The sequence below is a fragment of the Campylobacter concisus genome (assembly GCF_902460895.1).
Lineage (GTDB): Bacteria > Campylobacterota > Campylobacteria > Campylobacterales > Campylobacteraceae > Campylobacter_A > Campylobacter_A concisus_BC.
In genome coordinates, this window is sequence record NZ_CABPVL010000002.1 from 467,739 (window position 1) to 525,409 (window position 57,671).

Genomic DNA, 57,671 nt, shown 5'->3' on the forward strand with positions numbered 1-57,671 from the left:
TTTAAGGCATATTTTAAAATTTAAAGTCAAAATTTGTTTTATCACGAAATATGCATTTAAATTTTATGCTTTTGTGAGATAAATTTATCCTACTAAATAGTTAAATTTAGTCTCAAAAGCTTAAATTTTTGTGTAAATTCTATTTTTTCTCAAAAGCGATTACAGGCAAAGAAAAAATATTATTTTTATCTCTTAGTTATCAAAATATCAATATAATCGTAAAAATTTATAAAAGGACAATTATGGCACTTGAAAATGTATTAAGAGCGATTGAAGATATAAAAAATGGAAAAATGGTCGTTATGGTCGATGATGAGGACCGCGAAAACGAGGGCGATCTAGTCTTTTCAGCAGCTAGTAGCGACATGCAAAAGGTAAATTTCGCTATCACTCACGCAAAGGGCGTGCTTTGTCTTGCGATGGATGAGGCAAATGCAAAAAGGCTTGACCTGCCGCTAATGGTAGCTAAAAACACATCAAGCCACGAGACAGCTTTTACGGTTACGATCGACGCAAAAGACGCAACAACGGGCGTTAGCGCATATGAGCGAGATATGACGATCAGGCTTGCAGCAGAGGCCAGCTCAAAGCCTGAAGACTTCGTGCGCCCAGGACACATTTTCCCACTTATCGCCAAAAATGGTGGCGTGCTTGTTCGCACAGGCCACACCGAGGGCTCGGTCGATCTTTGCAAGCTCGCTGGCGTCACTCCAATGGCGTCTATATGTGAGATCGTAAAAGAAGATGGCACAATGGCAAGACGCGACTACCTGGAGGAGTTTTGCGAGAAATTTGGGCTAAATATGATCAGCGTTTCTGATCTTGTTGAGTATAGGCTAAGTCATGAAAGCCTCATAAGAGTTGGCGAAAAAAGCAGCGTGATGATCGCAGACTGCGCGGCTATAAGATACGACATTACCGATCACAAAGGCAAAATCCACTCAGCTTATCTTTTTGGCGAGCCAAAGAGCAAGGGAAATGTCAAATTTCAAAAGATCCTCTCCGATCACGAGCTTTTAAGCAGTCCAAAATACGACGAGCTTTTAAAAACTATCAAATTTCTAAGCCAAAATGGCGGAATTTTGATCTTTTTAGATAGCGACAACTCAAACACTAGCAAAGACTACGGCATCGGAGCGCAAATTTTAAATCACTTTGGTGTAAAGGATATCGAGCTTCTAAGCTCAAATAAAAATAAAGAATTTGTAAGCTTAGCCGGTTTTGGGCTAAATATAGTCGGTTATAAGGAAATTTAAAGGAGATAAAATGAGCGAAGAGGCACAACGCAGAGCCTTACAAAATCAAATTTGGAGCATCGCAAATGAAGTAAGGGGTGCTGTTGATGGCTGGGACTTTAAGCAGTATGTCCTCGGAACTTTGTTTTATAGATTTATCAGCGAAAATTTTACTGACTACATAGAGGCTGGAGATGATAGCATTGACTACGCTAGCATGGGCGATGATGAGATAGATGACGAGCAAAAAAGGGTCATTATAGAAGAAAAGGGCTACTTCATCCATCCTAGCCAGCTTTTTAAAAATGTCGTAAAAAATGCCTCGAATAATGAAAATTTAAATACCGATCTAGATCAAATTTTTAAAAGTATCGAAGGCTCAGCCGCTGGGTTTGAGTCGGAGCAAGACATCAAAGGTCTTTTTGCCGACTTTGATACGACTAGCAACAGACTTGGCAATAGCGTCGCAGATAAAAACAGAAGGCTTGCTGCTGTTTTAAACGGAGTTGCTGGGCTTGATTTTGGTGACTTTAAAGATAACCATATCGATCTTTTTGGCGATGCTTATGAGTTTCTCATCTCAAACTACGCTGCAAATGCCGGTAAGTCAGGCGGCGAGTTTTTCACTCCGCAAAATGTCTCAAAGCTCATCTCTGAGCTAGCCATGCACGGACAAGAAAGTGTAAATAAAATTTACGATCCAGCTTGTGGCTCTGGTTCGCTACTTTTGCAAGCTAAAAAGAGATTTGACAAGCATGAGGTAGAGCAGGGCTTTTTTGGACAAGAGATCAATCACACGACATTTAACCTTGCTCGCATGAATATGTTTTTACACAATATAAACTACTCTAAATTTCACATCGAGCTTGGCGATACGCTTTTAGACCCAAAGCTTCAGGACGACAAGCCGTTTGACGCCATCGTCTCAAACCCTCCTTACTCTATAAACTGGATCGGCAGCGATGATCCCACACTTATAAATGATGCTAGATTTGCTCCAGCTGGCGTGCTAGCGCCTAAAAGCAAGGCAGACTTTGCCTTTATCATGCATGCTCTTAGCTACCTTTCTGCAAAGGGGCGAGCTGCTATCGTTAGCTTTCCTGGCATTTTTTATAGAGGTGGCGCAGAAAAGAAGATACGTGAGTATCTTGTAAAAGAAAATTTCGTCGAAACCATCATCGCCCTAGCGCCAAATCTCTTCTACGGCACATCGATCGCTGTAAATATCCTTGTGCTCTCAAAGCACAAAAGTGAAAACAAAACGCAGTTTATCGACGCTAGTGAGTTTTTTGAAAAAAGAACAAACAATAACGTTTTAACAAATGAGCAGATTAAAAAGATAGTAGAAATTTTTGCTAGCAAAGAAGAGATCGCTCACGTGGCTACATCGGTGGATAATGACACTATCGCCCAAAATGACTACAACCTAGCAGTAAGCTCCTATGTCGAGCCAAAAGATACACGCGAGAAGATAGATATAAATGAGCTAAATTTACAGATAAAAGAGACCGTGGCTAAGATCTCAAATTTGCGCTTGCAGATAGATGAGATCATCGCTCAGATAGAGCTGGATGGCGAGAGATGAGTAAAATTTTTGATCTGATAAATGAGCTTTGCCCTGAAGGAGTGGAGTTTAGAGAGCTTGGGGAGATTGCGGATATTGTTAGAGGTCAAAGGGTTACAAAAGCGGAACTGCAAAATGATGGCAAATATCCTGTTGTAAGTGGAGGTATAAAGCCGCTTGGATTTTTGAATAAATTTAATCGTGAAGCTAATACAATAACTGTTGCACAATATGGAACTGCTGGATATATCAACTTTATTGAGGAAAAATTTTGGGCTAATGATGTTTGTTATTGTATTTTTCCGAAAAAAGAAATATCTAATAAATTTTTATTGTATTGCTTGATGAAAAATCAAGAATTCATATATTCATTAAGGACAAATGCTATTCCTGCTCATTTGCCACAAAAATTACTGAGCGAGATTAAACTCCCTGTGCCTCCGATGGAAGTGCAGCGTGAAATAGTCCGTATCTTGGACTCTTTCACGCTTCTTACAGCAGAGCTTACAGCTAGAAAAAAGCAGTATGAATTTTACCGCGACTTTCTTTTAAGCTTTGACGAAGATCAAAATGAAATTAAGTGGGACATTATAGACAATATTTTTATTATGAAAAATGGCTATACACCTTCAAAAGCAAATAAAGATTTTTGGGAAAATGGAACTATATCTTGGTATAGAATGGAGGATATACGTGAAAATGGTAGAATTTTATCTGAGTCTATACAAAAAATAACACCTCAAGCTATTAAGGGAGGTAAATTGATCCCTAAAAATTCAATTATTGTCGCGACTACCGCGACTATTGGCGAGCACGCGCTCGCAATCGCTGATTCATTTTTAATGAATCAGCGATTCACGTCTTTTACAATACGTGAATTGCTAAAAGACAAACTTGATACCAAGTTTGTCTTTTATTATTTCTTTAAAATTTGTGAATGGTGCAAACAAAATACAAATTCTAGTTCTTTTCCATCAGTTGATATGGCTAAACTTAAAAAAGTAAAATTTCCTATCCCCTCACTTCAAACACAGCAAAAAGTCGTTGAGATATTAGACAAATTTGATACGCTTGTAAATTCTATAACTGAGGGCTTACCACGAGAGATAGAGCTAAGGCGTAAGCAGTATGAGCATTACAGAGAGCTACTTTTAAATTTCAAACCAAAAATGAGAGCATAAAGGCGTAAAAATGATAGAGAGTAAAACTATACTTGAGTCAGAAAATTTCATCGTTTTAGATAAATATGAGAGGTTGCCTCAGTCTTCAAGCTATCAAAGCGAAGCGGATATGGAGGATGAACTTATAGCCGACCTTGTAAAACAAGGCTATGAGTATAAAAAAGATATAAATTCTCAAACAGCACTTTTACTAAATTTAAAAGAGCAGTTAGAGAGGCTAAATAACGTTAAATTTAGCCCGTCAGAGTGGAAAAGGCTAGTTGAAGAGTATATCGATAAGCCAAATGATGGCATAGTGGAAAAGACACGCAAGATACAAGATGATCACATATATGATTTTACTTTTGAAGATGGGCACATACAAAATATCTGCCTTATCGATAAAAAAGATATCGCTAAAAACAGCTTGCAGGTGATAAATCAGTTTGAGCAAACTGGCTCATCGCACAACAGATATGATGTCACTATACTTGTTAATGGCTTGCCGCTTGTGCAAATAGAGCTTAAAAAGCGAGGCGTGGCGATAAGAGAAGCCTTTAATCAAATTCACCGCTATTCCAAAGAGAGCTTTAACTCATCAAATTCTCTCTTTAAATATTTGCAAATTTTTATCATCTCAAATGGCACAGATACAAGATACTTTGCAAACACAACCAAGCGAGATAAAACCAGCTTTGACTTTACTATAAACTGGGCAAATTCAAAAAACGAAGCCATAAAAGACATAAAGGACTTTACAGCTACATTTTTGGCGAAAAATACACTTCTTAGCATACTGAGCAAATACTGCATCTTTGATACAAATAACACCTTGCTCATAATGCGTCCTTATCAGATAGCAGCGACTGAGCGCATACTTTGGAAGATAAATAGCTCGCACAATGCCAAATGCTACGCAAAGCCAGAGGGTGGCGGCTTTATATGGCATACGACAGGCTCTGGCAAGACGCTAACTAGCTTTAAAGCAGCTAGACTTGCTACGCAGCTTGAATTTATAGATAAAGTCTTTTTCGTGGTGGATAGAAAAGACCTTGACTATCAGACTATGAAGGAGTATCAAAAATTTTCAAAAGATAGCGTAAATGGCTCAGCTAGCTCAGCGGAGCTAAAGCGAAACACTCAAAAAGATGACGGAAAGATCATCGTAACAACTATACAAAAGCTAAACAATCTGATGAAAAACGAAGATGATCTAAGTATATATCAAAAAGAGGTTGTTTTTATATTTGACGAGTGCCACAGGTCTCAGTTTGGCGAAGCGCAGAAAAATTTAAAGAAGAAATTTAAGAAATTTTATCAGTTTGGCTTTACTGGAACGCCGATATTTCCTCAAAATGCCATCGGAGCAGAGACTACGCAAAGTGTCTTTGGAAGCTCGCTTCATGAATATGTGATAGTTGATGCAATTAGAGATGAGAAGGTGCTTAAATTTAAGGTTGATTATAACAACGTCGTGCCTAAATTTAAGAGCATAGAGACAGAAAAAGACGAGCTAAAGCTAAGTGCGGCTGAAAACAAAAGTGCATTTTTGCACCCTGAGCGTATCAAAGAAATTTCAGAGTATGTGCTAGAGAAATTTCATCAAAAAACTCACCGCTTAAATGCAAGTGGCAAGGGCTTTAACGCTATGTTTGCAGTAAGCTCGGTAGATGCAGCGAAGCTTTATTATGAAGCGTTTAAAAATTTACAAAGTAACAAAGAGCGAGCTTTAAAGATAGCGACCATCTTCTCTTTTTCACAAAATGAAGAGCAAGATATGGTTGGTGAGATAGCTGATGAGGGCTTTGAGCCAGAGTCGATGGACGTTAGCTCAAAAGAGTTTTTAAACAGCGCGATAAAAGACTACAATGCCTACTTTAAGACAAATTTTAGCGTTGATGGCGGGTCGTTTCAAGACTACTACCGAGATCTAAGCGAGCGTACAAAGAAGCAAGAGATCGATCTACTCCTAGTTGTTGGCATGTTTTTGACAGGATTTGACGCGCCTTGTCTAAACACGCTATTTGTGGATAAAAATTTACGCTATCACGGGCTCATACAAGCATACTCTAGGACAAATAGAATTTATGGTGCCACAAAAACTTTTGGCAATATCGTGACATTTAGAGACCTAGAAAAAGCGACAGAAGATGCCATAACTCTTTTTGGTAAAGGGAGCACCAAAAGCGTCATACTCGAAAAAAGCTATAAAGAGTATATGGATGGCTTTACGGATGCGGTATCTGGCGAGGCAAGAAGGGGCTTTGTAGATGTAGTAAGCGAGCTAGAGGCGAAATTTCCTGATCCTACTAAGATAGAGACACAAAAAGATAAGAAAGAATTTGTAAAGCTTTTTGGAGAGTATCTAAGGGTGGAAAATGCTTTGCAAAACTACGATGAGTTCGTGGCTCTAAGGGCTTTGCAAGAGGTAGATTTAGACGATGAAAAAGCAGTTTGTGAGTTTAGGGATAAATTTGGCTTAAGCGATGAACAAATCAAAGAGATGCAAAGCATAAAAGTGCCAAATGCAAGGGTCTTGCAAGACTACCGCGGAACGTATAATGATATAAGAGAGTGGCTAAGAAAAGAAAAGGCTGGCGAAGAGAAGGAAAAAGAGAGGATAAACTGGGATGATGTGGTATTTGAGGTTGATCTGCTAAAGTCTCAGGAGATAAATTTAGACTATATTTTGGGTTTGATATTTGAGCATAATAAAAAGATAAAAGATAAAGTAGCTCTTACTGATGAGGTGCGTCGCATCATCCGCTCAAGCTTGGAAAACCGTTCAAAAGAGGGGTTGATAGTTGATTTTATAAACCAAAGCGACTTGGATAAATTTAAAGACCGAGCCAGCGTGATAGAAGAGTTTTTTAAATTTGCAAAAGGTGTGATGAAAAAAGAGGCGGACGAGCTTATCGCTTCTTTAAATTTAGATGAGGCTGGCGCAAGAAGATTTATAAGTTCGTCGTTAAAGAACGGCTTTGTCAGTCAAAGTGGAACGCAAATAGGCGAGATACTGCCTAAGATCAGCCCTTTAAATAAAGACTATCCTTTAATAAGGCAAAAAGTCATCGATGAGATATCGCATTTTGTTGATAAATTTAAAGAGGTTGGCTCGTCGGTTTAAGAGGCGCTTTTAAGCAAATTTATATTGCATTTGGCTTATTTATGCTTTGCTTCGTGCTCTAGTAGCCAAATTTTAGTAGGCAGACCCTCGCCACCTGAGTAGCCACCAAGGCCACTGCTGGATAGCACCCTGTGGCAGGGGATGATAATAGGCACTGGGTTTTTGGCATTTGCTGAGCCCGCTGCTCGGTAAGCGTTTTTGTGGCCTGCAGCAAGTGCAAGAGCAGCGTATGTGGTCGTCTCGCCGTATGGTACTTTTTGCAAAACATCATAAATTTTAGCTCTAAATTTGGTCGTTTTTACATCAAGTCTAACGCTAAATTTTTTAAGCTCACCCTTAAAATAGGCTTCTAGCTCATCCAAACAAAGCTTTAAATTTTCATCTTTTACCGCAACTTTTTCAAATTTATCTACAAAATTTATCTCACAAATTCCATTTTCACTAGAAACGATCTCTAAAATTCCAATGGGCGATTTTAGGTAGGCTTTTGACACATTTGCTCCTTGAAATTTGAAATTTTGGGCAAATTTTACTTTAGATTGCTTTGCTTTTTGATAAAATGCAAGCAAAATCAGCGATTTTAGACTAAAAACGAGCAAAAATCACAAAGGAAATTTATGAGCTTTTTTACCGACTACGAAAAACACGTGAGTGAGCGAGAAAAAGAGGGCGTGCCACCACTTGCGCTAAATGCCAAGCAAACAAGCGAAATTTGCGAGCTAATGAGACTTGCTGGCAACTCTAGTGGCGATGAAAAGGCGCAAAACGAGCTAAAATTTCTTATAAATTTGCTCACAAATCGCGTAAATCCTGGCGTTGATGACGCGGCAAAGATAAAGGCAGAATTTCTTGGCGAGGTGATAGAAGGACTTAAAATAGACGGACTTGACGCAGTCCGTGCCATTAAAATTTTAGGCAAGATGCTTGGCGGATACAACGTAGAAATTTTGGTGCGAGCGCTAAAAAATAGCGATGATGTTATCGCACAAGCTGCGGCAAATGAGCTAAAAAACATCATTTTGGTGCATGAACACTTTGACGAGATCGCAAAGCTAGCAAGTAGTAATAAATTTGCAAAAGAGGTGCTTGTTTCTTGGGCAAATGCCGAGTGGTTTACGCATAAAAAGCCACTTGATGAGTGCATAAAGGCAGTCGTTTTTAAAGTGCCTGGCGAGACAAATACAGATGATCTAAGCCCTGCTAGTGAGGCCTATACAAGGGCTGATATACCGCTTCACGCAAAGGCGATGCTGGTTAAAAAGATGCCTGAGGGGCTAGAAATCCTAAAAGAGCTAAAAAGTCGCGGTAAGAGTGTGGCGTATGTTGGCGACGTGGTCGGCACTGGCAGCAGCAGAAAGAGCGGTATAAACTCTATCCAGTGGCACCTCGGCGATGAGATAGAGGGCGTGCCAAACAAAAAAACAGGCGGTATCGTGATTGGTACGACCATAGCTCCGATATTTTTTAACACCGCCGAAGATAGCGGTGCATTGCCGATAGTTGCAAACGTAAATGAGCTAGAAATGGGCGATGAGATAGAAATTTGGCCATTTAAAGGCGAAATTTACAAGCTTGCAGGCAATGAAAAAAAGCTCGTGGCAAATTTTAAACTTAGCCCAAACACCCTAAGCGACGAGATAAGAGCAGGGGGCAGGATACCGCTGATGATAGGTAGGCAGGTCACCAAAAAGGCCAGAGAGGTCTTGGGGCTTGGCGAGGAGCAAATTTTAATAAAGCCAGAGCAGCCAAAAGAGCTAGGCGGTGGCTATACGCTCGCTCAAAAGATGGTCGGCAAGGCTTGTGGCAAGGCTGGCGTGAGAGCTGGGGCATACGTGGAGCCTGAAATTTTGACCGTTGGCTCGCAAGATACCACAGGGCCGATGACTAGAGATGAGATAAAAGAGCTTGCTAGCCTTAGTTTTGGGGCGGACTTTGTCTTGCAAAGCTTTTGCCACACGGCTGCTTATCCAAAGCCAAGCGACCTTGTGATGCACGAGAGCTTGCCTAAATTTATAAATTTACGTGGCGGCGTGAGCCTAAAACCAGGTGATGGCGTCATCCACTCGTGGCTAAACCGCATGGTCTTGCCTGATACGGTGGGCACTGGCGGCGATAGTCACACGAGATTTCCTATTGGCATTAGCTTTCCAGCAGGCAGCGGCCTAGTGGCGTTTGCGGCGGTGCTTGGTATGATGCCGCTAAATATGCCAGAGTCGGTTTTGATCAAATTTAAAGGCGAGCTAAAAGAGGGCGTGACGCTTCGTGATCTTGTCAATGCGATACCTTATTTTGCTATCAAAAAAGGGCTTTTAAGCGTTGAAAAGAAAAATAAAAAGAACATTTTTGCAGGTAAAATTTTAGAGATCGAGGGATTAGAGAGTCTAAAAGTGGAGCAGGCATTTGAGCTAAGTGATGCTTCGGCTGAGCGCTCGGCGGCTGCTTGCGTGGTAAATTTAAGCGAGGCTAGCGTCGCGGAGTACGTTCGCTCAAACGTTGCGCTAATTGAAGCGATGATAAAAGCAGGGTACGAGAGCCGTGAAACGCTTGCTAGGCGAAAAGAGAAGATGCAAAAATGGCTAGAAAACCCAACTCTTTTAAGAGCCGATAAGGACGCAAAATACGCTGAAATTTTAGAGATTGATTTATCGCATATAGATGAGCCGATCCTTGCCTGTCCAAACGACCCAGACGACGTAGCAACGCTAAGTGAAATTTTAGCTGATAGCAAAAGAGCGCACGATATCGACGAGGTCTTTGTGGGTAGCTGTATGACAAATATCGGGCATTACAGGGCGCTTGCTAGGATATTAGAGCGTGAGAGCAAGCTTACAACTAGGCTTTGGATCGCGCCGCCAACAAAAATGGATAAAAAGACGCTTGAAGATGAGGGCGTTTATGAAATTTTTAAAAGGTTAAATGCTAGGACAGAGGTGCCAGGCTGCTCGCTTTGCATGGGTAATCAAGCAAGAGTAAATGATAATGCCGTTGTCTTTTCGACCTCGACAAGAAATTTTGACAACAGAATGGGCATGGGCGCAAAGGTCTATCTAGGAAGTGCCGAGCTAGCCGCTGTGTGCGCGCTGCTAGGGCGTTTGCCAAGCGTTAGTGAGTATAAAAAAATAGTAAGAGATAGTCTTAGTTTAAACAAAGATCAAATTTATAAATACCTAAATTTTAATGAAATAAGCGAGTTTAGTATATAAATTTGTTACAATATCGCGAAATTTTAAGGAGCTTTGATGAAAAAAGTAGCTTTTTTTCTCTTTTTTAGCAGTTTTCTTTTTGTAAATTTACACGCATTAGAGTGTGGCGACCTAGCTAAAAAAGAGATCTTTAAAACTACTCCAAACGAGCTTGCTTACGCGAATGAGGGGCTATTTTTTTGTGATGGCTCGCTTTTAAATTTAAAAGAGGTAAAAGAGCTTTTTGACGCGAGTGTGGCCGTGAGAAGTGAGTCTCAAAGTTGCGTTGGAGAGGGCGTTTATAGAGAAAATTTAAATAAATTTAGATGGATCTTGCTAAAAGCTTCGTTTGCACCTGAAATCTATCAAAAAGAGCTTGCAAAGCCAGAAGCGGCCGAGGCTCAAAAAGATGCTCAGATGGAGTATTTTAGATACTGGGCGAATGAGAGCTTGTTTAACTTTTTAAAATATAAAAAATTCAGCGAAGCTTATAAAAACGCACAAACTCCGCTGGTTAAATTTTACGAGGCTTTAGGCGTTGATAGTGCAAGTGCTGCCTACTACGCAACTAGCGTGATAAATGAGTTTTTAAGCTTTAGTGTCGGCAAAAATGTAAATAAAGCTAAAATTTTAACCACAGAGCAAAAGATGATGGCTCAAAAGATGAGCTTTGACGAGCTTGCAAATTTACTCTACTCGAAAAATTTCACCACCGCTGAGCTTACAAATTTACTTGATATCGCACTGCTAAATGACAAAAGTAGCGAGATGATAGAAGAGATCATAAGGCGCGGGGCTGATGTAAATTTAGGCGATGAGACGCCGCTCTTTTTTGCTCTTAAAAATTTAGAAAATGTAAAAATTTTGCTTAAAAATAGAGCCGATGTAAATCACAAAAATTTCTTTGGCAAAAGTGCGCTTTTTTATGCTGTGCAGTTTGAAGATGCGCCTCTTTGCGAGCTTTTGCTAAAGAGTGGAGCCAATGCGAACGAGAGCTACATCGACGAGCAGTCTAAGATGAATATGATAAATTTAGGCATGATGCAAGTAGAGGATACGTGTGGCCTAGAGCATACAAATAGAAGCGTTTTCATGCATGCAGCAGCTCACGCGACGCCTGAAATTTTAAAGCTTTTGATAGATAACGGTGCCGATATGAACGCCACTGATGATGCGGGATTTAACGCGCTTGATTATGCGATTAAAGATAAAAATGAAAAAAATATTAAATTTTTAGAAGAGCTTGGTTTAAAGCCAAATTTTAATTAGGAAGAGATATGAAAAAGACAGCTTTTGTGACAGGTGCAACATCTGGCTTTGGCGAGGCGATCGCTAGAAGACTCTCACAAGAGGGCTACAAGATAGTCGCTCTTGCAAGGCGCGAAGATAGGCTAAAGAAGCTTGCTAGCGAGCTTGGCGATACACACATCATCGTAGCTGACATACGTGATAAAAAGGCTGTTTTTGATGCAGTTGATAGCTTGCCTGATAAATTTAAAGATATCGAAGTGCTTGTAAATAACGCTGGACTTGCCTTGGGACAAGAAAAGACGATAGATGCGAAGGTTGAGGACTTTGAGACGATGATAGATACAAATGTAAAGGGTCTCATCTACTCTACAAAGGCCATTTTGCCGCTACTTTACAAGCAAGAAAAGGGCTATATCTTTAATCTTGGCTCGACAGCTGGCTCGTGGCCATATCCTGGCAGTAACGTTTATGGCGCTACAAAGGCCTTTGTAAAGCAGTTTAGTCTAAATTTAAGAAACGATCTAGTTGGCACAAATATCAGGGTGACAAACATCGAGCCAGGTCTTTGTAAGACTGAATTTAGCGAGGTTAGATTTAAGGGCGATAAGGCAAAGGCTGATAGCATCTACGAGCATACAAATTTTATCACCGCTGAAGATATAGCGACTATTTTGCTTAACTGCCTAAATATGCCTGGGAGTGTAAATATAAATAGGGTCGAAGTCATGGCAAATACGCAGACTTGGGCTGGACTTGCGATAGAAAAATTTTAAGGAGTTTATGTGAGACAAATTTTATTGTTACTATTTTTTAGTGCCGTTCTTTTTGGCGTTGATCCAGAAGTCGCCAAAAGAAACGCACAAATTTACGGCGTTTTCACGCTTATACCGCCAGTTGTGGCCATAGCGCTTGCTTTTATCACAAAAGATGTCATCTTGTCGCTATTTATCGGTGTTTTTAGCGGGACTTTTCTTATAAATATCGTTAATGAAAATGTCTTTATGGGCATCATCAAAGGCTTTACTGGCATCGTTTCAAGAGTGGTTGAGTCGATGGCTGATAGCACCGATGCTGGCATCTTGCTTCAAGTGCTTTGTATAGGCGGCGTGGTCGCACTCATCACAAAGATGGGCGGTACAAAAGCGGTCGCTCTTTGGCTTAGCAAAAAGGCAAAAACTGGCGTTTCAGCTCAAATTTCAACATGGCTTATGGGTATTTTTGTATTTTTCGATGACTACGCAAACGCCCTAATCGTTGGTCCTATCATGAGACCAATAAGCGATAAATTTAAAATCAGCCGCGAAAAGCTAGCCTTCATCATCGACGCCACTGCAGCACCGATCGCAGGTATTGCTATCATCTCTACATGGGTCGGACTTGAGGTTTCGCTCATCGAAAAGGGCTACGAGCTTATCGGCGAGACTGGTATAAACGCTTATTCTATATTTATCGAGACCATTCCATATAGATTTTACAACCTCTTTATCTTGTTTTTCATCGTCTGCACAGCCTTGATGCAACGCGAGTATGGCCCTATGCTAGCAGCCGAAAGACGCGCTAGAAGAGGCGAACTTCACTCAGGTAAAACTCAAATTCAAGACCTTGAGGACAAGACTCTTGAGCCAAAAGAGGGCGTAAAACTAAGCGCTTCAAATGCTATCGTGCCGCTTCTTGTGCTAGTTATCGGCGCATTTACTAGCTTTTATTTTAGCGGTCTTGCTGCACTTGAGGGCGATACTCTTAAAAATGCACTTGCAAATCCGCTTTCATTTTCAACATTTAAAGATACTTTTGGCGCAGCTGACTCTGCTACATCGCTATTTCAAGCAGCATTGCTCGCTAGCATAGTAGCTATCACGATGGGTGTTTGGCGCAAAATTTTTGATGTAAAAGAGGCTATTAGTACATGGGTAAAGGGCTGGAAAACTATGATCATCACGGTTGTTATCTTGCTTCTTGCTTGGAGCCTTAGCGCGGTTATAAAAGAGCTTGGCACTTCAAGATATTTGGTTGATTTGCTAAGTGATTCAACGCCTAAATTTATCTTGCCAGTGGCTGTTTTCATCCTTGGCTCATTTATCAGTTTCTCAACTGGCACCAGCTACGGCACAATGGGCATTTTGATGCCTCTTGCTATCCCGCTAGCTTATGCAGTGGGTAAAAACTACGGCTTAGATGGCGATGCGATGCATGCTTATATGATCGTAAATATCTCAAGCGTTCTAACTGGCGCTATCTTTGGTGATCACTGCTCGCCGATATCAGACACTACGATACTTTCATCAATGGGTGCAGGATGTAGCCACATCGATCACGTCTCAACGCAGATGATCTACGCACTTAGCGTTTGTGCGGTTTGTGTGCTTGTTGGCTACTTGCCAGTAGCACTTGGTCTAAGCGTTTGGATCGCACTTCCTTGCGGATTTTTAGCGATCTGGGCTTTGGTTAGATTTGCCGGTAAAAAAGTCGAAGAGAAAGCGGCATAAATTTGGACTGCAAATACCTAAAAGAGTGCGGATCATGCACTCTTTTTACCCCTTATAGTGAGCAAATTTCATTTAAAACTGATCTTATCAAGCAAAATTTCTCCCACTTTTATGAGGGCAAATTTGATCTTTTTAGCTCAAGCCCAAAGCACTACCGCACGAGGTCTGAGTTTGGCATCTGGCACGAGGGCAGCAAGCTTAGCTATACGATGCACGCAAGCGAAAAAGGCAAAAAGGTCTTCATAGATGAGTGCCCAAAGGTTTGCGAGCAAATTTCACATCTCATGCCAAGGCTACTTGAGAGCTTGCAAGATGATGAAATTTTACGCACAAAGCTCTTTGGAGTGGAGTTTATCGCCTGTAAAAGCGGCACCTTAGTCACGCTTCTTTATCACAAAAAGCTAGATAGTGAGTTTGAAGCGGCGATGAAAATTCTAGCTAGCAAGCTTGATGTGATGATCCTAGCTAGATCTCGCGGCCAAAAGCTGCTAAGCGGTGAGCTAAATTTAGTTGATGAGCTAAATGTTGATGGGCAAATTTATAAATTTAGCCTAAGTGAAAATGCCTTTATCCAGCCAAATAAAGCGGTAAATGAGAAGATGATAGCTTGGGCAAAAGAGTGCGTGCAAGGTGGCGCTGACCTACTGGAGCTTTACTGCGGACATGGGAATTTTACCATCCCGCTTTCGTTTAAATTTAAAAACGTCCTTGCCACTGAAATTTCAAAAAGCTCGATCGCAAATGCCCTTAAAAACTGCGAGCTAAATGGGGCAGAAAATATCAAATTTTTACGCATGGACGCTGATGAGCTGATGAGCGCATTTGCTGGCGTTAGGGAGTTTAATAGGCTAAAAGATATAAGCTTAAACGACTTTAACTTCTCTCATGTCCTTGTAGATCCGCCACGCGCAGGACTTAGTGAAAGCGTCATAAATTTCATTAGAAATTTCAAAAACATCATCTACATCTCGTGCAACCCAGAGACATTAAAAGAAAATCTAAATGAGCTTACTAAAAGCCATAAAGTGATAAAATTTGCGCTCTTTGATCAGTTTGCTAACACTCATCACATCGAGTGTGGCGTGCTACTAGAGGCAAAAGATAAATTTTAAAAGGAAAGTTGAAAAATGGTTTCATTAAACAAAATCATCCAAGCAAAGATAACGATCGGTCACTTTGTAAATAAAACTCCGTTTGCGCTAAGTGCAAAACTTAGCAAAATTTTAGGCGCAAATGTCTATCTGAAAGAGGAAAATTTACAACGAACCGGAGCTTATAAGATAAGAGGCGCTTACAATAAAATAGCTAGCCTAAGCGAGGAGGAGCGAAAACGTGGCGTCGTGGCTGCAAGCGCTGGCAATCACGCTCAAGGTGTGGCGATAAGTGCAAAAGAATTTGGCGTGCATGCTTGCATCGTCATGCCAGAATCAACCCCACTTCTAAAGGTAGCTGGCACAAAGGATCTTGGCGCTGAAGTGATCTTAAAAGGTGATAACTTTGATGAGGCGTATGAATTTGCAGTAAATTACGCCAAAGAAAAAGATATGACCTTTGTTCATCCATTTAACGATGAGTACGTCATGGCAGGGCAGGGTACTGTGGGTCTTGAGATGCTTGATGAGATAAGCGACCTTGATATGGTTGTAGTGCCAGTTGGCGGCGGCGGTTTAGCTAGCGGCGTGGCAAGCTGTATAAAACAAGTAAATCCAAAAACTAAAGTCGTTTGCGTCGGCGCAAAGGGCGCTCCAGCGATGTTTAACAGCTACGGCGCTAAAAAGAGCATAAACTCAAAGTCAGTTCGCACCATAGCTGATGGCATCGCTGTGCGTGATGCGAGCGAGATAACGCTTAAAAATATCGTTGAGTGCGTTGATGAGTTTGTGCAGGTCGATGATGAGGAGATCGCAACTGCGATTTTATTTTTGCTAGAGACGCAAAAGATCGTGGTTGAGGGAGCTGGCGCAGCTGGCGTGGCAGCACTTATGCATGATAAGATCAAATTTAAAAAAGGCGCAAAGATAGGCGTGGTGCTAAGTGGCGGAAATATCGATGTTCAAGTGCTTTCTATCATCATCGAAAAGGGTCTTATTAAGTCTCACCGCAAGATGACCTTGCAAATCACACTTGTAGATAAGCCAGGAGCGCTAATGAGCCTAACTGATAGTCTTAAATCAGCAAATGCAAACATCGTCAAGATCGACTATGACCGCTTCTCTACTAAGCTTGACTACGGCGATGCAAGCATCACTATCACGCTTGAGACAAAGGGTCTTGAGCATCAAGAAAAGATCAAAGATACACTTAATAAAAACGGCTTTTCTTTCACTCAACTCTTCTAAATTTATAAGCTCGCTACCTTTTAAAGTAGCGAGCATTAACTTTCATTAAATTTACAGGACTAAAATTTCGCAAATTTATTCAAGGATGAGATATGAAAAAGAGTTTATTAAGCCTTGCGTTGTTTTGCACTTTAGCTTTTTGTGCCGATGATGAGGTGGTTGGCAAAGAAAATGATCAAGTATGGATAGGAGCTATGGGCGGATGCAAGCTTTATGTATTTTCACTAAAGACGACTGATGCGCCAGTAGATAAGCTAATAGCCAAAGATGAGGCGCAAAAAGAGCTTGTGGCAAATACTAAAAATTTACCAAACAAACACAACGTAATGTTTGCAAAGTGCGAGGACTACACAGCGCTCATAGATAGCGGCTATGAAGATAGCTTGGAAATTTTAAAGTATGATCTGCAAACTTTTGGCAATATAAAGCCAGAGGATCTAACCTACGTCATCATCACGCACGCTCATCCTGATCACATAGGTGGGCTCATAGATGGCGGCAAAAAGACATTTAAAAACGCCAAACTTTTTATAGATGAAAAGGAGTGGGACTACTGGATGAAGGGCAAAGATGAGAGGACAAAAGAAATTTTATCGCTTTATAAGGATGATAAGAGCTTTTTTGACCATAAAAAGCCGCTATTTAACGGGGCTCTAAAGATCATGGCTATCCCAGCCTACGGCCACACTCCAGGGCACAACATGATAAGCTTTGAGACAGATAACGACAAGATCATCTTTATAGCTGACCTTCTTCACGTCCTAGCAGTGCAAGAGGTCGAGCCAAGCATATCTATCACTTATGATATAGATCCAGCCCAAGCTGCCAAAACAAGAGAAAAGGTGCTTGATGGCTTGGAGGACGAGACTACAAAGATAGTAGGCGCTCACATGCCTTATAAGAGCCCCATCACCTTGCCTGAGTGAGTAAATTTCTTTTGCTTTACAAATTTAGGATAAAATGCGGGCTTTAAAGGAGAAAATATGAGCGAATACGCAAATTTGATATTAGCTATCTTGCTAGCTATTTTGGCATTTGCATTTTATAGGTCAAACAAGGCGCTAAAAAAGGCAAAAGACGATAGCGAAAATGTCTCAGTCAGCACTGAAATTTCGCAGCTTAAAAGCATCGGTGAGCTATCTGTCTTTCAGGTCTATAGCAAAGAGATCGTCACAAAGACAGATCATGCGTTTGGAAATTTTGGCAAAGAGTATCTAAGGTGGCTAGTAAGCGAGAAGAAGCTTTCAATGATATTTGAGTTTGAGATAAATTTCATCTACGATCTAACTAGCCCAAAGCTCGAGATCACACAGATCGCAAACTCTAGCTACAAGATAAAAATGCCTCCATGTAAGTATAAATTTTCAATCGCAGATATGAAATTTTACGATGAAAAAAATGGCAAATTTATACCATTTTTGCTGCCTGACTCGCTAAATGGCTTTTTTGGTAGCACTTTTACAGAAGAAGATAAAAATAGACTAATCGAAGAGGCTAGAAACGAAGTCAAAAAGATGAGCGTTCGCCTTATCTCGCAGCTTCAAAGTAAAATTCACAAATCAGCTCGCGACACGCTTGAAGCGATAGCTAAGAGCTTTGGCGCAAATAAGGTCGAGTTTGTCTTTGACGATAGCGACGAGCAGATAAATGAGCAACTAAATTTAGAAAATATCGCATAAAAACAAAATTTAAAGGAGAAAAAATGAGTGTAAATTCACAAGAGGTCACACAAGCACCAGGCAACAACACAGTCTTTCAAACATGGGTCTTAAAAGGCGACAAAAAAGCATGTAAAGAGGGCTTTGCTAAGCTTTGTGCTTTGGTTGTAAATTTAAACAAAACTGCTAAAGTTAGATTTGGTGCAAATGAAAATGTAAACTGCGTCCTTGGCGTGGGTCATGATGCTTGGAAAAAGCTTGAAATTTCAAAAGAATTGCCAAAAGAGCTTGTAAATTTTAAAGCTATCAAAGGCGATAAACATGAAGCCGTTAGCACAAAGGGCGATATCCACATCCACATCCGCGCGCTAAATGCGGCTGACTGCTTTGACATGGCGCAAAATATCAAAGAAGTTTTGTTTAAATTTGCAGAGCTTACAGATGAGACTCAAGGCTTTAAGTATCACGACGGCAGGGCGATCATCGGCTTTGTAGATGGCACTGAAAACCCTGATGGCGAAGATAGGGACCTTTTTGCAAAAGTCGGCAAAGATGACGCTAAATTTAAAGGCGGTAGCTACGTTTTTGTTCAAAAATACTTCCACAAAATGAAAGAGTGGAACGCCACAAGCGTGAGCGAGCAAGAAAAGGTGATAGGTCGCTCAAAAGAGTATGACATCGAGATGAGCGAGGATGAAAAGCCTAGTAACTCACACTCAGCTGCCGCAAATGTAGGAGATGATAAAAAGGTTGTGCGCGGCAATATGCCATTTACTGAAGGTAGCAAAACAGGCACTTACTTTATCGCTTATGCGAGCACATTTTCAACGGTTGAGCTTATGCTTAAAAAGATGTTTATCGGTGAGCCAAAAGGCAACTCAGATAGGCTACTTGACTTTAGCACGCCAGTAACTGGGGCTTTGTATTTTGCCCCTACACTTGATATGCTTGGTGACTACGAGGGATAAATTTAGCTTGGGGTGAAGTAAATTTGCCCCTTTAAATTTATAAGGATAAAGATGCCAGAGTGGTTTATCTACGCAGCTCTTTCAGCTGTTTTTGCTGCACTTACAGCGATCTTTGCAAAGCTAGGCGTAAAGGACATCGATAGCGATTTTGCGACATTTATAAGAACGGTCGTTGTCGTTTTTATGCTTGTTTTGCTTTTAAGTGTGGCTAAAAAATGGCAACCGCTAAGCTCGCTAAGTCCAAAAAACTGGCTCTTTCTCATACTAAGCGGCATGGCGACTGGTCTTTCGTGGCTCATGTATTTTAAAGCTATGCAAGCAGGCAAGGTCTATCAGGTAGCGCTGGTTGATAAATTTAGCGTTGTGCTGGCTATCGTTTTGGCTGTCATATTTCTTGGCGAGAGGCTAAATTTAAAAGAAATTTTAGCCGTCTGTCTTATTGTATCTGGCGTGTTTCTACTCATTTTTAAATAAAATTTTCTGCATTATTCTTAAAGTATATTTTTAATTTTAATTTGTAATTAATCAAAAAGCCCCTAGAATTTGACAATTTCATTTTGAAGGGAGAAATATGAAAAAAATTATTCTATCAGCCATCGTAGCTTGTGCTGCATTTGGTGCAGGTATGAACTACACAGATGTCGTAAAGGACGTATATGCTGACGCAAACTCAGCTAAGAGTATAGGCAGACTGCTACCAACCAACGCAGTTGAAATTTTACAAACAAGTGGCGACAGAGCGCAGATCAAAGTAAAAGGCTATCAAAACCCAGCCGTTAGCAACGTAGTTTATTTTGCTGATGGCGCGAGGATCATCTCAGTAGCATTTGCAAAAACTGCACCTTTTGATATCAAAGTGATAAAAGAGGGCAAAAATGGCAAATGGAACGAGGTAGAAACGACAGTTTTCGTTCAAAAAGATGGCTTTAGCACCGATGTAAATGCGATGTTTGCAAAAGCTGATAAGATGTATAAAGAGAGCTGTGGCGTTTGCCATGCGTTGCCTCAAACTACGCACTTTAACGCAAATCAATGGCCGTCACTTCTAAAATCAATGATCGGCAGAACCGCAATAGAGAAAAAAGACGAGTGGCTAGTTATCGAATATCTACAAAAACACTCATCTGACGTAAATTTAGGCAAATAAGTAAAACCTAGCAGGGCTAAATTTAATCAAATTTAGCAAGGCAAAGGGCTTAAATTTAAAGGTTTTACTTAGAGAGAAAACCAAATTTAGTCCGCGTGGTCGGACAAGTAACTTTAGGTGGGTGAACGACCGCCTTTAGAGGATACCAACTGCTTGGTATCTGTGCGGGAGAGAGTGAGCGAAGCATATCGCTAGCGATGCGAGCGATGGGTGACTGCTCGCAGCCCAGGCTTTGCCTAGGCGAGAAGTAAAAAAGGTATTTATTAATGCAAAGACGAAAATTTTTAAAAGGTAGTTTGGCTTTAGCTGCTACACCATTTCTAGGCGGTTGCGCTTTTAGTGGAAATGGCAGTGTAAAACCAAGCTTAGTACAAAATGGCAGCGTTAGAACCTCTGCATATTGGGGTATGATGGATGTTAGCGTAAAAGACGGCGTTGTGACTGGCTCAAAGCCACTTAGCGTCTTAAGCAGTATACCAAATCCATTAAGAGGCTACACTGCAGATATGATCTACAAGTGCCGCATCAAGCATCCTATGGTGAGAAAGAGCTATCTTGAAAACCCAGATAGCCCAAAGCCAGAGCTTCGCGGTCAAGATGAGTGGGTACAGGTAAAGTATGAAGACGCGATCAAGCTAGTTGCAAGAGAGCTAAAAAAGACAAGAGCTCAAAGAGGCCTTGCTAGCGTTTATGCGAAGTCTCCAGCGTGGAAATCAAGCGGAAATTTCAACAGCTCAACTACGCTTTTGGCTAGATTTATGAACCTAACTGGCGGTTTTGTCGGCGGTCTTGGCGACTACTCGACAGGTGCAGGGCAGGTCATCATGCCTCACGTTATGGGCGGCATAGAGGTCTATGAGCAGCAAACTACATGGCCGGTGGTACTTGAAAACTCAAAGGTAGTGGTGATCTGGGGAAGTGACCCAGTAGCTACGCTAAGAGTTGGTTGGACGGCGACTGATGAGCTAGGATATAAATACCTAGAAGATCTAAAAAATAGCGATAAAGAGATCATTATAATCGACCCTATCAAGAGCCTAACGGGTAACTACTTTGACGGCAAGGCAAAATGGATCGCTCCAGTGCCAAACACCGATACAGCGATGATGCTTGGCATGGCGTATCATCTATATAAGACCAAAAACTACGACAAAGAGTTTTTAGAGAGCTACACAGTTGGCTTTGATAAATTCTTGCCGTATCTGCTTGGAAAAAAAGATGGCAAGCCAAAAACACCAAAATGGGCGAGCAAAATTTGTGGCGTCAGCGAAAAGGTGATAAAAGAGCTTGCTGTTAAAATGTACAAAAACCGCACGATGATAATGGGCGGCTGGGCTATGCAGCGTGCTCACCACGGCGAGCAGCCTTACTGGATGCTAGTCACTTTAGCTGCGATGCTAGGTCAGATAGGCCTACCAGGTGGAGGCTTTGGCTTTAGCTATCACTACAGCGGTGGCGGCGTGCCAACTAGCACGGCAACGGTCGTTGGCGGTATCAACCCAGCAGATATCGGCGTCATCAAAGATGGTAAATTTAAAGGTTATGCAAAAGACGTGGCTGATGAGAGGTTAAAAGCGGAGATAGAAGAGATGCAAGCAGCCTCTTTCCCAGTGGCTCGTATAGCTGATGTGCTTTTAAACCCTGGCAAGACGATAGATCATAACGGCAAGAAGATCACCTATCCAGACATCGACTTCATCTACTGGGCAGGGGGCAATCCATTTGGTCACCAGCAAAATTTAAATAAGCTAAAACGTGCATGGCAAAAGCCAAGAACGGTTGTCGTAAATGAAATTTACTGGACGCCAACAGCGAAGATGGCTGATATTGTATTTCCAGTGACGACTCTTTATGAAAGAGATGATATCTCTATGGTTGGCGACTACTCTAACCAATACATCATGCCGATGAAGCAAGTCGTAGCCAAACAAAACGAGGCAAAAGACGACTATCAAATTTTCTCTGATCTAAGTAAGGCTTATGCTGACGGCGTAGCTGAAATTTACACTGATGGGGCAAAAGAGCCGCTTGATTTCATCAAGTCATACTACGATAGCGCCGCTAAAGTCATCAATGAAAACAAAGCTCTTGGCGTAAAAATGCCTAAATTTAGCGAGTGGTGGGAGAAAAACGAGCCTACTAAATTTGACTCAACCGCAGAGAACGAGGCTTGGGTAAGACACGCTGAGTTTAGAGAAGACCCTATCCTAAACGCTCTTGGCACGCCAAGTGGTCTTATAGAAATTTACTCAGAGACGATAGCAAATATGAACTACGACGACTGCAAGGGTCATGCTATGTGGATGGAGCCTGCTGAGTGGCTGGGTGCGAAGAAAAAATCAGCCAGCATTCACCTGCTAAACCCACACCCAAGCGTGCGCTTGCACTCTCAGCTAGGCATAACGTCGCTTAGAGATACGTACGCGGTGGCTGATCGTGAGCCGATCTTGATAAACACTAAAAATGCTAAAAAGCTTGGCATCAAAACAGGCGATATCGTGCGTGTTTATAACAAGAGAGGTGAAATTTTAGCAGGCGCTGTGGTGAGCGATGATGTGAGCTACAACGTAGCAAGACTTTGCGAGGGCGCATGGTACGACCCAGATGAGAAGGGCGTTTGCAAAAATGGCTGCATAAACGTCTTAACAAACGACATCCCAGCTAGCAAGCTCTCAAATGCAAATATCTCGCATACAACGCTTGTTAATATCAAGAAATTTAAAGGCGAAGCACCAGAGCTTAGCGCCTTTAAAGAGCCAAAATTTTCAGTCTGATCGGACTGTAAATTTGTAAGAGTGAGCGGAGCATATCGCTAGCGATGCGAGCGATGGGTAGCTACTCTAGGATAAAACCAAAATTTAGATCGCTTAATTGCGATCTTAGTCTTTAGTGCGGGATCAAACCGATGGGGTTTGTCGCAGCTTGGGCTTGCTCAAGCGAGAAGTTAAAGATAATAAAAGGAGAAAAAATGAACGAGAACAGACGAGATTTTCTAAAAAAAGGTGCAACAGCAATCGCAGCTACACCTTTGCTTTCAGGCGTAACAGCTTCAAATTTGTTTGCTGATGAGGTTAAAAAGGGCGTTGTAAAAAATGGCGAAACTCTTACAGCTGCTCACTGGGGCATGCTAAAAGTGACAACTAAAAACGGCATCGCTGTAAAGTCAGAGCCTATCCAAAAGACAAGTGAAATTTACAACCCACTTCAGCACTACACGCCAGATATGATCTATAAAAGTCGTATCAAACACACAATGGTAAGAAAGAGCTACCTTGAAAACCCAGATAGCCCAAAACCAGAGCTTCGTGGCATTGATGAGTGGGTCGAGGTGCCTTACGAAGAGGCGATCAAGCTAGTTGCTAAGGAGCTTAAAAAGACAAGAGCTCAAAAAGGTTTAGAGAGCGTTTTTGCAGGTAGCTACGGCTGGAAATCAAGCGGCAATGTGCATAACTCAATAATTTTGCTTCATAGATTTATGAACCTTAGTGGCGGCTTTGTTGGCTCGCTAGGCGACTACTCAACAGGCGCTAGTCAGATCATCATGCCTCACGTTGTAGGTAGTATCGAGGTTTATGAGCAGCAAACTAGCTGGCCAGTCGTGCTAGAAAACTCAAAAGTCGTAGTCATCTGGGGTGCAAACCCACTTGCGACACTTCGCATAGCTTGGACAGCGACTGATGAGCAAGGCTTTAAATACTTTGAAGAGCTAAAAAACAAAAAAGATATCAAAGTGATCGTGATCGATCCTATCAGGTCTGAAACAGCACAATACTTCGACAAAGCTCAGTGGATCGCTCCAGTGCCAAACACCGACACGGCGATGATGCTAGGCATGATGCACTACCTATATGAAAGCGGCAAATACGATAAAGAATTTATCGAAAACTACACTTATGGCTTTGATAAATTCCTCCCATATCTACTTGGTGAGACAGACAACACTCCTAAAAATTTAGAGTGGGCGAGCAAAATTTGTGGTATCGACAAAGATACTTTAAAAGAGCTAGCTGATACATTTGTAAGCAACCGCACGATGCTAATGAGTGGTTGGGGTATGCAGCGCGCTCACCACGGCGAGCAACCACACTGGGCGATGGTGACACTAGCTTCTATGATCGGTCAGATAGGCCTACCAGGTGGGGGATTTGGCTTAAGCTACCACTACTCAAACGGCGGCGCACCAACATGCAAAGGCGCAGTCATCGGTGGCGTAAATAGCGCAAGTGTGGGTAAATTTAATGAAAAAGGCGAGTTTATCGGCACTGATACGGGCGAATTTGACAAACACGGTCGCTTCGTCGCAAAAGCAGCCGCAGTAGCAGGCACAGGTCAAAGCTGGCTACAAAAAGCAACCAACTACGCTTTCCCAGTAGCTCGTATCGCTGATGCGTTGCTTCACCCTGGCAAAGTGATAGATCACGACGGCAAAAAGATCACTTACCCAGACATCGACTTTATCTACTGGGTCGGCGGCAACCCGCTTGTGCATCACCAAGATACTAATACAAATTTAAAAGCGTGGAGAAAGCCAAGAACGGTTGTCGTTCACGAAGCATACTGGACACCGACAGCAAAGATGGCTGATATCGTCTTTCCAGTCACAACAGAGTATGAGAGAAACGATATCACGATGACTGGGGACTACTCAAACATGAACATCGTGCCGATGAAACAAGTCGTTGAAAAATACCGCGAAGCAAAAGATGACTATCAAATTTTCACTGACCTTTGCAAGGCTTATGCTAAAAATTTAGTCGTTGCCTACACAGATAACGGCAAAGACGAGTTTGACTGGATCAAAGAGTACTACGACGCAGCCTACGCTCAAGTAAAGGCCGTCCCTGAGCTTGCAAGCGATATGAAGCCATTTGAAGAGTTTTGGAATGAAAACAAACCAGTCACTTTTGCCTCATCTCAAGATAGTGATAATTGGGTAAGACTTGGCGAATTTAGAGAAGATCCTGTGCTAAACGCTCTTGGAACGCCTAGCGGTCTTATCGAAATTTACTCAGATACGATCGAGAAAATGGGCTATGATGACTGCAAAGCGCATCCAACTTGGTTTGAGCCGATCGAGTGGCTAGGCATGAAAGATAAACCTGCAAAATACCACATGATAAGCGCTCACCCAACTGACCGCTTGCACTCACAGCTAAGCCAAACTTCACTTCGTGAGAAGTACGCTATCGCTAACCGCGAGCCAGTGTGGATAAATGAAAATGACGCAAAAGAGCTTGGCGTAAAAACAGGCGATTTAGTGTGTGTATTTAACGCTCGTGGCGAGGTACTAGCTGGTGCTCATGTCACTAAAAACATCAAAGAGGGTGTTGTAAAACTAGCTGAGGGCGCTTGGTATGACGGCTTTGATAGTGGCATCTGCAAAAACGGCTCTGCAAACGTGCTAACCATAGATATCCCAACAAGTAAGCTAGCAAACGGCAACATCAGCCACACAGCTCTTGTAAATATCAGAAAATATCAAGGCGATGAAGCACCAAAACTTACAGCGTTTTCTGAGCCAAAATTTTCTAAATAATTTCAAAGCAGGGGAGTGATCTCCTGCTTTTTTGAAAAATTCTATAAATTTGCGAAAAAATTTTAAAGAAAATTTATTAACTTTTATTATTTATATGTAATTAATGATCATATGAAATCCCTAAAATATGGCATTTGCAAGCCAAAATTTATTAAATATTGCTTAAAGGTAATTTCTAGTTTCAAGTTTTATTTAATAATAAAAATTATACAATCCGCCCCAAAATACCAAAAAATGCCACTGGATAGTGGTTTTTGATCGAGGGAGAGAAAAATAAAATGAATAATCTAAGTATAAAATCTAAAATATTACTCATCGTTTTTGTGAGTTTGCTTTGTCTAAGCGCAACTAGTGTTTACATCTTAAAAGGCGTTTTAAACAGCAGAAGCGAAGCCATTTCAAACCTTTCAATGAGCGAAGATATCATAAAACAGGGTGAATTTATCCATGAACTTCAAAAAGAGCGCGGTTATAGCGCAGCTTTCATGGCAAACGGCAAAGACTCTGAGAAAAATTTAAAAGAGCAAAGAGCAAAGGTTGATGGGATCGTGAAAGAACTCTCAAACAAAGATGAGGTGCTAAGGGTGCTTGGTGGTATAAGGGCAAAGGTCGATAAAAAAGAGAAATTTAATCTCCTTGGCGAATATAGCGGTATGATAGAAAACACGCTTGTCTTTTTAAATTCTCTCTCAAAAGACGCCAAGCCAGCTATAAAAGATGATGTGGCTAGGATTTTTAGCATTTCAAAGATCAAAGAGTACTACGGCATCACAAGAGCGATAATGAACGTCGCCTTTATCAAAGACGAGATCGACAAAAACACTTATGTAAATTTGATCTCTCACGACGCAAACATCAAAAAGTTTTTAAACGACTATGTCAAATTTAATAGCGGCAAATACGCAGACAGCCTGCAAAAAGATATCTTGCAAAGCAATGAATTTAAGCAAATAGACGAGATCATCAAAGATGCTATCGCCACTCCAGATGAGACAGTCAGAAAGATCGAGGCGGCTAGCTGGTTTAAAAGCATCACAAATTTGATCGATAGTCTCAGAAACTACGAGCTTTACTTGCTAAATGATATGAAAGAGCTAGCCACTCACGACAAAGACGAGACCAGCAACCTTGTGCTATTTATGGCTATAATGCTTACCTGTTTTATCGTCGCACTCGTCTTTATCTCGCTTGTTGTTGGTAAAAATATCATCTCAGGCATCGATAGCGTTAAAAATGGACTAAGCGAGTTTTTCTTATATCTTAACAACAAGACAAATTCTGCCAAACTTCTAAGCTTAAAAGGCAAAGATGAAATTTGCGTTATGTCTTCTCTTATAAACGAAAACATCCAAAAGATCCAAACATCTAAAGAAAAAGAGAATACCTTCATCCAAAAAGCCAACACCTTTGTAAATGAGATAAAAGATGGTAACTATGAAGCAAGCCTAGAAGCTGATACTAATAACCCAGCTCTAAATCAACTAAAAAATACATTTAAAGATCTTCAAGTAGCTCTTAAAGAAGCAATATCAAGTAATGGTAAAGATGTACTTGATCTACTAAACACATATAAAAACCAAGACTTCACAAAAAGACTTGATGATGATGGTAAGATAGCAAGTGGTATAAACTCTCTTGGCATTGAGATATCTAAAATGCTAAATGACAATCTAAACCAAGCACAAGTACTAGAAGAAAAAGCAAAACTTCTAGCTAGCTCAGTATCTAAAGTAGCTAGCTCAGCAAACACTCAAGCAAATAGCTTACAAGAAAGCGCAGCTGCAGTTGAGCAAATGTCTAGCTCAATGAATGCCATCTCTCAAAAGACAGCTGATGTTATAAGACAATCAGATGAAATTAAAAACATCATAACTATCATTAGAGATATAGCAGATCAAACAAACCTACTAGCACTTAATGCTGCAATAGAAGCTGCACGTGCAGGAGAACATGGTAGAGGATTTGCTGTTGTTGCTGATGAAGTAAGAAAACTAGCAGAAAGAACTCAAAAATCTCTAGGAGAGATAGAAGCAAATACAAATGTCCTAGCTCAATCAATAAATGAGATGAGTGAATCAATCAAAGAGCAAAGTGAAGGCATAAATATGATAAATCAATCAGTTGCTCAAATAGATCACTTAACAAAAGAGAATGTGGTAATTGCAAACCAAGCAAATGAAGTAACAAGTGATGTTGATAACATGGCAAAGACTATAGTAAGTGAAGTAAGAAAGAATAAATTTTAATCACTTTTTTTGAACAACCAATCCCTCAAGTTTATGCTTGAGGGATACTTTAAATTTAATCTATAAAAATAATTAAGATATTTAATAAAATTTACTTCATTTACCAAATAAAACATAATTTTATCCTATTATATGTGTTACATTTCTACTCAGCTATTTAAATAAATTTATAATTTATTTTTTTAAGATTTACTTGTAAAATCCCTATAAATATGTAGAAAAATTGCTTTAAACTATCGCATCATCTCTTTTATAAAGGGCTATTTATATAAATTTTCTTAAACTAATATGTAATTTTATGTTTTAAGTTTATTAAAAAATTTATCTATGTAAATCAGGGGTAAATAAGTTTAATGAGGATAATATCTATTAAATTTGTTTAAATCTTTTAAGGAGAAAAAATGAATCGACGAGATTTCATCAAAAGTGCTGCAGCTAGTGCTGCTTGTGCTAGTGCTGGCATTGCTGTGCCAAGCTCGCTAAGTGCGGCAAACGAAGCTGAAAAAGGCTGGCGTTGGGATAAGGCTGCCTGTAGATTTTGTGGAACTGGATGTGGCATCATGGTTGCTACAAAAGAGGGCAAGATAGTAGCTGTAAAAGGCGATCCAGAAGCACCAGTAAACCGCGGTCTAAACTGTATCAAAGGCTACTTTAACGCTAAGATCATGTACGGCGAAGATAGGATCACTCATCCACTTTTACGTGTAAATGAAAAGGGCGAATTTGACAAAAAAGGTAAATTTAAGCAAGTAAGCTGGAAGCAAGCATTTGACGTGATGGAGGCTCAGTTTAGAAAGACTTATGATGAGCTTGGACCTCACGGCGTTGGCGTGCTTGGCTCTGGTCAATACACTATCCCAGAGGGTTATACAGCTGTTAAGCTTATGAAAGGTGGATTTAGAAGCAACAGCATAGATCCAAACGCAAGACACTGTATGGCAAGTGCGGTTCTTGGTTTTATGCAAGTTTTTGGTATCGATGAGCCATCAGGCTGCTTTGATGACATCGAGCTAACAGATACTATCATAGCTTGGGGTGCAAATATGGCTGAGATGCACCCGATCCTTTGGGCGCGCGTGAGCGATAGAAAGCTTAGTGATCCTGATAGAGTAAAGGTCGTAAATTTAAGCACCTACTCAACTAGAACATCAAATTTAGCCGATATTGAGATCATTTTTGCTCCGTCATCTGATCTTGCGATCTGGAACTACATCGCTCGCGAGATAGTCTATAATCACCCAGAGATGATAGATGAAGAATTTGTTAAAAAACACTGCGTCTTCACAGCTGGCCCAGTTGATATCGGATATGGTCTTCGTCCAGACATCCACCACAAAAAATATGCTCCAAGCGAGCTAGACACAGCTGCGACTGAGAAGTCAAAGGTGTTAAGCGAGGCTGAGGGCGTTACGCTTTCTTACCTTGGCCTAAAAGCTGGCGATACGCTAGAAAATAAAAATGCTGCAAAAGCTGGCGATCACTGGCAAATAACATTTGAGGAGTTCAAAAAAGCTCTTGAGCCTTACACACTTGACTTTACAGCTAAGGTAGCAAAAGGCGATCCAAACGAAGATATCAATGAATTTAAGAAAAAATTAAAAGCACTTGCTGATCTTTACATCGAGAAAAATCGCAAAGTCGTGAGCTTCTGGACTATGGGCTTTAACCAACACCAACGCGGCACATGGGTAAATGAGCAAGCTTATATGGTGCATTTCTTACTTGGCAAGCAAGCACTTCCAGGCTCAGGTGCCTTTTCTCTAACTGGCCAACCAAGTGCGTGCGGAACAGCAAGAGAGGTTGGAACATTCGTTCACCGCTTGCCAGCTGACATGGTTGTCGGCAATCCAAAGCATAGAGAGATCACTGAAAAACTTTGGAAACTACCTGCTGGCACACTAAATGCCGTACCAGGCTCACACTACGTAAAAATGATGCGTGATCTTGAAGATGGCAAGGTTAAATTTATCTGGGTTCAAGTAAATAACCCATGGCAAAACACTGCAAACGCAAACCACTGGATCAAAGCAGCTCGCGAAATGGACAACTTCATCGTCGTAAGTGACCCTTATCCAGGAATTTCTGCAAAAGTAGCTGACCTTATCCTCCCAACTGCGATGATCTATGAAAAATGGGGCGCATACGGTAATGCTGAGAGAAGGACACAGCACTGGAGGCAGCAAGTACTCCCTGTTGGCGAAGCGATGCCTGATATCTGGCAGATGCTTGAGTTTAGTAAGCGCTTTAAGCTAAAAGATGTTTGGGGCGAGAAAAAGCTAAATGACAAAGTGACACTTCCAAGCGTGCTTGAAGCTGCAAAAGCTATGGGATATAGCGAAGAAGATACGCTATTTGACGTGCTTTTTGCAAACGAAGATGCTAAGAAATTTAGCGCAAACGATCCGATCATGGAAAACTATGACAACACAGAAGTCTTTGGCGACAGCAGAAAAGTGATCGGCTCAGATGGTAAAGAATTTAAAGGATATGGATTTTTCATCCACAAATATCTTTGGGAAGAGTATAGAAAATTTGGCGTTGGACACGGTCACGACCTAGCTGACTTTGACACTTACCACAGAGTAAGAGGTCTTAGATGGCCAGTTGTCGATGGTAAAGAGACTCAGTGGAGATTTAACACCAAATTTGACCCATACGCGAAAAAAGCCGCTCCAAATGATAAATTTGCATTCTACGGCAACAAAAACGCAGCCCTTCCAACAGGCGATCTAAAAGGTGTGAAAAATCAAGAGAAAACTCCTCTTGCAAACAAAGCAAAAATTTTCTTCCGCCCTTACATGGATCCATGCGAGATGCCAAGCAAGGATTATCCATTCTGGCTATGTACTGGCCGTGTTCTAGAGCACTGGCATACAGGCACGATGACTATGCGTGTTCCTGAGCTTTATAGAGCCGTCCCAGAGGCGCTTTGCTACATGCACGAAGATGACGCTAAAAAGCTTGGCGTGCTTCAAAATGAAATCGTTTGGGTCGAGTCACGCCGTGGCAAGGTAAAAGCAAGAGTAGATCTAAAAGGTAGAAACAAGCCACCAGTAGGTCTTGTTTATGTGCCTTTCTTTGATGAAAACGTATTTATAAATAAAGTCTGCCTTGACGCTACTTGCCCTATCTCAAAAGAGACTGACTATAAAAAGTGCGCGGTTAAAATTTACAAGGCGTAAAAGTGGCTGATATGGAATTTTCAAGTAGGCGTGAAGCTTTGAAATTTGGAGCTAAGGCAGCGATCTTAGCTCTTGGCGGAGGCTTTATATGGTCACTTAGTGCCAAAGCCTCACCGCTTATACTTCTTAGACCGCCTGGTGCGAAAGCGGAGAAGCAGTTTTTGAAAAGCTGTATTAGATGCGGGCTTTGCGTAGAGGCCTGTCCATTTGATACGCTAAAACTTGCTACTCTTGAAGATGGTATAAGTGTCGGTACGCCTTATTTTGAGCCTAGAAAAATTCCTTGTCATATGTGCGAGCATATCCCTTGCGTGCCAGTCTGTCCGACTGGGGCACTAGACGCAAATTTAGTTAGCACAGCTGGCAAACTAGACATAAACAAAGCCAAAATGGGCGTTGCAGTGGTCGATATGAAAAACTGCGTGGCATACTGGGGCATACAGTGCGACGCTTGTTACAGATCTTGTCCGCTCATAGATAAGGCCTTGTATCTCGAGTATCGCCGCAACGAAAGGACGCAAAAGCATGCATTTTTGCTCCCAGTAGTTGATAGCGATATCTGCACGGGTTGTGGCGTGTGCGAGCGAGCCTGTATCACCGAAAAAGCAGCCATTACCGTGCTAAACCGCGAGGTTGTGCTTGGTAAAGTTGGCGATAACTACGTCAAAGGCTGGATAAAAGAAGATGAAAGACGCGTGGATGATGCCAACAGCAAGATAAAGCTCGACATCAAAAAGGCGACTGACTATCTAAATGGCGGTGAGCTATGAAATTTTTAATCTTAAGACGAATAACTCAAATTTCTATCCTAGTGCTATTTATCCTAGGAAATGTTTATGGAGTTAAGATACTTAGCGGAAATTTAAGCTCATCTACGCTTTTTGGACAAATTCCACTAAGCGATCCATTTGCGGTGCTTCAAATTTTACTAGCAAGCTTTAGCGTAGGCATAAATGCAGTAATCGGTGCGATCATCGTCTTTGCATTTTACGCGCTCATCGCTTCTAGAGCATTTTGCTCGTGGGTTTGCCCAGTAAATTTACTAACCGACATTGCTTACAAGCTAAGAGAGAAATTTGGCTTTAAGGGCGAGAAAATTTTAAACGCAAGTAAAAATTTGCGCTATTACTTGCTAGCGCTTGCTCTTATCTTAAGCCTAGCTCTGTCAGTGCCAGCATTTGAGAGCATTAGCTTTATAGGTATCATCCAGCGTGGCATTATCTACGGCTCAGTTAGCGCCATTGGCATCGCCCTTGGCATAGTGGCCTTTGATATGTTCGTGCTAAAGCGTGGAATTTGCTCACACGTCTGCCCGCTTGGTGCATTTTACGCGGTGATATCAAAATTTGCTCTTATTAGAGTAAAACACGACGCAAATGCCTGTACAAAATGTATGAAGTGCAAGCTCATCTGCCCAGAGGTGCAAGTGCTAGACATGATCGGCAAAGAGAGCCGCGCAGTTAGCTCAAGCGAGTGCATAAGCTGCGGTAGATGTATCGACGTTTGCGGTGATGGGGCGTTAAATTTTAGTATTAGAAATTTAAGGAGAGAAAAATGAAAATGAAAATAATGGCGCTTGGAGCACTATGCGCTGCCTTTTTAGCGGCATGTGCATTGAATAATCCAAGCATTAGCGATTCGCAAATCGGCCTTAGAAATGTCGATTTGTTAGATGATAAAGACGTTGTTTTAAAAGACATCAACTACACAAAAGAGCCAGCGGGTATGGCAAAGAGATTTGACAGATCTTTTGAAAATGCACCTCCATTTATCCCACACGACACTGAGGGCTTGGTGCCGATCACAAAAGATTCAAATATGTGCGTAACCTGCCACATGCCTGAGTTTGCAAAAGATAGCGGAGCCACTCCTATCCCAGCTTCTCACTTTTATGACATCAGAAACAAAAAAGATCTTGCGGGCAAGCTTGATGATGAGAGATATAACTGCACAACTTGCCACGTCGAGCAACAAAATGGCGTAACTCAGCTTGTTGGCAATAAATTTAAGCCTGACTTTAGAGATAAAAATGGCTCACACAAGTCAAATTTACTTGACGTTTTAAATGACGGCGTTAAGTAATGCAAAGCAGGCGAGAGCTAATTAGTAAAATTTTGGGGGCAAAACCTGCTCCCAAATTTATAAATCCGCCATTTTTTAGCGGTGAATTTGACTGCGCAGGATGCGATGCTAGCTGCGTAAGTGCCTGTGAAAAAGAGCTTCTTAGCTTTGAAAATGAAAGAGTTATTTTTAAAGTTAAAAAGCTAGGCTGCGACTTTTGCGAAGAGTGCGCAAAAGCTTGCCAAAGTAGCGGCCACATGGCATTAAGCTTAAACTCGCCAAAGAGCATAAACGCAAAGGTTAGCATCAACGTCGCTAGCTGCCTAGCGTGGAATGACACGATTTGTTATAACTGCCTTGATGCTTGTAAATTTAAAGCGGTTGAGTTTCTTGGTGTTTTTCGCCCTATAATCAATCAAAATTGCGTGAGCTGCGGCGAGTGCTTTGATGTTTGTTTTAAAAATTCGCTTGAGATGGAGGCTTTATGAGAGTTTTATTTTTTCTTTTTTGCTTGTTAAATTTTATCTTTGCAAATGAGATCACAACGCCTATTAAAGAGATAGAAGCTAGTGCAAATGTGCTTAATACTACGCTGATAAATGGCAAACTTTTTATCGCAACTGACGGCGGCACGGTTGAAATTTACGATCCAAAGCAGAGTAAATTTGAAGAGATCATCAAAATGGATGATATAAAAACATACGTAAGCGACCATGAGAGGCCAAAAATTTTAAGCATAGATGAGCTTGGTGGGAAGATCCTCATCCTAAGCGAGGGTGACTACGCTACAAAGGTGCTTTATCTAAGAGAAAATGGGCAGATGAGAAGCATAAAAATGGCTAATCAAGCGATAAAAAAGGCTCTATTTTTAGATGATGAGCATATAGCACTTGCCTCAATCAGCAATGAAATTTACTTTTTAAACCTAAAAAGTGGCGAAATTTATGATAATTTTAAAATATCAATCGCAATGCTCTCAGACATGGAGATAAGCGAGGATAGAGGCACGCTAGCGATCGCTTGCGAGAGTGGTAAGGTCTATTTTTACAATGTTCGCACTAAAAAAATGGACAAAATTTTAGATATCCACACTGATAATATCTACGACATAGCCTACAAAAATGGCGTCATGATCAGCGGAGGCACCGACAGGATCGTTGGCATCTTCTCAGCTGGAACGCTAAAAAAGATAAATACTGGCTTTTTGGTTTATGGCGTGGGGCTTAGTAGTGACGGCAAGATCGCTGCATATATGAGCGATGAGATGAGCGATGTAAATTTAGTTGATAGTGCTAGTCTGGAAAATATCGCGATGCTAAAAACTGGGCAAAGCACGATAAATAGCATAGTTTTCATAAGCGACAACGAGGTCGTGACCTCTGCTTATGAGAAGAAAATTTTATTTTGGAGAGTTAGATGAATATTTCAAGCCTGATAGTCTATACGGATAACAAAAACGAGAGCGTAAAAAGCGAGATAGGCAAGCTAAAAGAGTGCGAGATCATCACTGACGCAGAAGATAGGATCGTGGTGGTCGTTAGCTCAGAGAGTATCGAAGATGAGATCAGAGTTTTTAAGATGATAGAGGGCATTAGCGGCGTGGTGAGCGTTGCGATGGTTTATAGCTACCAAGAAGACGCTCAGGAGAATAGAGAAAGGCTTGAAGCAAACGGCAAGATAAGCGAAATCTTAACAAGTGATGACGTAAAAGCCGAAGATATCGCATATGGTGGTAGCGTACACTATAAGGTGAGGTAAATTTAACTCCGTTTTGGTTTGAAATTTAATCAATATGTTGATAGGTTTTTTAAATTTTACTCGGTCGCTCTAGCAACTTATTAAATTTAAGCCCTTGTCTCCCTTTTTGACAAATTTATATCTAAAAGCAAATTTTAAACTTTCATTCACTCGCAAGAATTGACTACTAAAATTTGGCTTCGCTTACCGCTTAGCTCAAATTTTAGAGCCGAAATTACTCGTTCATGAAATTTTAAAATTTACTTGACGCTTATCTGACTTCACAAGGCAAATTTACAAATTTTACACTCGCCTTAGCAACTTACTAAATTTAGGGCTCATAGCCATTCGCCACTAAATTTAGAAGCGTGATATGCTCGTTCATAAATTTTAAAATTTGATAGATAATTCTTGAATATTAAATTTAAAGTTTAGAATTTAAAAGGACTAAATTCCAACCCAGCTTAAACCAGGTTGGAATTTATGAAGATTGATGAAGTAGTTTGATTAAAATTTATTCTTTCTTACTTCGCTTACTATTGTCTTTGCCATGTTATCAACATCGCTTGTTACTTCATTGGCTTTATTGGCAATTACCACATTCTCTTTTGTTAGGTGATCTATTTGAGCAACTGATTGATTTATCATATTTATGCCTTCACTTTGCTCTTTTATTGATTCACTCATCTCATTTATTGATTGAGCTAGGACATTTGTATTTGCTTCTATCTCACCTAGAGATTTTTGAGTTCTTTCAGCTAGTTTTCTAACTTCATCAGCAACAACTGCAAATCCTCTACCATGCTCTCCAGCTCTAGCTGCTTCTATTGCAGCATTAAGAGCTAGAAGGTTTGTTTGATCTGCTATATCTCTAATGATAGTTATGATGTTTTTAATCTCATCACTTTGTCTTATAACATCAGCTGTCTTTTGAGAGATGGCATTCATTGAGCTAGACATTTGCTCAACTGCAGCTGCACTTTCTTGTAGGCTATTTGCTTGAGTATTTGCTGAGCTTGCTACTTTAGATACTGAGCTAGCTAGAAGTTTAGCTTTTTCTTCTAGTACTTGAGCTTGGTTTAAATTTGAGTTTAGCATAGTGCAAATTACCTCTCCCATATTTGATACTCCAAGTATCATAGCCTTTAGGTCAGCCTCTAGCTCTTCATTTATCTCAACCTTTGCTGTAAAGTCATTTTTAGTATATGAGCTAAGAACATTTGTTATGCCCTTTAAATTTGCCGAGATAGATGTAAAGAATTTATTTAGTAGCTCTTTTAGTTCATTTAGCGATGGGTTGTTTGGAGTTGAGCCTATCTTTGCTCCAAGGTTTCCTTTGATCATTAAATTTGCTACCTTATTTAGCTCATCTATCATAGTGCTATCTTTTTTGATGCCAGCTATGACTTTGTCGATGTTCTCATTTATCGCCTTGCTCATCTCACCAAATTCGTCATTTGATCTTACCTCTAGCTTGCTTGGTGCTTTTGCTTCGTAAGTTACAAATTTAAATACATCATCAAGCTTAGACTGGATGATTTTTATAGGGTTAAGAGACTTTTTAAGCAAGAAATAGACAAATGCTGAGAGGATAACGATAAATAGCACTGCTAGGATTAGCTGGATCTTTAGGAGTGGCATAGTATTTGACGTAAATACATCTTTTTGCATGGCAGTTATAGCCAGCCAGCCACGATCGTTTAGCTCTATGAAGTCAGCATATCTATCCTCGCCCTTTGTGTTTTTATAAGCAATTAGACCGTTTTCATTAAATTCTTTATTTTTATATCTATTAATTAGACCTATCGTAGTTGGATTGTCTTTGCCAACTAACTCTTTGTCAGGGTGGATGATGATCTTGCCATCTTTATCTACTACGTAAGCATAACTATAATCAGTCTTGCTGATACTCATAATCTCTTCACTGAGACTTGAAATATCGGCATTCATGGCAGCGACACCTTTATCACCGATAGGTGCTGAAAATGCTATCATCATGGCATTTGAGCTTGATGATTTATAAGGATCAGAAAAAGTTGCTTTTGCGCCTTTTGCGATCTTATACCAGTCTCTTGTTCTTGGGTCGTAGCCTTTGTCGCTTGGCATCTCATTCTTACCATTTGAGCGGTACATCGCTCCATCACTCTCATATCCAACAAAAATTCTCTCTATCTCAGGCGATACGATTAGCTTTGTCGTGCTTAAAATTTCATTTATCTGGCTTCTATCCTCTAGCTTTTCTAGCCTTTGGGCGATGCCATTTGCGGCATGTGTATTCTCGTCAAAAAATGTATTCATAGCGTTTTTTACATCTTTTAAAATTTGACGTTGAGATTGGATGACTAGCTCGATGGTTTTACTCTGAGCAGTATAGTAACTAGCGGCCGACATAGCCACAAACGAGATACATAGAGCAACTATTAGCATTAGTGCTATTTTATTGGTGATTGACTTCACACGAATTCCTTTACATATGATTTACATTGTCGCAATATCGGCTAGTTTAAAAAGAATTGTATAGCTGTTTAAGAAATTTTTCTTTAAAAATAAAAATTTTTGATCTACAAGATAAATTTATGGTCTATCTTTTATTAAATTTAAAAGATTTTCTCTGATATTTTCGTTAGTTAAATTTGAAATTTCGCCGTAGAAATTTCCCTCTTTATCTAGCAGATAGATAGCGGAGCTGTGAGCGACAGAGTAGCCCATAGCAGAGTTTTTAAGGTGCATTTTTTGGTATTTTACGCCGTAGTTTTTAGCTACTTTTGGCAGATCGTTCATCTTTAGTCCGTCTGCATCTTTGTAGAAATTTTTTGCCATTAGGGTTAAATTTTCAGGCGTGTCACGCTCAGGATCAAGGGTGATGAAGAGTAGCTCAAAGTCGTCTCTTTTTAGCTTATTTAGCTCATCGCCCACAAGAGAGAGCGTAGTAGGGCAGACATCGGGGCAGTAAAGATAACCAAAATATATCGCTTTATATTTGCCGTTATAGTTTTTAAGGCTCACTTCGCCATGCTCTGAAAGCGCCTTAAAATCATACTTGTTTGGCTTTATAAAAAGCATCGCAAGACCAGCACATATTAAGATTATTATTAAGCCCCAAAGTGTCTTTTTCATCATTTGCCCTTACATTTTTAGATCGAGATCGACAAAAAATCCAGTATCTTTTTCGCCATCAAGCAGCTTAAATCTATACCTCATAAGATCGACCACACAAGCACTTAGCACGACTTGGGCTATTAGGCTATCGCCCCTTTGATCAAGCCTTGCCTTTATAGAACCCATGTTCATATTTATGCCATCGATTACAAGATTTGGATCTTTTAGTCCTAAATTTTTGCCATTAATGATCTTAAAGCTAAACGGTCTCATCGCAAAGATTGGTCTTGGCGAGATGTCTATCTTTAGCTTAACGCCATTAAATTTCACCTCGCAAGCATCTTTGTTTAGATCACATTTTAAAGGATCAAGCGATGTATTTACATCGGCAAATTCAGGCGGATCCTCTTTGCTGACCATAAATTTATGACCCATCCAAAAAGCGCCTGCTACGATAAAGATGAGTGAAAAAATGATTAGAATTTTTTTCATTATTTGAAGTTTTTGGTTACTCCGATATTATCAAGCTTGATGCTCTCGCCGTTGCTAAATTTTAGCTCCAGATCAACCTTATCGCCATCTTTTATGGGCTTATTTAGATCCATAAGCATGATGTGAAGACCGCCAGGTGCTAGCTTTGTCTCGCCATTTTTTGGGATAACAGCGTCCTCAACCTGAACCATAGCCATCATGCCATTTTCCATCTTGTGGGTGTGAATTTCAGTGCTTTTGCAAACACTTGAATGAACGCCAACTAGCTTTACATCGGTATTTGAAGCATTTTTGATATCCATGAAAATAGCGCTGTTGTTTGTGCCAGGCTTTGTGTCTCTTGCTCTGACATGATCTAAGCTGATGTCAGCCGCCATTAGTGTAGAAGCCGCAAGCAATGCACCAAAAACAAGTTTTTTCATATTTTTTCCTTTATGGTAAATTAATAATGGTTTTCAGATTATACATATAAAGAAACTAAAATTCCCTTTAAAATTTAAAAATTGAAATTTTTTAGGTTATAATTACGCACTAAATTTTACTTTTTGGGACACTTCACTTGAAAAAGATACTATTTTTCTTCATCGCGTTAGCGCCTTGTCTTTTTGCCCAAAATTACGAAGAAATTTACTTAAAAAATGGCCCATCTGCCGTTATAGAAGCCATCGAAAAGAACATTTTAAGTAAGGACTACTGGCTAAACAAGCTCAAAGACAAGGACGTTAGATACGGATATTACGACAACGAGATACTTCTAAGCGTGGTTGATAAGACTGACAAAGAGCTTGAGGTCATCTCTTATAAAGACGGAGTTACAAAAAAACTCTTTAGCTCAAGCGTCATCGTTGGCAAAAATGGCGACAAACTGCTTGAGGGTGACCTAAAAACGCCAGTTGGCGTCTATCAGCTCACACGTAGATTTACGCCAAATGACAGATATCTTGGACCTCTTGCTTTTTCTCTTTCATATCCAAATTTACTTGATAAACTTGCAAAACGTAATGGCAGCGGCATCTGGATACATGGCTATCCGCTCGATGGTCAAAGGACAGATGAGCTAAAGACAAAAGGCTGCGTGGCTATGCAAAATGACATTTTGATGAAATTTGACGAAGTTATTGACCACAAAAAAACGCTCGCATTTATCTACGAGGACAAGCGTCCAGAAGCAAGCGCGAACGATATAGCGGTGATCATCTCTGGAATTCTTAACTGGAAGAAGACTTGGAGCGAGAGTGACATTGATAACTATTTGAAATTTTATGATAAAGACTTTGAGCGATATGACGGCATGAGTTTAGAAAATTTTAAAAATATGAAACGAGCAATCTTTTCTAAAAAAGAGAAAAAACATATCGCTTTTTCAAATTTTCTCATCACGCCTTATCCAAACCTTAAAAACGACAAGCTCTTTCGCGTGAGTTTTTATGAGGATTATGCTGCTGATACGCATAAATTTGCAGGTCAAAAGACCCTTTATGTCAAGCTTTATGGCGATGAGATGAAAATTTTTATAGAGGAGTAGAAGTGGAAAAATCTCAAGAAGTAAAAGAGAAGATAGAGAAAATTTTAGAGGCGAGGTCTGCATTTTTTGCTGAGCTAGACCGCCAAGTGCCAAAGAAAAATGGCACTGACGTCTTTGACTTTAGCAAGGTCAAAGAGGCTGATCTAAAAGAAATTTACGCTAAATTTTACGCATTTGACTACAACGTAAGAAAGCTCTTGCCTGACGTTTATAAAGCTTATAATGTGAATTTCAATGTCTGAGATACGCTTAAACAAAGCAGCCTATATCCACAATCTAACTAAAATTTGTGACAAAGCTGGCGGAAAAGAAAAAGTGATCGTCGTGCTAAAAGATAACGCTTATGGGCACGGCGCAAGGCTCATAGCTAGTGAGGCTAAGAAATTTGGCATAAAAAACTGCGCTGTAAAGAGCGAGTGTGAAGCAAATGAGATCGCTGATATCTTTGAAAATATCTTGATCCTCTCGCACATCCCAACAGGCGATGAGAGCGCTAAATTTACCTACGCCATAAACGACATAGAGGCACTTTTAAAGATAAAAGAAAATACAAAAATCAACCTCGCCATCGACACTGGCATGCATAGAAATGGGCTTGATATAAGCGAGCTTGATTATGCATTTGAAATTTTAGCCAGAAGAAATTTAGAGCTTCTTGGCGCTTATACGCACTTTCGCGCAAGTGATGAGCTAAATGCTGATTATTTCGTGCAAAGAGAGAATTTTAACGCTGCAAAAGCGAAAATTTTAGCTCTTTGCGATGAGTTTGGTATAAAAAAACCGATCTTTCACTCTCACAACTCAGCCGCCCTTGAAAGAGCGAGTGAGATAAAAGATGAGATGGTGCGCGTAGGCATCGCTCAGTATGGATATGCTCAGTTTAATGGCTCTTTAAATTTAAAGCCAGTGCTTTCACTTTGGGCAAAGCGCGTTAGCAGGCGGGTCTTAAAAAGTGGTCAAAGCGTGGGATATGGGGCTAAATTTATAGCAAAAGATGATATAAACGTCGCTACTTACGATCTTGGATATGGCGACGGACTGCTAAGATACAATGGACTTGGTGAGCTAAGGCTTGCAAGCGGCGAGCTGATACTTGGCAAAATTTCGATGGATAGCTTTAGCTGCAAAGATAGTGGCGAGTGGGTCTGTGTCTTTGAGGACGCAAATGTCTGGGCTAACTTTTTTGACACGATAAACTACGACATCTTGGTCAAACTCTCGCTAAATATCACTAGAAAATTTATATAAAGGTAATATGTGAAAAAGATCGTTTTATTAGCTCTTGTAAGCCTTGCTTTTGGTGTGCAAGAGAGTGAGTTTAAAGTTTATGAGCAGATACTAAATCAGCTTGATACAAAGCAGATCCCAGCCTTTGTCGTCCAAACCGCAAAGCCAAATTTGCCAAGCAGGGTCGATGAGATGATCACGCTAAAAGATGTAAGCAGCGACGGGCTAAACATACATGGTGAGTTTGTCTTAAATGAGACCAAGACAAAGAAACTAAAAGGCTATAACAAGGCTCAAATTTCGGCTTTAAAGGATGAGTTTTATCAAAACGGAAAAGAGGCGCTTTGCAATTCAGGCATGGCAAGAGCTGCGCTAAATCGCGGCATCACGCTAAGTGGTAGCTACGGCTTTGAGGGCAGGCATCTTTTTGATTTGAAGCTGGATAAGAGTAGTTGCGAGTAGCCCTTTTTGCTCTGGTTTTTTGCTCGCTTGCTCTGGCTCTTACGCCAGACATGGCCGCTAAAAATCACGCAACATACTACAAAAAAAAGCTCCCATTTATCTGCACGCCGACGCTAACGCTTAATGATATCTTAAACGTTGGCGACACGCTCATCTATAGATACGCCGTTAAACACGCAAGAAAACAAGAGATCAAAAGGCTTGAAGAAAAAGAGCTTTTGGAATTTATCGAGGCTATAAAAAAAGAGAATTTAAGAACTGCTTGCAAGGACAAAGAAATTTTAAATATGCTAAGCATTGGAGTTAGCCTGGATGAAATTTTCTACTCAGAAAACGGCGAACTAATCTTTGAATACACTATAAAAGATGAAGACTGCAAGAGACTTCAGTGAAATTTGTGGTTAAATTTCAGTTTTTGGGTTTTAAATTTGACTTTTTGCAAATTTTAAATCCTGCTTGTTTGCTTTAATAAATCACTAAATTTGGAGCCGTGATATGAATTTTTACAAATTTTAAAACTTCATTCACTCGCAAGAATTGACTACTGATTTTAGGTTTCGCAAAGCTCTCCACTAAAATCAGAGACGAAATTACTCGTTCATGAAATTTTAAAATTTGTCTGACTTTCTATTGCACAAAACGCATGCAGTGCGAAGCACAATTGCATGCCCCTCTAACGTGCGAGGGGTTTAGGGGATTTAAAAAGGGGGATAAGGGGACGGACTTCATGTCTGCCCTGCAGTTGCGAGCCTGCGAAGCAAAAATCAAGTCCCCTTGTCTCCCTTTTAAATAAAAAGAAATTTAAAGATTTAATCAAGCAGTCTTTACAAATTTTAAAATTCCATTCACTCACAAGAATTGGCTACTAAAATTTGGCTTCGATTAACGCTTAGTTCAAATTTTAGAGCCAAAATTATTCGCTCATGAAATTTTAAAATTTAAACCAAAAAACAAAAAATTTAGCCCAAATTTACTAAGGGCTAAAATTTTACATGCCTCTTTTTATTTCTTGCTCTAGTCTTTGAAGCTCGGCGATCCTGTCGCTAGTGCTAGGATGCGTTCTAAAAAGCACGCCAAGCTTGCTAGTTAGCGAGCCAAATGGATTTACGATAAACATATGCGCGCTTTGCTCGCTTGCGTTTTGCATAACGTAAGAATTTGAGTAGCTTTCAAGCTTTCTTAGTGCGCTGGCTAGCCACTCTGGGTGCCCTGTTAGATAGGCTGCGCCTTTGTCCGCCTTATACTCGCGCTCCCTTGAGATCGCCATTTGGATGACCGTAGCAGCTAGAGGCATCACAACGGCGATGATTAGCATAATTACTGGGTTGGCGTTTCGCTGCGAGTTTTGATTTTGCCCTGCCACGGTGCCTATCTTGGCGAAATTTGCGACCATCGCGATAGCACCAGCTAGTATGGCTGCGACTGAGCCAGTTAGGATGTCGTAGTGCCTTACGTGGCTTAGCTCGTGAGCTAGCACGCCCTCGATCTCGTTTTCATTTAAAATTTTTAAAAGCCCCTCGGTTACTGCAACGGCTGCGTGACTTGGGTTGCGACCTGTGGCAAAGGCATTTGGTACCTCTTCTGGGATGATGTAAATTTTTGGCATCGGCAAATTCGCCTTTTGTGTGAGGCGTGAGACGATCTCGTAAAGGCCGTGAGCGTTGCTCTCATCGACTGGGATGGCGTTATATCTTTTTAGCACGAGCTTGTCGCTGAAAAAATAAGAAAATAGGTTCATGCCAGCTGCCATCAAAAAGGCGATCATCATGCCTTGTTCGCCGCCCACGTAACCGCCAACAGCGATGAAAACTAGCATTAAAGCAACCATTAAAAAAGCGGTTTTGAAAATTTCCATTTTTGTCCTTATTCTTTTATAGCATTTGGCAGGATCGCTGCATCGATCTCAAATTTCGCAAGCTCGCAAAGGCTTGTTTCACTTTCTATCAAAACAGCGATAAGCGCGTCAAATAGGTAGTTTTGCGCAACTTTTGCCAGATCTTTTGCTAGCGTAATATCGGCAATAATAAATTTTGCTCCAGCGGCGTTTGCGATGATAGCTTCGTTGATGTCATTTGCGATGATGCTAAAGCTTGCTCCAGCCTCTAACGCTTTTTTTATCAAATTTCTATCAAATTTAAAGAGATTTTGCCTGCCGCTTGAAATTTCATCTTCGCTTTTGCAAAGAAACAGCGGTTCAAATTTGATAAGCTCATCACCCAAAATTTTCATCTCTCACCCTTTATGCACTCTTTACAGATGTATTTTCCGTCCCTTAGCACCATTTGGTCGATGTCGCTAAAGACGCCGCATTTGCTGCACTCTTCGAAGTTACTGGTGCTTATCTTGTCGCTTTTTTTTCTATTTTTAAAAAATATGATGTAAATCGCAACCAAAATCGCTACAAAAAGCAAGTATTTCAACGTATCTCCCCTTGGTTTTTGAGATTAAAATATATGTAGTTTCTATTTTTTTCATTGTAAATTTGCGCGTCTATGTCTGAAATTTCATCCATGACGCTTGAGCCCTTATAGATGAGAAATTTAGTATTTTCATCATAAAATCCCTCACAAATTTTTATAAGCTCTTTTGTCTTACTAAGCGCCCTTGAGGTGATGAGATCAACTGTAAATTTATCTGCAAGCTCGATCTTTTGGCTATGAACTTCTAAATTTTGCAAGCCAAGCTCGATCTTAGCGTAGCTTAGAAATGATGACTTTTTGGCTATCGGCTCAAAAAGGTGCCACTTAGTGCGTGGCATCGCAAGGGCTAAAAATATCGCTGGAAAGCCAGCTCCACTGCCAACATCGATCGCCGTTTTGGCGCTTAGGTCAAAAATCTCAAGTGGCTTTATGCTATCAAGCACCTGCTCGCTTATATCTTTATAGTTGCTTAAGCTATGAACCTTGTTAAATTTAGCAAAAATTTGAGCGTAAGCCTTTACTTTTTCGTCAAATTCTGCTGGCAAGCAAAGCTCATTTTTCATCACAAGATGTGCCCCATTTGCTCTTTTTTGACCTTTAAGTAGCCTTCGTTAAATTTATTTGGTTTGATGACGATAGGCACGCGTTTTACGATCTTTACTGAGCTTAGTCCGTGAAGTTTTAAAGGGTTATTTGTGAGTAAATTTACCTCTTTTATGCCGTAGTGATTTAGGATAAAATCAACCACTTCGTATGTCCTCTCATCGGCCTTAAAACCTAGCTGGTGATTAGCCTCAATGGTGTCAAAGCCCTTGTCTTGGAGGCTATAAGCGTTTATCTTGTTTAAAAGCCCGATATTTCTGCCCTCTTGACGCAGGTAGATGACCATGCCGCCATTTTCTTCGATATATTTTAGGCTCGCTTCAAGCTGGTCGCGACAGTCGCACTTTAGGCTCCCGATCGCATCGCCAGTTAGGCATTCGGAGTGAATTCTAAGATTTACTACTTCGCTTAGAGGCTCTTTGTAGATCACAAGGTGCTCTTTTGCCCCTTCTTTGAAGGCTTGAACCTTATAAGTGCCAAATCTTGAGGGTAGATTTGCGGCGTTTGAAATTTCTATTTTCATTTTAAATTTACTCCAACTGTGCTAAACTAGCTAAAAATCACGCATTTTAACAAAGAAAAGGCAAAAATATGTTTAAACGTTTTAGAAGATTAAGAATAAATCCAGCTTTAAGAGAGATGGTAAGAGAGACTAGCCTTAGCGTAAATGACTTCATCTATCCGCTCTTTGTTGTCGAGGGCAAAGGCGTTAAAAACGAGATCGCTTCGATGCCAGGCGTCTATCAAATGAGTATCGATGAAATTTTAAAAGAGTGCGAAGAGATAGTAAATTTAGGCATAAAATCGATCATTTTATTTGGCATACCAAGCCTAAAAGATAGCGTTGGCAGCGACGCACTAAGTAGCGACGGCATCATCGCAACTGCGCTTAGAGCTATAAAAGATAAATTTCCAAATTTAGTAGTCGTCACCGATCTTTGCTTTTGCGAATACACAGACCACGGCCACTGCGGCATAATCGACCACGTGCATAACACGATCGACAACGACGCAACGCTTGAAATTTCAGCTAAACAAGCTTTGATACACGCTCAAAATGGCGCCGACATGATCGCACCAAGCGGTATGATGGATGGTATCATCGCAACGCTAAGAGAAACACTTGATAGCAATGGCTTTGAGAATTTACCAGTGATGGCTTACTCAACTAAATTTGCTTCAGCTTACTATGGACCATTTCGTGACGTAGCGCAAAGCGCACCAAGCTTTGGCGATAGAAAGAGCTACCAAATGGACAGCGCAAACCGCCTTGAAGCTATAAATGAGAGCTTGCAGGACGAGGCACAGGGTGCAGATATCTTGATGGTAAAGCCAGCGCTTGCCTATCTTGACGTCGTTAGAGAGCTAAGAAATTTAACACTTCTGCCACTTTGCGTCTATAACGTAAGCGGCGAGTACGCACTGCTAAAAGCTGGCGCAAAAGCTGGCATCATCGACTATGAGCGCGTTATGATGGAGACCTTGATCGGCTTTAAAAGAGCAGGGGCAAATTTAATCATCACCTATCACGCAAAAGAAGCGGCTAAAATTTTAAGGGGCTAAGATGAGGCACTTTTTGACGCTAAATGACTTTAGCAAAGATGAAATCGAGCAGATGATAAATTTAGCTCGCAAAATCAAAAAAGAGGCGAAGGCTAGAGAATTTAAGCCATATCTTAAAGATCAAAAGCTTGCGATGATATTTGAAAAAAGCTCAACCAGAACTAGAGTGAGCTTTGATGTAGGTATGCATGAGCTTGGTGGATACGCGCTATTTTTAAGCAAAAATGATATACAAATAGGCCGCGGCGAGCCAATCCGTGACACCGCTAGAGTGATAAGCAGGATGTGTGACATGGCGATGCTTAGGGTTGATCGTCACGAGACACTAGAAGAATTTGCTAAATTTTCAAGTGTGCCAGTGATAAATGGCTTAAGTGATAAATTTCATCCAGTGCAGCTCATGGCGGATTATCTAACCATGCTTGAATTTAGCACAGGAGAGAAGGTCGCATACGTAGGAGACGGCAACAACATGACCCACTCGTGGCTCATGCTAGCAAGCAAACTAGGCCTTGAGCTAAGAGTGGCTACGCCAAAAGGCTATGAGGCGGACGCTGAAATTTTAAAAATGGCTAATGAAAACGCAAAAATTTCAGGGGCTAAAATTTTTATCACAAATGATATAAAAGAAGCGGTAGATGGTGCCGATGTAGTGACTACGGACACTTGGGTATCGATGGGGCAAGAGGCCGAGAAAGAAAAGAGGCTAAAAGACTTTGCTGGATACTGCGTGGATGAAAATTTGATGAGTTTAGCTAAAAAAGATGCGATATTTTTGCACTGCTTGCCAGCTTACAGAGGCTACGAGGTGAGCGAGGCGGTCTTTGAGAGGCACGCGGATGAAATTTTTAGCGAGGCGGAAAATAGACTTCATGCCCAAAAAGGTGTGATGGTCTGGTTAGATGAGAGAAGAAGATGAGTGAAGAGAAAAGTATATATGACGAGATAGATGAGATCGGTAATAACCTTGGGCTAAGTAGCCCTGAAAAGACGGTCTTTGAGATAGTTTCAACGAAAAATCCAAACGAGCATATCTTAAATTTAAAAAGTGGCTCTTGGGACTCGAAAGAGCCGTGGTTTGGCATTGATGAAAATCAAAATTTACACACGGTCATTTCAGTACAATCGCTCTCAGCTTTGATAGAGGCCTTAAAAGAGTCACAAAAAGAGAATTTTGACCTGAGGCTTGAAAAGACGATCTGGCAAAATATACCGGTTGATTTTAGCGATGTTTGGGTGGTTGCGATGGATGAGATCAAAAAGATCGCTCACGATAAAAAGAGCAGGCAGTTTAACATAGATCTTGAAAAACTAGTAAAAAATATCAAAAAAGAGCATCCAAATTTATTTGTAGATATAAAAGAGATGATCCAAATGGCAAGGAGCAGGGCAGATGATTGATTTTAGTGCGTATGTGAAGTATTCAAGGCCAGGGCCAAGATATACGAGCTATCCGACAGCACCGGAGTTTAGTGATAAATTTAGCTATGAGGCTTACGTAAAAGAGCTTGAAAACCGCGATAAAAAAAGGCCGCTTTCGCTTTATTTGCACTTGCCATTTTGCAGGAGTGCTTGCTATTTTTGTGGCTGTAACGTCATCTACACGAGCAAAGAGGACCGCAAAGAGAGATATATAAGATATATAGAAAAAGAGCTTGAAATTTTGGCTCGCCACCTAGATACAAGCACCGAGGTCTTGCAGATGCACTTTGGTGGCGGCACTCCGACATTTTATAACGCGGCTCAACTTGATGAGATTATCAAACTTATCAAGGCTAAATTTAAAAATTTCTCAAAAGAGGCTGAGATAAGCTGCGAGATAGATCCGAGATTTTTGACAAATGAGCAGCTTGATGTGCTCATATCTCACGGCTTTAACCGCATAAGCTACGGCGTGCAAGATTTTGATGAGAAAGTGCAAAAAGAAATTCATAGAATTCAGCCTTATGAGATCACTCAAAATGCCGTAAAAATGGCTAGGCAAAAGGGCATAAAATCAATAAATATGGACCTGATCTACGGCCTGCCGTATCAAAGTCTGGAGAGCTTTAAAAAGACGCTTGAGCTTGCTCTTACACTTGATCCTGATAGGCTTGCAGTATTTAACTACGCTCACGTGCCGTGGATAAAAAAGTCGATGCGTAAATTTGATGAGACAACCTTGCCAAATCCAGAAGTAAAGCTTGAAATTTTAAAATTTACAGCTGAGTTTTTAACTAAAAATGGCTACAAAATGATAGGCATGGATCACTTTGCAAAGCCAAATGATGAGCTTTTTGGCGCTTTGGCAAATGGCACTTTGCATAGAAATTTTCAAGGATATACGACAAAGGGTGGCGCTGATCTTATCGGCATAGGCATCACAAGTATTGGCGAGTGCAAAAGACACTACGCGCAAAATCATAAAGACATGGACGAGTATGAAAAAGCGATCGATAGTGGAAAGTTGCCATACGCAAAGGGAATTTATCTAAGCGATGAAGACTTGCTTAGAAAAAGTGTGATCATGAGTTTGATGAGTAATTTTGGGCTTAATATCAAGGCAGTCGAGAATGAATTTCATATAAATTTCTTTGAACATTTCAAAAGTGAGCTTGAAGAGCTAAAGAATTTAAGTGAATTTGTCGATGTTACGACAGATAAAATCAGCGTAAATGAGACAGGAACGCTGATAATACGAAATATTGCAATGTGTTTTGATGAGTATCTTAAGAAAATTCCAGAGAATTTAAGGCGATTTTCTAAGACGATATAAAAATTATTTTTTTGTCATAAGGTATTTAAAATACGTTTAATATTTCTTGGTGTATAATTCGCACTAAAAGTCGAGCCAAAGCTTGACAATAAAAAGGTAAAAGGATCTAGTTATGAAAAAGATGTTAGCAATTAGTGCTTTGGCCGCAGCAACGTTGCTGTCTGCTCAAGATGTCCCTTATAGGATTTTTCTAGCTTCATTCGCTCAAGATGATAGCGCTGCTAGAATCGATAGTGCTGTTAGCAAAGTAAACAGCAAAATATCAGATAGCAGACTAACTACTGGCGTTTATGAAGTTGGTGGAAGAAAGTTTTTATATGTTGATACAACTCCAGTTTCTGAAAATGAAGCTAATGAGTTGTTAGCTAAAGTTCAAAATGAGTCAGGTTATAAAGATGCTTTAATGAGAGCTAAGTCACCTGTAACAAATGCTCAGTCAGCTAAAAAATCTAATATAGAGCAAACTATATCAGCAGAACCTAAAGCAGCAGCTACAGCACAAGCTGATGATAGTGTATTGACTTTGGATCAAGTTGTAAAAACTATTTTAAATGAAAATCCAAGCTTAAAAGCTACAGAATTTAACTACTTACAAGTAGGCAAAGACCTAAAAATAGCTAAAAATGCTTACTATCCAACACTTGATGCAGCAGCTAGAGTAGGATATGAGAGAAAACGTCTTGATGATGGTCTTACAACAAGAAGAGGCGATGGCAGAGTATCTGGCGCATCTTTAACTTTAGTTGAAAACCTTTATAATGGTGGTGCTGATAAAAACAGAATCAACTCTCAAAGCGCAAGACTTGACTCAGCTGCTTACACAGTAGCTCAAGCTGCAGATAGACTAACACTAAGCGCTGCAAATGCTTATCTACAAGTTCTTCAAACAAAGAGAATTCTTGACATTGAAGAAGAAAACGTAAAAAGCCATGAAGAAATTTATAGCCAAATCAAAGATAGAGCAAGATCAGGTTACGGCGTAGCTTCTGAAGAGAGACAAGCTGGATCACGTTATACTTTGGCTCAATCAAACTATATAGCTGCAAAAAATAACTATGAAGACGCGCTTTCTACATTTGAAAAACTATATGGAAGAAAAGTTGCTGCTAAAAACCTAGTAATGCCTGAATTTAACCTGCCATTACCAAGCACTAAAGAGGCTGTTTATGACAAAGCTGTTCTTTGTAACCCAACACTTCTAGTTCAAAGATCAAACATCGCTATGGCAGAGTCTGTTGTAAAAGAGAAAAATGCACCATTCTTACCAAAACTAGATCTTGTTGTGTCAGGTGCTTATGATCACTCAAATGTTTTATATGATGATTATGAGGAGCAAACATTTGATGCTCTTTTAAGACTAAACTATAACCTTTACAACAAAGGTAACGATAAGCTAGATAAAGAGAAGAGCCAACTTGCTGTTCAACAAGAGCAACAAACTATGGACAACCTTGTAAGAGAGCTTAAAGAATCTTTAGAGTTCTCATGGCAAAACTATGTTCTTAACCAAGAGAAAATGGGATATCTTAATCAACACGTTGAATATGCAAAAGCTACTCTTGATGCATACCAAGATGAGTTTAGAATCGGTCGCCGCGACCTTATCAACCTACTTGATGCAGAAAACGAGTACAACACAGCTTTAAAAGAGATAGCTACAACTGAGACTGCACTATCTTATGCAAAATATAGATTGCTAGATAACATGGGTATGGTTTCAGATAGTTTTGAGCCAGGCTTTGCTAAGAGATATATTCAAGGCGCTTGCAGTATTCAAAACGACTTAAGATAAAAATTTAAAAAGTGATGACCATGAGGGTCAAAACAAAATTTTGGACGCTTACTTTAAGCGTCCTTTTTTCGTTATTAGCATTAAATGCTGTCGGGGATTTTGTAAAACAAACAACGATAGCAAAAGTGGCTAAAATTTATGGAGAAGATGCAAGAAGAAGGGCATCGGCATTAAATTCTTTAATGACTTCATTGCAAGATGCAACCGAACAAGAGAAATTAATAAAAGTAAATGATTTTTTTAACTCTTTTAGGTGGGTTGATGATATGCAACTTTGGCATAAAAAAGATTACTGGGCTACCAGAATGGAATTTGTAGGAAAAGGCGCGGGTGACTGTGAAGACTACGTTATCGCAAAGTATTTCACCCTAAAGCAACTTGGAATTCCAACTCAAAAATTATACTTCACATACGTTAAAGCCTTAAGATATAACCAAGCACATATGGTTTTGGCATATTATGATACACCAAAGTCTATTCCATTAATTTTAGACAACATAAATGGTAAAATAAAAATCGCAACTCAAAGAACAGACCTTGTGCCAGTTTATAGTTTCAACGGTGATTCGCTATACTTGGCAAAACAAGAAGGTCTTGGTCAGGCAATACCAGGTGGAAATAAAAAACAAAATCCTAAGTGGATGGAACTAATAGATAGGATAGGAAAAGAGGATTTATGACGCTATTTAAACAGATTATGATCGCTGTGATAGCTTTTGGCATCGTGATTTTTATGGCTGTTGGCTACTTAAATTTTAAGAGCCTAAATGGATACATCAACGATCAGCTCGGTGAAAACGCAAGGCACACAGCAAACTCACTTGGACTTGCTTTAAAGCCGATTGTTGATCCTGAGGATATGTCTTTGGCACAAACGATGATAAATTCTATGTTTGATAGCGGCAGATACAAGCTCATTAAGCTTGAAGATGTCGATGGTAAGGTGCTTATAGAAAATTCTCAACAAACTATTGTTAAAGATATCCCTGAGTGGTTTTATAAGATCGCTAAATTTGAAGCACCAGTAGCAACAAGTGAGATCATGACTGGCTGGGCAAAATTTGGCACACTCTATGTTCAAGGTAGCACGGCACTTGCTTACAATGAGCTTTACTCAAACTCAAAAAATATTTTTAACTTTCTAGCTTTAATGATCATCATCGCTCTTATCGTGGCATTTTTCGCCCTAAAAGCGATATTTAGACCACTTGTTAAGGTGCAAGATCAAGCTGAAGCGATACTTGATAATAAATTTATCATTCAAAAGAGAATTCCATTCACAACCGACCTTAAAAAGATGGTGCTCGCCATGAACTCAATGGTTAGCAAGGTTCAAGACATCTTTGAAAGAGAGGCGGCTACACTTAGCAAGTATCAAGAGCTTTTATATAAAGACTCTATGAGCGGCACTTACAATAGAAGATTTTTTCAAACTAAATTTAGTGAGTATTTAGCGAGTGAAGAGTATTCAAGCGGTGTTGCTTCGCTTGTTAGCTTTAAAGATCTAGCAGGGCTAAAAGGCGTTCTTGGCTTTGAAAAATGGCAAAGTGTCATCATAAAAATAGCTCAAATTTTACAAGAAAAATCAACCGAAAATGACCAAAATGCGATCGTTGCAAGGCTAAATGACAACGATTTTATCTTGCTTTCTTACGGTAAAAACTCATCAAATTTCTCAGCTTTAGACGATAAGATCATGGCTGAGTTTAAAAAACTCTATGCAAATTTCTCTATAAACGATAGCGAATGCCCAGTCAATGCTGCTATTGTCGAGTACTCGCCAAGCACTGACATGAGGACGCTACTTACATCAGCTGACGTCACTTTGGCTAGTGCAAGACTGGCTGGCTGCTTTGCTTGCAAAGAATTTAATGCAAATCAAAACACCCTAGTCATCGGCAAAGAGAAATACAAAGAGCTTATCTTTGACTCTATAAAAGAGGATAAATTTAAATTTGCAGCTCAAAAAGTAGTTGGTTTTGACTCAAACTTTGAGCAGTACGAACTCTATCTAAGGCTCGTTGATAGTGAGGGCAAATGGCGCATGGCATCATACTTTATGCCAATGGTAAATGAGCTAAATTTAGGTGCGATGCTTGATCTTCATATCCTAAATAGGATCGCTAGAATTTTGCCTGAAAATATCTTGCCTCAAGGAAGCTTGGCGATAAATTTAGGAAAAGAGATATTAAGTTCGGATGAAAATTTCTCAAAACTTGAAGCCACGCTTAAAAAAATCGCTCAAATTTCAAAGTCTAAGAACTATATAGAAATTCCAAACAAAGACGATATTAGTATCGAAAGTATAGTTAGACTTACTAAAAAATTAAAAGAACTCGGCTTTGGTTTTGGATTTGACCACTTTGATCTTAATGCAAAAGGCATTGAGAAGTTAAAAGAATTTAATCCAGACTACGTAAAGATCCAGTCGAGCGTCTTAATCGACTTTTTAAGTGATAAATCAGGAGCAAATACAAAACAATCACTAGATGTTGTTTTAAGCTCAAAAGATATCATATTGATTGCGATTGGTGTTGAGAGTGAAGAGCAAAAGAGTAAGCTAATTGAGCTTGGCATTAAAAATATGCAAGGAATTTACATAGATGAAATCAAAAATATTGGATGATAGATGCATAGCGATAAGATAAAAGACGAACTGCTTCAATGTTTGGTGATCTTTACTAAACTTCACAACAACCCATATAGTGCCGATGCTTTGACTATCGGTCTGCCTGTAAAAGATGGCGAAGAGATCGAGCTTTTTTCACTAAAGAGCTCGAAGTCTTTATTCTCTCGTGCAGCTTCACGTGCTGGCTTTGCATCGACGCTTGTCAGAAAAGACCTTGATCAAATTTCACCTTTAGTTTTGCCTTGTATCTTGATGCTTAGAGGCAAAAAAGCTTGCATCTTGCAATCTTTCAGCGAAGACAAAAAGATGGCAAACATCATCACGCCTGATCTTTCAACTGGCACTAGCACGATAGAAACAAGCAAGCTAAAAGATGAGTATCTAGGCTATGCTTACTACCTAAAACGTGAATTTGTCCCAGAAGATACAAGCTCGACAAAGCTTATCGACGCTGGCAATGATCACTGGTTTTGGGGCACTTTAAAGCGCTCTAAGAAAATTTACTTTGACGTCGTGATAGCAAGCTTTATCATAAACTTATTTGTCCTTGCAAGCCCGCTCTTTACGATGAACGTCTATGACCGCGTTGTGCCAAATAACGCAGTTGAGACACTTTGGGTTCTAGCGCTTGGCGTGAGCGTCGTTTATGGTATCGATCTATTTTTAAAATTTGTTCGTTCATATTTTCTTGAGATCGCAGGCAAGAAGAGCGACATCATTATGAGCTCTATCTTGTTTGAGCGCGTAATGGATATGAAATTTAGCAATAAGCCAAAGTCAGTTGGTTCATTTGCTAGCAACCTGAAAGAATTTGACACAGTTAGAAATTTCTTCTCATCTGCGTCGCTTGCTGCCATTGTGGATCTACCATTTGCATTAATCTTCTTGATAGTTACCTACTTTATAGGAAGCTATCTTGTGCTTGTGCCTATCGTTATCATGATAGCTATTTTGTGCTACACATTTTTTATAAAAGACCCACTTCAAAATGCTATCAAGAGCACATTTGAGGCTTCAGCTATGAAAAATGGAATTTTGATAGAGAGCCTTAGCAGCTTAGAGACCATTAAAACTCTTGGTGCTAGCGGTCACGTGCAGTGGAACTGGGAAGAGGCGACTGGCGAGATAGCAAACAGAAGCATCAAATCAAAAATAATCACTACTTCAATCACGACCGTGACTTCATTTTTGGTGCAGTTAAACACTATCGCCATTATCGTTCTTGGCGTTTATATGATACAAGATACGCATCTTACAATGGGTGGTTTGATCGCTGCTGTTATGCTTAGCTCTCGTGCGATCGCTCCTATGGGTCAAGTAGCCTCTCTAGCTGCAAATTTTGAGCAGACAAAGACAGCTTATCAAAGCCTTAGTAAGATCATGCAGATGCCAGTTGAAAGGCCTGAGGGCAAGAAATTTGTTAGAAGAAATTCTTTTGATGGCAAGATAGAGTTTAAAAACGTTAGCTTTACATATCCAGATACTACAAAAGGCTCACTTGATAGGATAAATTTTGTCATTCAGCCAGGTGAGAAAGTAGGCATCATCGGCAGAAATGGCTCTGGTAAGACAACCTTACAAAAGATAATCCTAGGTCTTTACGCACCGACTGAAGGCTCAGTGCTAATTGATGGTATAGATATCAACCAGATAGACCCAGCTGACCTTAGAAGAAATATCGGCTATGTGCCACAAGATGTTGTGCTATTTAAAGGAACAGTTAGAGAAAATATCGTTCAAAAAGCTCCTTATGTCGATGATATGCAGATCATTAAAGCTGCTAAGGTAAGTGGCGTCGATGAATATGTCAATGCTCACCCACTTGGTTTTGATATGCCAGTATTTGAAAGAGGTGATGGCATTAGTGGCGGTCAGCGTCAAAGTATAGCTGTGGCTAGGGCATTTTTGCTAGATAGTCCTATCATCTTGCTTGACGAGCCTACAAATTCATTAGACAACACAGTTGAGAGCAAGCTAAAAGCAAATTTAAAGGTAAATACCGTAAATAAAACTATGATTTTAGTAACTCACAGAACATCGATGCTCGATCTTGTTGATAGGCTCATAGTGATGGATAACGGCAAAATTTTACTAGATGGTCCAAGAGACGAAGTTTTAGCTAGACTTAGTGGGAAGTGATTATGCAAGAAGATATAAAAAATCAACAAAATGAAAATTTAAAGCCAGACGAAAAGCCAGTTCAAAAAAGCGACATAAAAGATCAAGAGAGCGCTGGAGATCAAATTTTAAATAGCGTAGATGGGATCAAGTCAAACATCCAAGCAAAAAACTACGATGCTTATGACTTGAAATTTATGTCAAGCCTCTCAGAAGCAGTTTTGGCAAAAGCTCCATCAACCTCAAAAAAGATACTTTATGCAGTTAGCATAACTGTATTTTGGCTACTTCTTTGGGCTTCGTGGGCACAGATAGATGAGATAACAAGAGGTAGCGGCAAGATCATCCCATCAGGCAAAAACCAAGCGATACAAAACCTTGAGGGTGGTATCGTGGATCAAATTTTTGTAAAAGAGGGCGATGAGGTTAAAAAAGATCAAATTCTAATCAGGCTTGATAACAAAAACTTTACAAGTAGCTACGGCGAGTCAAAGCTAAGACTTGATGAGCTTCAGGCTAAATTTATGAGGCTTGATGCTGAAGCTAATGATAAAGAATTTGACTATAATGAAACAAGAGATGCGAACAATAGCAAGGCTATAAAATACGAGATAAGCTTGCATAACTCAAACATCGATCACTTAAATGAGCAAATAGGAATTTTAACAGAGCAAATTCACCAGCGCCAAAGTGAGCTAACCGAGCTTAGAAACAAAATTTCTCAAACTCAAAATAGTTACAATCTTGTCTTAAAAGAGAAGGCGATCATGGAGCCTATCTTTAAAAAAGGTCTTGTTAGTGAGGTCGAGTATATCCAGCTTCAAAGACGTGTAAATGACCTAAAGGGCGAGCTTGACGCATCTGTGCTTGCCGTGCCAAGGGTCGAATCAACCATAAAAGAGGCGAAGAATAAGATAGAAGAGGCAAAGCTGGCGTTTAAAAACAATGCAAAAAAAGAGCTAAACGAAGTCTCTGCTGAGATCGCAAGGATAAACGAGTCGCAAATCAGCCTAAGCGACAGGGTTGAAAGAACTTACGTAAGATCTCCGGTAAATGGTATCGTTAGTAAGATGATGGTGCATACAGTTTCTGGCGTCATCAAGCCAGGTGAAAATATCGCTGAGATCGTCCCACTAGAAGATAAGCTCATCGCTGAGGTAAAGGTTAAGCCAGCTGATGTTGCGTTCTTAAGACCTGGACTTGATACGATGGTTAAATTTACGGCGTATGATTTTAGTATTTATGGCGGCTTAAAAGGTAAAGTAACGCAGATCAGTGCCGATACCGAGACAAATGAAAAAACAGGCGAGAGCTACTATCTAGTCAGGATAGAAACTGAGAAAAACTATCTTGGTAGCGAAGAGAAGCCGCTTAGGATCAAGGTTGGTATGATAGTTTCAGCTGATATCATCACTGGTAAAAAGACGATACTTGACTATCTGCTAAAACCTATCTTAAAAGCAAAACAAAACGCTTTAACGGAGCGATAATGCAAAAGTCAGCTAGCTTTGAGCGAAATTTTAGCGAATATCAAATTTCAAGAGCGAAGTTGGCTGATGAATTTGTCATTGTAAATGATGGCAAAATATGCGATCTAATCGGAAGAGGGGTCGTTAAATTTCTCTTTAAAGACTGTGAAAAAAGCTTTGATGAGATGATAAATTTAAAAAGAGAAAATTGTATAAATTTATCTGGCGTAGAAATTAAAGATGAGCTTATAAAGAGCATCAAGATATCTATTAGCGGCTACGATGAAAGCAGCGATAGCTTGGACTTTGATCTAAATTTACTATCTCTTAGTGTGCCATATAGATATGCCATATCAAATGGTTGTTTTGAGATGAGTATCTTTTTAAAAGAGGGCAAAGAAGTGGTTGAGAAATTCTTATCCACTTTTAGTTATAAATTTGAGGCAAATAGTGGCAAGGAGCGCTACGTGATAGTATTCGTAAATGAGTCAAAAATTTACGAGCAAACCTATATGTGATATAAGGAAATATGGTTATGAATGTGGTTTTTTTTACTCAAAATGGTTCGCTTAATAATCTTTGGCGAGGGTATTTTTCAGATGAAGATGTGAAATTTACTCACAATAAAAAAGATTTTT

The 57,671-nt window shown here is 40.1% G+C and carries 51 protein-coding genes and 2 pseudogenes (1 of these 53 only partly in view); 42 read left to right on the forward strand and 11 right to left on the reverse strand.

The window, feature by feature from the left end; all coding sequences use genetic code 11:
• Positions 1 to 242 precede the first annotated feature (242 nt).
• Genes F3G98_RS03585 through F3G98_RS03600 form a run of 4 tightly spaced genes read left to right on the forward strand, consistent with a single transcriptional unit; the run spans position 243 to position 7,086 of the window.
• Positions 243 to 1,256: a bifunctional 3,4-dihydroxy-2-butanone 4-phosphate synthase/GTP cyclohydrolase II gene (locus F3G98_RS03585; protein WP_103574283.1), complete on the forward strand. Its 1,014-nt coding sequence runs from the start codon at positions 243 to 245 to the stop codon at positions 1,254 to 1,256.
• 10 nt (positions 1,257 to 1,266) lie between these two features.
• On the forward strand, positions 1,267 to 2,820 hold the full coding sequence (locus F3G98_RS03590) for a type I restriction-modification system subunit M (protein ID WP_149725751.1): 1,554 nt from the start codon (positions 1,267 to 1,269) through the stop codon (positions 2,818 to 2,820).
• The gene (locus tag F3G98_RS03595; RefSeq protein ID WP_149725752.1) at positions 2,817 to 3,980 is read left to right on the forward strand and encodes a restriction endonuclease subunit S; all 1,164 of its coding nucleotides are present in this window, start codon (positions 2,817 to 2,819) and stop codon (positions 3,978 to 3,980) included. Before F3G98_RS03590 ends, F3G98_RS03595 begins: the two co-directional genes overlap by 4 nt.
• Positions 3,981 to 3,990: 10 nt before the next feature.
• Positions 3,991 to 7,086, forward strand: coding sequence for a type I restriction endonuclease subunit R (locus F3G98_RS03600; RefSeq protein ID WP_149725753.1), 3,096 nt, complete (start codon positions 3,991 to 3,993; stop codon positions 7,084 to 7,086).
• 35 nt (positions 7,087 to 7,121) lie between these two features.
• Here the strand turns inward: F3G98_RS03600 and F3G98_RS03605 are convergent, their stop codons facing one another.
• The gene (locus tag F3G98_RS03605; RefSeq protein ID WP_107917299.1) at positions 7,122 to 7,580 is read right to left on the reverse strand and encodes a methylated-DNA--[protein]-cysteine S-methyltransferase; all 459 of its coding nucleotides are present in this window, start codon (positions 7,578 to 7,580) and stop codon (positions 7,122 to 7,124) included.
• Between the two features lie 123 nt (positions 7,581 to 7,703).
• Here F3G98_RS03605 and F3G98_RS03610 point away from each other — a divergent pair, with 123 nt between their 5' ends.
• The 22 genes and pseudogenes from F3G98_RS03610 (at position 7,704) to F3G98_RS03710 (ending at position 34,900) form a co-directional block, all read left to right on the forward strand.
• Positions 7,704 to 10,289, forward strand: coding sequence for a bifunctional aconitate hydratase 2/2-methylisocitrate dehydratase (locus F3G98_RS03610; protein ID WP_149725754.1), 2,586 nt, complete (start codon positions 7,704 to 7,706; stop codon positions 10,287 to 10,289).
• A gap of 36 nt (positions 10,290 to 10,325) precedes the next feature.
• Positions 10,326 to 11,537 carry an ankyrin repeat domain-containing protein gene (locus F3G98_RS03615; protein WP_103608634.1) on the forward strand — a complete coding sequence of 404 codons (1,212 nt, stop codon included), beginning with the start codon at positions 10,326 to 10,328 and terminating at the stop codon, positions 11,535 to 11,537.
• Positions 11,538 to 11,545: 8 nt separating this feature from the next.
• Positions 11,546 to 12,292, forward strand: a complete 747-nt coding sequence (locus F3G98_RS03620) for an SDR family NAD(P)-dependent oxidoreductase (protein ID WP_103608633.1) — start codon at positions 11,546 to 11,548, stop codon at positions 12,290 to 12,292.
• Between the two features lie 9 nt (positions 12,293 to 12,301).
• Positions 12,302 to 14,005, forward strand: coding sequence for a Na+/H+ antiporter NhaC family protein (locus F3G98_RS03625; RefSeq protein ID WP_103574277.1), 1,704 nt, complete (start codon positions 12,302 to 12,304; stop codon positions 14,003 to 14,005).
• Positions 14,006 to 14,007: 2 nt separating this feature from the next.
• On the forward strand, positions 14,008 to 15,117 hold the full coding sequence (gene trmA, locus F3G98_RS03630; protein ID WP_103581449.1) for a tRNA (uridine(54)-C5)-methyltransferase TrmA: 1,110 nt from the start codon (positions 14,008 to 14,010) through the stop codon (positions 15,115 to 15,117).
• A 15-nt stretch (positions 15,118 to 15,132) separates the two neighbouring features.
• Entirely contained in the window at positions 15,133 to 16,344 is a 1,212-nt protein-coding gene (gene ilvA, locus F3G98_RS03635) for a threonine ammonia-lyase (RefSeq protein ID WP_009293964.1), read from the forward strand.
• A 92-nt stretch (positions 16,345 to 16,436) separates the two neighbouring features.
• On the forward strand, positions 16,437 to 17,270 hold the full coding sequence (locus tag F3G98_RS03640; protein WP_149725755.1) for an MBL fold metallo-hydrolase: 834 nt from the start codon (positions 16,437 to 16,439) through the stop codon (positions 17,268 to 17,270).
• 57 nt (positions 17,271 to 17,327) lie between these two features.
• Complete coding sequence (locus F3G98_RS03645; protein WP_012139892.1) at positions 17,328 to 18,023, forward strand: DUF4230 domain-containing protein; 696 nt, start codon at positions 17,328 to 17,330, stop codon at positions 18,021 to 18,023.
• Positions 18,024 to 18,046: 23 nt separating this feature from the next.
• A complete protein-coding gene (locus F3G98_RS03650; RefSeq protein ID WP_149725756.1) occupies positions 18,047 to 18,970 on the forward strand; it encodes a Dyp-type peroxidase in 924 nt (307 codons plus the stop codon).
• A gap of 51 nt (positions 18,971 to 19,021) precedes the next feature.
• Positions 19,022 to 19,444 (forward strand): EamA family transporter, encoded by a 423-nt coding sequence (locus F3G98_RS03655; protein ID WP_103608628.1) that lies wholly within the window; start codon positions 19,022 to 19,024, stop codon positions 19,442 to 19,444.
• Positions 19,445 to 19,541: 97 nt separating this feature from the next.
• Positions 19,542 to 20,117, forward strand: a complete 576-nt coding sequence (locus F3G98_RS03660; protein WP_002942837.1) for a cytochrome c — start codon at positions 19,542 to 19,544, stop codon at positions 20,115 to 20,117.
• A gap of 266 nt (positions 20,118 to 20,383) precedes the next feature.
• The gene (locus F3G98_RS03665; RefSeq protein ID WP_103608627.1) at positions 20,384 to 22,891 is read left to right on the forward strand and encodes a molybdopterin-dependent oxidoreductase; all 2,508 of its coding nucleotides are present in this window, start codon (positions 20,384 to 20,386) and stop codon (positions 22,889 to 22,891) included.
• A gap of 194 nt (positions 22,892 to 23,085) precedes the next feature.
• Positions 23,086 to 25,653 carry a molybdopterin-dependent oxidoreductase gene (locus F3G98_RS03670; RefSeq protein WP_103608626.1) on the forward strand — a complete coding sequence of 856 codons (2,568 nt, stop codon included), beginning with the start codon at positions 23,086 to 23,088 and terminating at the stop codon, positions 25,651 to 25,653.
• A 410-nt stretch (positions 25,654 to 26,063) separates the two neighbouring features.
• Positions 26,064 to 26,729 (forward strand): annotated as a pseudogene (locus tag F3G98_RS11040) (nitrate- and nitrite sensing domain-containing protein); the annotation flags it as partial.
• Between the two features lie 579 nt (positions 26,730 to 27,308).
• On the forward strand, positions 27,309 to 27,899 hold the full coding sequence (locus F3G98_RS11045; RefSeq protein ID WP_223231314.1) for a methyl-accepting chemotaxis protein: 591 nt from the start codon (positions 27,309 to 27,311) through the stop codon (positions 27,897 to 27,899).
• Between the two features lie 401 nt (positions 27,900 to 28,300).
• Positions 28,301 to 31,081 (forward strand): nitrate reductase catalytic subunit NapA, encoded by a 2,781-nt coding sequence (napA, locus tag F3G98_RS03680; RefSeq protein WP_149725758.1) that lies wholly within the window; start codon positions 28,301 to 28,303, stop codon positions 31,079 to 31,081.
• Between the two features lie 11 nt (positions 31,082 to 31,092).
• Positions 31,093 to 31,851: a ferredoxin-type protein NapG gene (napG, locus tag F3G98_RS03685; RefSeq protein ID WP_411160828.1), complete on the forward strand. Its 759-nt coding sequence runs from the start codon at positions 31,093 to 31,095 to the stop codon at positions 31,849 to 31,851.
• Positions 31,848 to 32,639, forward strand: coding sequence for a quinol dehydrogenase ferredoxin subunit NapH (gene napH, locus F3G98_RS03690; protein WP_103608475.1), 792 nt, complete (start codon positions 31,848 to 31,850; stop codon positions 32,637 to 32,639). Before napG ends, napH begins: the two co-directional genes overlap by 4 nt.
• A complete protein-coding gene (locus F3G98_RS03695) occupies positions 32,636 to 33,163 on the forward strand; it encodes a nitrate reductase cytochrome c-type subunit (RefSeq protein ID WP_002939541.1) in 528 nt (175 codons plus the stop codon). Before napH ends, F3G98_RS03695 begins: the two co-directional genes overlap by 4 nt.
• Entirely contained in the window at positions 33,163 to 33,630 is a 468-nt protein-coding gene (locus F3G98_RS03700; protein WP_103608474.1) for a 4Fe-4S dicluster domain-containing protein, read from the forward strand. The genes F3G98_RS03695 and F3G98_RS03700 overlap by 1 nt, the downstream gene beginning before the upstream one ends.
• Complete coding sequence (locus F3G98_RS03705) at positions 33,627 to 34,562, forward strand: WD40 repeat domain-containing protein (protein ID WP_103608473.1); 936 nt, start codon at positions 33,627 to 33,629, stop codon at positions 34,560 to 34,562. The genes F3G98_RS03700 and F3G98_RS03705 overlap by 4 nt, the downstream gene beginning before the upstream one ends.
• Positions 34,559 to 34,900 (forward strand): chaperone NapD, encoded by a 342-nt coding sequence (locus tag F3G98_RS03710; RefSeq protein WP_103574268.1) that lies wholly within the window; start codon positions 34,559 to 34,561, stop codon positions 34,898 to 34,900. Before F3G98_RS03705 ends, F3G98_RS03710 begins: the two co-directional genes overlap by 4 nt.
• Before the next feature lie 486 nt (positions 34,901 to 35,386).
• Here the strand turns inward: F3G98_RS03710 and F3G98_RS11050 are convergent, their stop codons facing one another.
• The 5 genes and pseudogenes from F3G98_RS11050 to F3G98_RS03730 form a co-directional block, all read right to left on the reverse strand.
• Positions 35,387 to 36,550, reverse strand: coding sequence for a methyl-accepting chemotaxis protein (locus F3G98_RS11050; protein ID WP_411160829.1), 1,164 nt, complete (start codon positions 36,548 to 36,550; stop codon positions 35,387 to 35,389).
• 36 nt (positions 36,551 to 36,586) lie between these two features.
• Positions 36,587 to 37,306, reverse strand: a pseudogene (locus F3G98_RS11055) (cache domain-containing protein); the annotation flags it as partial.
• A 147-nt stretch (positions 37,307 to 37,453) separates the two neighbouring features.
• Entirely contained in the window at positions 37,454 to 37,996 is a 543-nt protein-coding gene (locus F3G98_RS03720) for an SCO family protein (protein WP_103601875.1), read from the reverse strand.
• 9 nt (positions 37,997 to 38,005) lie between these two features.
• Positions 38,006 to 38,470 (reverse strand): hypothetical protein, encoded by a 465-nt coding sequence (locus tag F3G98_RS03725; protein WP_012001484.1) that lies wholly within the window; start codon positions 38,468 to 38,470, stop codon positions 38,006 to 38,008.
• Complete coding sequence (locus F3G98_RS03730; protein ID WP_103608470.1) at positions 38,470 to 38,892, reverse strand: copper chaperone PCu(A)C; 423 nt, start codon at positions 38,890 to 38,892, stop codon at positions 38,470 to 38,472. Before F3G98_RS03730 ends, F3G98_RS03725 begins: the two co-directional genes overlap by 1 nt.
• Positions 38,893 to 39,029: 137 nt before the next feature.
• On the opposite strand from F3G98_RS03730, the gene pgp2 reads away from it, so the two are divergent.
• The 5 genes from pgp2 to F3G98_RS03755 are packed head-to-tail and all read left to right on the forward strand — an operon-like array spanning position 39,030 to position 42,076.
• Entirely contained in the window at positions 39,030 to 39,995 is a 966-nt protein-coding gene (gene pgp2, locus F3G98_RS03735; protein WP_103608469.1) for a cell shape-determining L,D-carboxypeptidase Pgp2, read from the forward strand.
• Positions 39,996 to 39,997: 2 nt separating this feature from the next.
• Positions 39,998 to 40,237: a CmeU family protein gene (gene cmeU / locus F3G98_RS03740; protein WP_004317595.1), complete on the forward strand. Its 240-nt coding sequence runs from the start codon at positions 39,998 to 40,000 to the stop codon at positions 40,235 to 40,237.
• On the forward strand, positions 40,230 to 41,243 hold the full coding sequence (locus tag F3G98_RS03745) for an alanine racemase (RefSeq protein WP_103608468.1): 1,014 nt from the start codon (positions 40,230 to 40,232) through the stop codon (positions 41,241 to 41,243). Before cmeU ends, F3G98_RS03745 begins: the two co-directional genes overlap by 8 nt.
• 9 nt (positions 41,244 to 41,252) lie before the next feature.
• Positions 41,253 to 41,684 carry a peptide deformylase gene (locus F3G98_RS03750; RefSeq protein ID WP_103608467.1) on the forward strand — a complete coding sequence of 144 codons (432 nt, stop codon included), beginning with the start codon at positions 41,253 to 41,255 and terminating at the stop codon, positions 41,682 to 41,684.
• Complete coding sequence (locus F3G98_RS03755; protein WP_149722909.1) at positions 41,675 to 42,076, forward strand: flagellar protein FlaH; 402 nt, start codon at positions 41,675 to 41,677, stop codon at positions 42,074 to 42,076. The genes F3G98_RS03750 and F3G98_RS03755 overlap by 10 nt, the downstream gene beginning before the upstream one ends.
• A gap of 596 nt (positions 42,077 to 42,672) precedes the next feature.
• On the opposite strand, the gene htpX is transcribed toward F3G98_RS03755, so the two are convergent.
• Genes htpX through ribA form a run of 5 tightly spaced genes read right to left on the reverse strand, consistent with a single transcriptional unit; the run spans position 42,673 to position 45,230 of the window.
• A complete protein-coding gene (htpX, locus tag F3G98_RS03760) occupies positions 42,673 to 43,539 on the reverse strand; it encodes a zinc metalloprotease HtpX (RefSeq protein ID WP_149725759.1) in 867 nt (288 codons plus the stop codon).
• Positions 43,540 to 43,547: 8 nt separating this feature from the next.
• Complete coding sequence (locus F3G98_RS03765; protein ID WP_149725760.1) at positions 43,548 to 43,913, reverse strand: hypothetical protein; 366 nt, start codon at positions 43,911 to 43,913, stop codon at positions 43,548 to 43,550.
• On the reverse strand, positions 43,910 to 44,104 hold the full coding sequence (locus F3G98_RS03770) for a hypothetical protein (RefSeq protein WP_009294554.1): 195 nt from the start codon (positions 44,102 to 44,104) through the stop codon (positions 43,910 to 43,912). Before F3G98_RS03770 ends, F3G98_RS03765 begins: the two co-directional genes overlap by 4 nt.
• The gene (gene rsmG, locus F3G98_RS03775) at positions 44,101 to 44,667 is read right to left on the reverse strand and encodes a 16S rRNA (guanine(527)-N(7))-methyltransferase RsmG (protein WP_103596747.1); all 567 of its coding nucleotides are present in this window, start codon (positions 44,665 to 44,667) and stop codon (positions 44,101 to 44,103) included. The genes F3G98_RS03770 and rsmG overlap by 4 nt, the downstream gene beginning before the upstream one ends.
• Positions 44,667 to 45,230 carry a GTP cyclohydrolase II gene (gene ribA, locus F3G98_RS03780; protein WP_012001491.1) on the reverse strand — a complete coding sequence of 188 codons (564 nt, stop codon included), beginning with the start codon at positions 45,228 to 45,230 and terminating at the stop codon, positions 44,667 to 44,669. The genes rsmG and ribA overlap by 1 nt, the downstream gene beginning before the upstream one ends.
• Positions 45,231 to 45,298: 68 nt before the next feature.
• Between ribA and hemB the strand changes: the two genes are divergently transcribed.
• The 11 genes from hemB to F3G98_RS03835 form a co-directional block, all read left to right on the forward strand.
• Complete coding sequence (gene hemB, locus F3G98_RS03785) at positions 45,299 to 46,270, forward strand: porphobilinogen synthase (protein WP_103611162.1); 972 nt, start codon at positions 45,299 to 45,301, stop codon at positions 46,268 to 46,270.
• Between the two features lies 1 nt (position 46,271).
• Positions 46,272 to 47,189 (forward strand): ornithine carbamoyltransferase, encoded by a 918-nt coding sequence (gene argF / locus F3G98_RS03790; protein ID WP_103611163.1) that lies wholly within the window; start codon positions 46,272 to 46,274, stop codon positions 47,187 to 47,189.
• The gene (locus tag F3G98_RS03795) at positions 47,186 to 47,671 is read left to right on the forward strand and encodes a DUF2603 domain-containing protein (protein ID WP_103611164.1); all 486 of its coding nucleotides are present in this window, start codon (positions 47,186 to 47,188) and stop codon (positions 47,669 to 47,671) included. The genes argF and F3G98_RS03795 overlap by 4 nt, the downstream gene beginning before the upstream one ends.
• Positions 47,664 to 49,025, forward strand: a complete 1,362-nt coding sequence (hemN, locus tag F3G98_RS03800) for an oxygen-independent coproporphyrinogen III oxidase (RefSeq protein WP_103611165.1) — start codon at positions 47,664 to 47,666, stop codon at positions 49,023 to 49,025. Before F3G98_RS03795 ends, hemN begins: the two co-directional genes overlap by 8 nt.
• A gap of 112 nt (positions 49,026 to 49,137) precedes the next feature.
• Positions 49,138 to 50,817, forward strand: a complete 1,680-nt coding sequence (locus F3G98_RS03805) for a TolC family outer membrane protein (RefSeq protein ID WP_103596751.1) — start codon at positions 49,138 to 49,140, stop codon at positions 50,815 to 50,817.
• A gap of 20 nt (positions 50,818 to 50,837) precedes the next feature.
• A complete protein-coding gene (locus tag F3G98_RS03810) occupies positions 50,838 to 51,497 on the forward strand; it encodes a transglutaminase-like cysteine peptidase (RefSeq protein ID WP_149725761.1) in 660 nt (219 codons plus the stop codon).
• Positions 51,494 to 53,443 carry a bifunctional diguanylate cyclase/phosphodiesterase gene (locus tag F3G98_RS03815; RefSeq protein ID WP_149725762.1) on the forward strand — a complete coding sequence of 650 codons (1,950 nt, stop codon included), beginning with the start codon at positions 51,494 to 51,496 and terminating at the stop codon, positions 53,441 to 53,443. Before F3G98_RS03810 ends, F3G98_RS03815 begins: the two co-directional genes overlap by 4 nt.
• 3 nt (positions 53,444 to 53,446) lie before the next feature.
• Entirely contained in the window at positions 53,447 to 55,585 is a 2,139-nt protein-coding gene (locus tag F3G98_RS03820) for a type I secretion system permease/ATPase (RefSeq protein WP_021085509.1), read from the forward strand.
• Positions 55,586 to 55,587: 2 nt separating this feature from the next.
• Entirely contained in the window at positions 55,588 to 57,054 is a 1,467-nt protein-coding gene (locus F3G98_RS03825; protein WP_149725763.1) for an HlyD family type I secretion periplasmic adaptor subunit, read from the forward strand.
• A complete protein-coding gene (locus tag F3G98_RS03830; RefSeq protein ID WP_149725764.1) occupies positions 57,054 to 57,551 on the forward strand; it encodes a DUF5416 family protein in 498 nt (165 codons plus the stop codon). Before F3G98_RS03825 ends, F3G98_RS03830 begins: the two co-directional genes overlap by 1 nt.
• Before the next feature lie 17 nt (positions 57,552 to 57,568).
• On the forward strand, positions 57,569 to 57,671 hold the 5' end (the start) of the coding sequence (locus F3G98_RS03835; protein WP_149725765.1) for a response regulator transcription factor. Its footprint extends 533 nt past the window's final position; 103 of the gene's 636 nt are visible here — the first part of the coding sequence; its start codon is at positions 57,569 to 57,571; its stop codon lies beyond the right edge, outside the window.

Excerpts from the sequence above, each read along its gene's own strand:
- F3G98_RS03805 (WP_103596751.1), top strand. The coding sequence starts at position 49,138 with ATGAAAAAGATGTTAGCAATTAGTGCTTTGGCCGCAGCAACGTTGCTG.
- F3G98_RS03815 (WP_149725762.1), top strand. The coding sequence starts at position 51,494 with ATGACGCTATTTAAACAGATTATGATCGCTGTGATAGCTTTTGGCATC.
- hemB (WP_103611162.1), top strand. The coding sequence starts at position 45,299 with ATGTTTAAACGTTTTAGAAGATTAAGAATAAATCCAGCTTTAAGAGAG.
- F3G98_RS03710 (WP_103574268.1), top strand. The coding sequence starts at position 34,559 with ATGAATATTTCAAGCCTGATAGTCTATACGGATAACAAAAACGAGAGC.
- F3G98_RS11045 (WP_223231314.1), top strand. The coding sequence starts at position 27,309 with ATGCTAAATGACAATCTAAACCAAGCACAAGTACTAGAAGAAAAAGCA.
- napG (WP_411160828.1), top strand. The coding sequence starts at position 31,093 with ATGGAATTTTCAAGTAGGCGTGAAGCTTTGAAATTTGGAGCTAAGGCA.
- F3G98_RS03600 (WP_149725753.1), top strand. The coding sequence starts at position 3,991 with ATGATAGAGAGTAAAACTATACTTGAGTCAGAAAATTTCATCGTTTTA.
- F3G98_RS03640 (WP_149725755.1), top strand. The coding sequence starts at position 16,437 with ATGAAAAAGAGTTTATTAAGCCTTGCGTTGTTTTGCACTTTAGCTTTT.
- F3G98_RS03830 (WP_149725764.1), top strand. The coding sequence starts at position 57,054 with ATGCAAAAGTCAGCTAGCTTTGAGCGAAATTTTAGCGAATATCAAATT.
- F3G98_RS03590 (WP_149725751.1), top strand. The coding sequence starts at position 1,267 with ATGAGCGAAGAGGCACAACGCAGAGCCTTACAAAATCAAATTTGGAGC.
- hemN (WP_103611165.1), top strand. The coding sequence starts at position 47,664 with ATGATTGATTTTAGTGCGTATGTGAAGTATTCAAGGCCAGGGCCAAGA.
- F3G98_RS03745 (WP_103608468.1), top strand. The coding sequence starts at position 40,230 with ATGTCTGAGATACGCTTAAACAAAGCAGCCTATATCCACAATCTAACT.
- ilvA (WP_009293964.1), top strand. The coding sequence starts at position 15,133 with ATGGTTTCATTAAACAAAATCATCCAAGCAAAGATAACGATCGGTCAC.
- F3G98_RS11050 (WP_411160829.1), bottom strand. The coding sequence starts at position 36,550 with ATGCAAAAAGATGTATTTACGTCAAATACTATGCCACTCCTAAAGATC.
- F3G98_RS03700 (WP_103608474.1), top strand. The coding sequence starts at position 33,163 with ATGCAAAGCAGGCGAGAGCTAATTAGTAAAATTTTGGGGGCAAAACCT.
- F3G98_RS03820 (WP_021085509.1), top strand. The coding sequence starts at position 53,447 with ATGCATAGCGATAAGATAAAAGACGAACTGCTTCAATGTTTGGTGATC.
- htpX (WP_149725759.1), bottom strand. The coding sequence starts at position 43,539 with ATGGAAATTTTCAAAACCGCTTTTTTAATGGTTGCTTTAATGCTAGTT.
- F3G98_RS03620 (WP_103608633.1), top strand. The coding sequence starts at position 11,546 with ATGAAAAAGACAGCTTTTGTGACAGGTGCAACATCTGGCTTTGGCGAG.
- ribA (WP_012001491.1), bottom strand. The coding sequence starts at position 45,230 with ATGAAAATAGAAATTTCAAACGCCGCAAATCTACCCTCAAGATTTGGC.
- F3G98_RS03705 (WP_103608473.1), top strand. The coding sequence starts at position 33,627 with ATGAGAGTTTTATTTTTTCTTTTTTGCTTGTTAAATTTTATCTTTGCA.
- F3G98_RS03645 (WP_012139892.1), top strand. The coding sequence starts at position 17,328 with ATGAGCGAATACGCAAATTTGATATTAGCTATCTTGCTAGCTATTTTG.
- F3G98_RS03730 (WP_103608470.1), bottom strand. The coding sequence starts at position 38,892 with ATGAAAAAACTTGTTTTTGGTGCATTGCTTGCGGCTTCTACACTAATG.
- F3G98_RS03720 (WP_103601875.1), bottom strand. The coding sequence starts at position 37,996 with ATGAAAAAGACACTTTGGGGCTTAATAATAATCTTAATATGTGCTGGT.
- rsmG (WP_103596747.1), bottom strand. The coding sequence starts at position 44,667 with ATGAAAAATGAGCTTTGCTTGCCAGCAGAATTTGACGAAAAAGTAAAG.
- F3G98_RS03615 (WP_103608634.1), top strand. The coding sequence starts at position 10,326 with ATGAAAAAAGTAGCTTTTTTTCTCTTTTTTAGCAGTTTTCTTTTTGTA.
- napA (WP_149725758.1), top strand. The coding sequence starts at position 28,301 with ATGAATCGACGAGATTTCATCAAAAGTGCTGCAGCTAGTGCTGCTTGT.
- F3G98_RS03585 (WP_103574283.1), top strand. The coding sequence starts at position 243 with ATGGCACTTGAAAATGTATTAAGAGCGATTGAAGATATAAAAAATGGA.
- F3G98_RS03670 (WP_103608626.1), top strand. The coding sequence starts at position 23,086 with ATGAACGAGAACAGACGAGATTTTCTAAAAAAAGGTGCAACAGCAATC.
- F3G98_RS03595 (WP_149725752.1), top strand. The coding sequence starts at position 2,817 with ATGAGTAAAATTTTTGATCTGATAAATGAGCTTTGCCCTGAAGGAGTG.
- F3G98_RS03825 (WP_149725763.1), top strand. The coding sequence starts at position 55,588 with ATGCAAGAAGATATAAAAAATCAACAAAATGAAAATTTAAAGCCAGAC.
- F3G98_RS03795 (WP_103611164.1), top strand. The coding sequence starts at position 47,186 with ATGAGTGAAGAGAAAAGTATATATGACGAGATAGATGAGATCGGTAAT.
- F3G98_RS03810 (WP_149725761.1), top strand. The coding sequence starts at position 50,838 with ATGAGGGTCAAAACAAAATTTTGGACGCTTACTTTAAGCGTCCTTTTT.
- F3G98_RS03765 (WP_149725760.1), bottom strand. The coding sequence starts at position 43,913 with ATGAAAATTTTGGGTGATGAGCTTATCAAATTTGAACCGCTGTTTCTT.
- F3G98_RS03665 (WP_103608627.1), top strand. The coding sequence starts at position 20,384 with ATGCAAAGACGAAAATTTTTAAAAGGTAGTTTGGCTTTAGCTGCTACA.
- F3G98_RS03660 (WP_002942837.1), top strand. The coding sequence starts at position 19,542 with ATGAAAAAAATTATTCTATCAGCCATCGTAGCTTGTGCTGCATTTGGT.
- F3G98_RS03650 (WP_149725756.1), top strand. The coding sequence starts at position 18,047 with ATGAGTGTAAATTCACAAGAGGTCACACAAGCACCAGGCAACAACACA.
- F3G98_RS03610 (WP_149725754.1), top strand. The coding sequence starts at position 7,704 with ATGAGCTTTTTTACCGACTACGAAAAACACGTGAGTGAGCGAGAAAAA.
- argF (WP_103611163.1), top strand. The coding sequence starts at position 46,272 with ATGAGGCACTTTTTGACGCTAAATGACTTTAGCAAAGATGAAATCGAG.
- F3G98_RS03695 (WP_002939541.1), top strand. The coding sequence starts at position 32,636 with ATGAAAATGAAAATAATGGCGCTTGGAGCACTATGCGCTGCCTTTTTA.
- napH (WP_103608475.1), top strand. The coding sequence starts at position 31,848 with ATGAAATTTTTAATCTTAAGACGAATAACTCAAATTTCTATCCTAGTG.
- F3G98_RS03725 (WP_012001484.1), bottom strand. The coding sequence starts at position 38,470 with ATGAAAAAAATTCTAATCATTTTTTCACTCATCTTTATCGTAGCAGGC.
- F3G98_RS03655 (WP_103608628.1), top strand. The coding sequence starts at position 19,022 with ATGCCAGAGTGGTTTATCTACGCAGCTCTTTCAGCTGTTTTTGCTGCA.